The 44,741-nt window shown below is 62.8% G+C and carries 44 protein-coding genes, 1 tRNA gene and 1 riboswitch; of the genes, 29 read left to right on the plus strand and 16 right to left on the minus strand.

The window, feature by feature from the left end; genetic code table 11:
* Positions 1-491: 491 nt before the first annotated feature.
* Positions 492-1,037 carry a class I SAM-dependent methyltransferase gene (locus tag WA950_RS06900; protein ID WP_424550946.1) on the plus strand — a complete coding sequence of 182 codons (546 nt, stop codon included), beginning with the start codon at positions 492-494 and terminating at the stop codon, positions 1,035-1,037.
* 215 nt (positions 1,038-1,252) lie between these two features.
* Entirely contained in the window at positions 1,253-1,900 is a 648-nt protein-coding gene (locus WA950_RS06905) for a glycoside hydrolase family 108 protein (RefSeq protein WP_424550947.1), read from the plus strand.
* A 136-nt stretch (positions 1,901-2,036) separates the two neighbouring features.
* On the opposite strand, the gene WA950_RS06910 is transcribed toward WA950_RS06905, so the two are convergent.
* A complete protein-coding gene (locus WA950_RS06910; RefSeq protein WP_424550948.1) occupies positions 2,037-2,213 on the minus strand; it encodes a hypothetical protein in 177 nt (58 codons plus the stop codon).
* A gap of 115 nt (positions 2,214-2,328) precedes the next feature.
* On the opposite strand from WA950_RS06910, the gene WA950_RS06915 reads away from it, so the two are divergent.
* On the plus strand, positions 2,329-2,655 hold the full coding sequence (locus WA950_RS06915) for a hypothetical protein (protein ID WP_424550949.1): 327 nt from the start codon (positions 2,329-2,331) through the stop codon (positions 2,653-2,655).
* A gap of 211 nt (positions 2,656-2,866) precedes the next feature.
* Here WA950_RS06915 and WA950_RS06920 read toward each other — a convergent pair whose 3' ends face one another.
* Complete coding sequence (locus WA950_RS06920; protein WP_424551001.1) at positions 2,867-3,604, minus strand: class I SAM-dependent methyltransferase; 738 nt, start codon at positions 3,602-3,604, stop codon at positions 2,867-2,869.
* A gap of 138 nt (positions 3,605-3,742) precedes the next feature.
* Between WA950_RS06920 and WA950_RS06925 the strand changes: the two genes are divergently transcribed.
* From WA950_RS06925 to WA950_RS06940, 4 genes are all read left to right on the plus strand, one after another.
* Positions 3,743-4,390, plus strand: a complete 648-nt coding sequence (locus WA950_RS06925; protein ID WP_424550950.1) for a glycosyl hydrolase 108 family protein — start codon at positions 3,743-3,745, stop codon at positions 4,388-4,390.
* The gene (locus WA950_RS06930; RefSeq protein WP_424550951.1) at positions 4,374-4,913 is read left to right on the plus strand and encodes a hypothetical protein; all 540 of its coding nucleotides are present in this window, start codon (positions 4,374-4,376) and stop codon (positions 4,911-4,913) included. Before WA950_RS06925 ends, WA950_RS06930 begins: the two co-directional genes overlap by 17 nt.
* 27 nt (positions 4,914-4,940) lie before the next feature.
* Positions 4,941-5,345: a hypothetical protein gene (locus tag WA950_RS06935; protein WP_424550952.1), complete on the plus strand. Its 405-nt coding sequence runs from the start codon at positions 4,941-4,943 to the stop codon at positions 5,343-5,345.
* Between the two features lie 341 nt (positions 5,346-5,686).
* Positions 5,687-6,943: an alpha/beta hydrolase gene (locus WA950_RS06940; RefSeq protein ID WP_424550953.1), complete on the plus strand. Its 1,257-nt coding sequence runs from the start codon at positions 5,687-5,689 to the stop codon at positions 6,941-6,943.
* Positions 6,944-6,990: 47 nt separating this feature from the next.
* Here WA950_RS06940 and WA950_RS06945 read toward each other — a convergent pair whose 3' ends face one another.
* Both WA950_RS06945 and WA950_RS06950 read right to left on the minus strand, forming a co-directional pair.
* Complete coding sequence (locus WA950_RS06945) at positions 6,991-7,626, minus strand: DUF1236 domain-containing protein (RefSeq protein WP_424550954.1); 636 nt, start codon at positions 7,624-7,626, stop codon at positions 6,991-6,993.
* A gap of 121 nt (positions 7,627-7,747) precedes the next feature.
* Entirely contained in the window at positions 7,748-8,554 is an 807-nt protein-coding gene (locus WA950_RS06950) for a phosphodiesterase (protein ID WP_424550955.1), read from the minus strand.
* A gap of 168 nt (positions 8,555-8,722) precedes the next feature.
* Between WA950_RS06950 and WA950_RS06955 the strand changes: the two genes are divergently transcribed.
* Entirely contained in the window at positions 8,723-9,757 is a 1,035-nt protein-coding gene (locus WA950_RS06955) for a proline racemase family protein (protein ID WP_424550956.1), read from the plus strand.
* A gap of 10 nt (positions 9,758-9,767) precedes the next feature.
* Here the strand turns inward: WA950_RS06955 and WA950_RS06960 are convergent, their stop codons facing one another.
* A complete protein-coding gene (locus WA950_RS06960; RefSeq protein ID WP_424550957.1) occupies positions 9,768-10,793 on the minus strand; it encodes a tetratricopeptide repeat protein in 1,026 nt (341 codons plus the stop codon).
* A 191-nt stretch (positions 10,794-10,984) separates the two neighbouring features.
* Here WA950_RS06960 and WA950_RS06965 point away from each other — a divergent pair, with 191 nt between their 5' ends.
* Complete coding sequence (locus WA950_RS06965) at positions 10,985-11,617, plus strand: FecR family protein (RefSeq protein WP_424550958.1); 633 nt, start codon at positions 10,985-10,987, stop codon at positions 11,615-11,617.
* Here WA950_RS06965 and WA950_RS06970 read toward each other — a convergent pair.
* The 3 genes from WA950_RS06970 to WA950_RS06980 form a co-directional block, all read right to left on the minus strand.
* Positions 11,614-13,455, minus strand: a complete 1,842-nt coding sequence (locus WA950_RS06970; protein WP_424551002.1) for a CHASE2 domain-containing protein — start codon at positions 13,453-13,455, stop codon at positions 11,614-11,616. The genes WA950_RS06965 and WA950_RS06970 overlap by 4 nt on opposite strands.
* 39 nt (positions 13,456-13,494) lie before the next feature.
* Positions 13,495-14,199 carry a Crp/Fnr family transcriptional regulator gene (locus WA950_RS06975; protein ID WP_424550959.1) on the minus strand — a complete coding sequence of 235 codons (705 nt, stop codon included), beginning with the start codon at positions 14,197-14,199 and terminating at the stop codon, positions 13,495-13,497.
* Between the two features lie 99 nt (positions 14,200-14,298).
* Positions 14,299-14,487, minus strand: coding sequence for a hypothetical protein (locus WA950_RS06980; protein ID WP_424550960.1), 189 nt, complete (start codon positions 14,485-14,487; stop codon positions 14,299-14,301).
* 189 nt (positions 14,488-14,676) lie between these two features.
* Here WA950_RS06980 and WA950_RS06985 point away from each other — a divergent pair, with 189 nt between their 5' ends.
* The 4 genes from WA950_RS06985 to WA950_RS07000 all read left to right on the plus strand — a co-directional run bounded on the left by WA950_RS06985 (position 14,677) and on the right by WA950_RS07000 (position 18,080).
* Entirely contained in the window at positions 14,677-15,105 is a 429-nt protein-coding gene (locus WA950_RS06985) for a DoxX family protein (protein ID WP_424550961.1), read from the plus strand.
* 149 nt (positions 15,106-15,254) lie between these two features.
* Complete coding sequence (locus tag WA950_RS06990) at positions 15,255-15,953, plus strand: orotate phosphoribosyltransferase (RefSeq protein WP_424550962.1); 699 nt, start codon at positions 15,255-15,257, stop codon at positions 15,951-15,953.
* Positions 15,954-16,016: 63 nt separating this feature from the next.
* Positions 16,017-16,946: a carbohydrate kinase family protein gene (locus tag WA950_RS06995; RefSeq protein ID WP_424550963.1), complete on the plus strand. Its 930-nt coding sequence runs from the start codon at positions 16,017-16,019 to the stop codon at positions 16,944-16,946.
* Positions 16,947-16,994: 48 nt separating this feature from the next.
* Positions 16,995-18,080, plus strand: a complete 1,086-nt coding sequence (locus tag WA950_RS07000; RefSeq protein WP_424550964.1) for a glycosyltransferase family 4 protein — start codon at positions 16,995-16,997, stop codon at positions 18,078-18,080.
* A 105-nt stretch (positions 18,081-18,185) separates the two neighbouring features.
* On the opposite strand, the gene pgi is transcribed toward WA950_RS07000, so the two are convergent.
* Together pgi and WA950_RS07010 are read right to left on the minus strand one after the other, a co-directional pair.
* Positions 18,186-19,811: a glucose-6-phosphate isomerase gene (pgi, locus tag WA950_RS07005; protein ID WP_424550965.1), complete on the minus strand. Its 1,626-nt coding sequence runs from the start codon at positions 19,809-19,811 to the stop codon at positions 18,186-18,188.
* Positions 19,812-19,927: 116 nt separating this feature from the next.
* Positions 19,928-21,628 (minus strand): long-chain fatty acid--CoA ligase, encoded by a 1,701-nt coding sequence (locus tag WA950_RS07010; RefSeq protein WP_424550966.1) that lies wholly within the window; start codon positions 21,626-21,628, stop codon positions 19,928-19,930.
* A gap of 305 nt (positions 21,629-21,933) precedes the next feature.
* Here WA950_RS07010 and WA950_RS07015 point away from each other — a divergent pair, with 305 nt between their 5' ends.
* Both WA950_RS07015 and WA950_RS07020 read left to right on the plus strand, forming a co-directional pair.
* Entirely contained in the window at positions 21,934-23,124 is a 1,191-nt protein-coding gene (locus WA950_RS07015; RefSeq protein WP_424550967.1) for an AI-2E family transporter, read from the plus strand.
* 58 nt (positions 23,125-23,182) lie between these two features.
* Positions 23,183-23,701, plus strand: coding sequence for a hypothetical protein (locus tag WA950_RS07020; protein ID WP_424550968.1), 519 nt, complete (start codon positions 23,183-23,185; stop codon positions 23,699-23,701).
* Between the two features lie 51 nt (positions 23,702-23,752).
* Here the strand turns inward: WA950_RS07020 and WA950_RS07025 are convergent.
* Positions 23,753-23,828 (minus strand) — tRNA-Thr (locus tag WA950_RS07025).
* A gap of 124 nt (positions 23,829-23,952) precedes the next feature.
* On the minus strand, positions 23,953-24,915 hold the full coding sequence (locus WA950_RS07030; RefSeq protein WP_424550969.1) for an NAD(P)H-dependent flavin oxidoreductase: 963 nt from the start codon (positions 24,913-24,915) through the stop codon (positions 23,953-23,955).
* Positions 24,916-25,349: 434 nt separating this feature from the next.
* On the opposite strand from WA950_RS07030, the gene WA950_RS07035 reads away from it, so the two are divergent.
* On the plus strand, positions 25,350-26,477 hold the full coding sequence (locus tag WA950_RS07035) for a biotin transporter BioY (RefSeq protein ID WP_424550970.1): 1,128 nt from the start codon (positions 25,350-25,352) through the stop codon (positions 26,475-26,477).
* A gap of 9 nt (positions 26,478-26,486) precedes the next feature.
* Here WA950_RS07035 and ppk2 read toward each other — a convergent pair whose 3' ends face one another.
* Positions 26,487-27,368 carry a polyphosphate kinase 2 gene (gene ppk2 / locus WA950_RS07040; protein ID WP_424550971.1) on the minus strand — a complete coding sequence of 294 codons (882 nt, stop codon included), beginning with the start codon at positions 27,366-27,368 and terminating at the stop codon, positions 26,487-26,489.
* A gap of 148 nt (positions 27,369-27,516) precedes the next feature.
* Between ppk2 and phoR the strand changes: the two genes are divergently transcribed.
* From phoR to phoB, 7 genes are all read left to right on the plus strand, one after another.
* Positions 27,517-28,803, plus strand: coding sequence for a phosphate regulon sensor histidine kinase PhoR (gene phoR, locus WA950_RS07045; protein WP_424551003.1), 1,287 nt, complete (start codon positions 27,517-27,519; stop codon positions 28,801-28,803).
* Positions 28,804-28,990: 187 nt separating this feature from the next.
* Positions 28,991-30,025: a PstS family phosphate ABC transporter substrate-binding protein gene (locus WA950_RS07050; RefSeq protein ID WP_424550972.1), complete on the plus strand. Its 1,035-nt coding sequence runs from the start codon at positions 28,991-28,993 to the stop codon at positions 30,023-30,025.
* A 216-nt stretch (positions 30,026-30,241) separates the two neighbouring features.
* Entirely contained in the window at positions 30,242-31,726 is a 1,485-nt protein-coding gene (pstC, locus tag WA950_RS07055; protein ID WP_424550973.1) for a phosphate ABC transporter permease subunit PstC, read from the plus strand.
* Entirely contained in the window at positions 31,723-33,051 is a 1,329-nt protein-coding gene (gene pstA / locus WA950_RS07060) for a phosphate ABC transporter permease PstA (protein WP_424550974.1), read from the plus strand. The genes pstC and pstA overlap by 4 nt, the downstream gene beginning before the upstream one ends.
* A gap of 12 nt (positions 33,052-33,063) precedes the next feature.
* Positions 33,064-33,879, plus strand: a complete 816-nt coding sequence (gene pstB / locus WA950_RS07065; protein WP_424550975.1) for a phosphate ABC transporter ATP-binding protein PstB — start codon at positions 33,064-33,066, stop codon at positions 33,877-33,879.
* Positions 33,880-33,929: 50 nt separating this feature from the next.
* Entirely contained in the window at positions 33,930-34,649 is a 720-nt protein-coding gene (phoU, locus tag WA950_RS07070; protein WP_424550976.1) for a phosphate signaling complex protein PhoU, read from the plus strand.
* A 21-nt stretch (positions 34,650-34,670) separates the two neighbouring features.
* Positions 34,671-35,354, plus strand: a complete 684-nt coding sequence (phoB, locus tag WA950_RS07075; protein WP_424550977.1) for a phosphate regulon transcriptional regulator PhoB — start codon at positions 34,671-34,673, stop codon at positions 35,352-35,354.
* 142 nt (positions 35,355-35,496) lie between these two features.
* Here phoB and WA950_RS07080 read toward each other — a convergent pair whose 3' ends face one another.
* On the minus strand, positions 35,497-36,033 hold the full coding sequence (locus WA950_RS07080) for a GcrA family cell cycle regulator (RefSeq protein ID WP_424550978.1): 537 nt from the start codon (positions 36,031-36,033) through the stop codon (positions 35,497-35,499).
* Positions 36,034-36,457: 424 nt separating this feature from the next.
* Here WA950_RS07080 and WA950_RS07085 point away from each other — a divergent pair, with 424 nt between their 5' ends.
* From WA950_RS07085 to WA950_RS07095, 3 genes are all read left to right on the plus strand, one after another.
* Positions 36,458-37,651 carry an aspartate aminotransferase family protein gene (locus WA950_RS07085; RefSeq protein ID WP_424550979.1) on the plus strand — a complete coding sequence of 398 codons (1,194 nt, stop codon included), beginning with the start codon at positions 36,458-36,460 and terminating at the stop codon, positions 37,649-37,651.
* Positions 37,652-37,690: 39 nt separating this feature from the next.
* Complete coding sequence (gene argF, locus WA950_RS07090; protein WP_424550980.1) at positions 37,691-38,602, plus strand: ornithine carbamoyltransferase; 912 nt, start codon at positions 37,691-37,693, stop codon at positions 38,600-38,602.
* A gap of 192 nt (positions 38,603-38,794) precedes the next feature.
* Positions 38,795-39,793 (plus strand): Hsp33 family molecular chaperone, encoded by a 999-nt coding sequence (locus tag WA950_RS07095; RefSeq protein WP_424550981.1) that lies wholly within the window; start codon positions 38,795-38,797, stop codon positions 39,791-39,793.
* A 12-nt stretch (positions 39,794-39,805) separates the two neighbouring features.
* On the opposite strand, the gene apaG is transcribed toward WA950_RS07095, so the two are convergent.
* A complete protein-coding gene (gene apaG / locus WA950_RS07100; RefSeq protein ID WP_424550982.1) occupies positions 39,806-40,198 on the minus strand; it encodes a Co2+/Mg2+ efflux protein ApaG in 393 nt (130 codons plus the stop codon).
* Positions 40,199-40,322: 124 nt separating this feature from the next.
* Positions 40,323-41,507: an O-succinylhomoserine sulfhydrylase gene (locus tag WA950_RS07105; RefSeq protein ID WP_424550983.1), complete on the minus strand. Its 1,185-nt coding sequence runs from the start codon at positions 41,505-41,507 to the stop codon at positions 40,323-40,325.
* 43 nt (positions 41,508-41,550) lie between these two features.
* A riboswitch (SAM riboswitch) is annotated at positions 41,551-41,629 on the minus strand.
* A 131-nt stretch (positions 41,630-41,760) separates the two neighbouring features.
* Between WA950_RS07105 and WA950_RS07110 the strand changes: the two genes are divergently transcribed.
* The 3 genes from WA950_RS07110 to WA950_RS07120 all read left to right on the plus strand — a co-directional run.
* Complete coding sequence (locus WA950_RS07110; RefSeq protein ID WP_424550984.1) at positions 41,761-42,867, plus strand: 2'-deoxycytidine 5'-triphosphate deaminase; 1,107 nt, start codon at positions 41,761-41,763, stop codon at positions 42,865-42,867.
* A 225-nt stretch (positions 42,868-43,092) separates the two neighbouring features.
* A complete protein-coding gene (locus WA950_RS07115) occupies positions 43,093-44,124 on the plus strand; it encodes a LacI family DNA-binding transcriptional regulator (protein ID WP_424550985.1) in 1,032 nt (343 codons plus the stop codon).
* Positions 44,125-44,287: 163 nt separating this feature from the next.
* Positions 44,288-44,741: GDP-mannose 4,6-dehydratase (locus WA950_RS07120; protein WP_424550986.1), on the plus strand; the 454-nt coding region annotated here is incomplete at its 3' end.

Raw genomic sequence — 44,741 nt, forward strand, 5'->3', positions numbered from 1 at the left:
TCCAATCGGATGACAATGTGGGCGGGTTCTTTAATGGCATGGTCAAGCTTCCCAATAAAACATTGGCGGAACTAGGTTCGCCAACGCCACACTCTAGAATGCTGGCCTACACGAGTGACGGGTATGGAGGCGGACCGGGAATTGTCTACTCAGCAGGCACAAACTGGATACGGCTTGACGCCAACGCTCCGGCTTCGTCGTCATGATCGCGGCGGATAGGGGCCAGCAAGGCATGAGAAGGTGTGATTGCGTTAGGCTTGGCTATCACATCTGTATTGACCATGATGGATGCTGCCTACACAATCCAACTCTATATTGCGAAAAGGACGGTGGGAATGAGTTGCAAATGTAATATTTGTGGGGGAACCGAGTTTGCGGACGTCAAAAATCGGGTAAACGCGAGATGTATGTCCTGCTATTCGGTTGAACGCGCCCGAGTTTTGAAAGTAATCTTTGATAAGATATTCTCAGTTAAGCCAGGAATGAGAGTGATGCATTTTGCTCCTGAGCTTGGGATCGGTCGTTATCTGAAAAGTATTGTTGGGGATAACTACGAAGCGTACGACATTAATCCAAGTTTGTACTCAAAGGAATTTAACGTTAAGCGGTTCGATCTGGTCAACGATACTGAAAAACTCAAGTCAAATAGTTACGATTTGATCCTCCATGTACATGTAATGGAGCACATACCTTGCAACGTGACGGCGGTTCTTTATCATCTGCACCGCGCTCTTAAAGACTCAGGAAGGCACATTTTCAGTGTCCCATTTATGTCCGGATGCTATGAGGAGGATCTTGGGCCTCTCACGCCGAAGGAGAAGGAACGTCGGTTCGGGCAAGACGATCACGTTCGAAAATTTGGACGCGACGATATAGATATGAGCCTTGGTAAGGTGTTTAACTTGCCTCCTCATGACCTCCTGAAGGTCGAGACGCCTAAGAATCTGGAGCGATTTTCTATCCCGAAGGTGGCGTGGCAGGGATATACGAGTCATTCATATTTCGTCCTGCAGAAGGATGACTTGAAATTGTGTTAGGCTGGAGCTAGCCTCCTACCAATGTAGTGCCGATCAAAGCTCCGCCCAGCGCGGGGCTTTCTTTGCCTGTAGATTTCAGCCGCACGCCGCTGCGGCTCACCTGATGCGCGTCTAACAACTACCGACTCCCCCGATACCCCGCGACTGACCATCAGGGCTGTGCTTTGCGCCCATTCTCCTGACGCCGATTATCGCCTCAACCAAAGAGGCGCATCATGGCACGCGAAACACTCCCTACCGCTCTCGAACTGATCTTCGGTGACGAGGGCGCCTATTCGAGCGCACCGACTGATCGCGGCAACTACCTGACCGGCGTGCTGGTCGGCACCAAGCACGGTATCACCGGGGCGACGCTGGCGGCTCACCGCGGCGTCAAGACGGTTTCAGGCGCTGCGGTGCGTGGAATGAGCCTGCGAGAAGCCGAAGATATCTATCGCCGCTCCTACTGGTCACAGGCCGGTGGCGATGTGCTGCCGCCCGGCCTCGATTACTTCGTGTTCAACAACGGGGTGATGTCCGGACCGATGCGTGCGGTGAAGATTTTGCAGGCTGTCGTTGGCGTCCGCGAGGATGGTCACATCGGCGAGCAGACGCTTGCCGCCGTTCGACGGTATCCGGGCGGCGTGGCCACGCTGGTCCGCGCTTATAGCGACGCCTATATGCGTTTCCTTCGCTCGCTGACCGGGCCAAAAGGTTTCCCGGCGAACGGACGAGGCTGGACGATCCGCATCACCGGCAAGGATCCGCTGAAGAAGTGGAAGGATCAGTTCGGTGTTGTCGGCAATGCGCTTCACGAATGTCCAGACCGGTCAGCTTGTCGAGCCGACATGCCGCAATCCTTTTCCAGGAGGTTCAGGCTGTAGTCGTACATTGCGTGGGTGTTGGTCTTCACTTCGTGATACCCGGAGCCCTTCGTCGTTTGATACATCCTGATCAACGACTTGAGTTTCCCGTCGAATGCCTCCGGCTTACCCAGTATGCGGTGAGCAAGCTATTGCTTCAATTCAGATGTGAGGCTTCTCGCCTGCGTCGTTGTCTCGTCATTGTGCCGGTGAGGCGCACAGTTTTCTCGCGGACAGTCACCGACATTCCGGGAGACGGCGGACGCCACCCAGAAATAAGCAACGCTTCCGTCACCTCTCGGCCGTTTTTCAGGCCGATCTTTTGCGTTTCCATGGTTTCTCCTCATCAACGCCGGGATTGGCCGACGGTGATAGTGAGGTGAGTCCGTATCTGCGATCAAGGAACGCCTGACATGCCGGCCAGTACCGGCGGTTCTTGAACAACGGATATGCACGTTTGCGTCGACTACAAAGACCAAGCCGGAGACTATGTTCTTGGTAGCTGGTGCGATGGGCTGGACAGCCTTGTAGAAAAGAAGGCCCTTGAGCATTGGCTGTCATCCGGAGAACCGAACAAAAAGGGCATCTCTGGCGTCAAGGAAATTATGTCCCCTCTCAATTTGATGAACCTGTTCTCTGGTGATTTCATTGCTGATTGGGAGGGAGACACGAGCGTATGGGTTAAATTGGACGCCAACGCTGAAGCGCTCCTTGGCGCTCCAGAAGTAACCATGGCATCGGCACGAGAGGCGCCACTATCGTTCGGGCTGGTATAAATGACCGCTCAGCCCATGATTGCCGGTGTGAAGGCTCTTGCCTGTCAGGGCGGAGACTTCGCCGCGGTGCAGCCAGCGAATGTTGGCGTTGGGACGGGCAAGAGTGATGAAAAGAAGGCGGTCTGGATTGCCCCAGTGTCTATCAGAACCTTGCCCTGATGCGCTCCGCAATGTCCGCAGTGGTATTTTCGAAAGGGTCTAGCGTGAGCAGTTAGCCACGCGCGGCGAACACGTCCTGATGTGCTGCCCAACCTCGATCCTTGTAGAGGATCGGTGTCATCTCCGCAGCCTCGATCAGAGCCATCACGCACGACGTTTTCGAAACTGAAATTCCGTATCCGGGGAGTTTAGGATAGCTGGCAAAGCCGTACCCATCGGTTTGGTAGTCCTGCAAAACAGGGTCGATCGTTTCCTCGACTAGGCCATAGTCTCGGCTTCTGGACGCGAGCCTGTTGGCAACGAGATCGCCATGAGTGGTGAAGACGAGAAGGCCGCCCTTGGTGAGGTGAGCACCCAAATAGGTCAAGACCCGCTTCATCTCGGCTTTCGGCAGATGAGTGAAAAGGCTCCCGACCCAGATCAGGTCAAACGGATCATCCAGTCTGTCCGTTAACTGGATGTCGAGCGGGCGCGTTGGAACTCCTAGGACCTCCGACGCTGCCTTGGCTGCTTTGGGATCGGCATCAACCCCTAGAAGGTAGGCGTTCGGGAAATCGGCTTTCAGCCAGCGCAGCACCCGGCCATAGCCGCAAGCGTAGTCGAGAACGCGGCGAATGTTCTTTGGCTCCATTCGCGCTGTGCGCGCCGCGTCATGAATCGCTGCGGACGCGCTGGCGCCGACAGTAAAGTAGTGCTCCGGGTCGTTCTTGAGCATGCCATCGCCGGGGGCAATTTCCTTGGAGACACGAGAGTAGCTTTCCTGGCGCCCAAATAAATTCGCTGGCTGCATATCCAATGCTCGCTCCACTCCTATTGCTCCCAGCCTGCTAAGCATATTGACCCGACCATTGCAAGTTCACGCCATGGCGCTGTGCTTTGCAGCAACCGCCTCTCACGCCGATTATCGCCTCAACCAAAGAGGCGCATCATGGTACGCAAAACACTCCCTACCGCGCTTGAGCTGATCTTCGGTGACGAGGGCGCTTATTCCAGCGCGCCGACAGATCGCGGCAACTACCTGAACGGCGTGCTGGTCGGCACCAAATACGGGATCACCGGGGCGACGCCGGCGGCTCACCGCGGCGTGCGGACCGTCACCGCAGCACAGGTGATAGGTATGAGCCTGCGAGAGGCGGAGGACATCTATCGCCGCTCCTACTGGCCGCAGAGTGGCGGCGACGTGCTGCCGCCCGGCCTCGACTACTTCGTGTTCAACAACGGGGTGATGCCCGGCCCGATGCGTGCGGTGAAGATTCTGCAGTCTGTTGTCGGCGTTCGTGAGGACAGCCACATCGGCGAGCAGACGCTTGCCGCTGTTCGCCGGTATCCGGGAATCCGTGCCTACAGCGACGCCTATACCCTTTGCCGACTTTATGTATGTTTACGACTGCGGTTCCGATCCAATCGCGGGTGTGGTCCAGTCCGTGCGCTCTATCGTGGCCCGACGACCCTCCCGCCAACTCGATATGCTTTTCGTGTCGCACTTCGACCGAGACCATATCTGTGGCATTCCTCATCTACTGCACGAGAAAAAGGGGCTGAGGGTCGATACGATCGTGATGCCGTATCTGGATGATCTTGATCGCATGATCGCGTTCGGAAGAAGCGCGGCGACAAGCGGCGAACGCGTTGCAGAACGCTTCCACGAAGATGTTGTCGTTGATCCCCTCGGTACCATGGCAAGTTTCGGTCCGCGGCAGATCATCATGGTAAAGGCGGATGACGAGGACGAAGGTGGTTTGGGTTTTTTCGAACTGCCACCAGCGGAGCCTCCTCGTTCCGGCCCTGATGGCATGCCGTGGAAGGGCAAGGATCCTATGGGCTGGGAAAGTGCCTGGCCCACGTCGCGTCGATTGCCTGAGGGGGCAACCGTCGTGCAGCGCATTGAATTCGACGTTGGGCCAGGGACGGAAGGCGGATGGGTCTTGAAGCCCTATGTCAAGCGAACTTCGCAGCGGGACCGCGATGCATTCTGCACAGCGGTGGAAGTGGCACTGGGTTGGTCCAGAGGTACTCTCGGAGAAAAGGTAAAAGACAAAAAGGAACGTCGCCGCCTGGTGACCAAGCACCGTACCGCCGTTGCCCGTGCTTATGCCTAGGCGTTCGGCGATAAGAACGAAACCTCCTTGACGTTGTATTCGGGGCCGGCCGAGCCGCAGAAAGCCGGCGCCGTGCTGTGCAATTCACAGGTGTTCGCGAAAGCGCGCGTCGGCTGGATGGGAACCGGGGATGTAGGCTTCAAGGATCCCCTAACGGTGCGGAGGTTCCAGAATTACTATCGTGATGAGGTGGATTGGGTGACCACATTTATGCTGCCTCACCATGGCTCGGCGCATAATTTCGATACATCGCTTTTCGTGATCGACGCGGAGCTCTGGGTAGCAGCCGCCCAACCGATCCACAAAAAATGGAAGCATCCGGCGCCAGAGATCGTCAGAGCAGTCAGAGCTAGCGGCGCCAGATTTCGCAAAGTGTGCTCGTCGCCGAAATCTCTCCTAGAAGAAAGAATGGTCGTTTTTTGGCCCGGCTGAAGTGCACAAGGTCCGCTTACCGTCAGATGATCTGCAAAAGCGGGCGGTCTGCTTACAACCCCATAGTAGCCATTCCCTCGTTCCAAAATCTAGAGGGCTATGGCGTAGACGTAGTTATCATCTTCACCCGGCACAGCGCGCCATTTCCTCCTTCCAGTCGATTTCATAACATTCAGACCGGTTTGCGGTGCGTGGCCAATATGACACGCGGCAGCGTCGCGATGTCTCATGTTTCTCCCTCCGGCACGGCGTCTCTTCAAAACTGCCTGCCGCTCGGCTAAGCAGGAGGGAACGGTGCGTGCACAGTGCCGGCGAAACAGGGAAGCGGAAGGACGCGGACCATGATGAACCGCACGATGCCGCGCGTATTGCGTAGCGTGATATTCGCCGGAATGGTGGTGCTGGCGGGATGCGCCGGACGGCCGGAGGGCGTGATGGTGCCAAGTGGCGAGCCGCCTGCCGGCACTTCGAGTGTCGACCTGCTTGTCGCCACGACGCGCGCGCCTTCGGGCCAGCCCGGTGTTCTTTTCTCCGGCGAGCGTGGCTCCCAGCTCGAAATGCGCGATATCGTCGTGTCGATCCCGCCGGAAGGCAACAGAAAGGTCGGCCAGGTGCAATGGCCGTCAAAGCTTCCAGCCGATCCCATGAAGGATTTCACCACGGTCAGCATCACGCCGGCTGATGGGGTCAAGGCCGGTCGCGCCTGGCTTGGTCGCAACCTGCCGAAAAGCCGGCGCGTGCTGGTCTTCGTGCATGGTTTCAACAATCGCTATGAGGATGCCGTCTACCGCTTCGCGCAGATCGTGCACGATTCGAAGACCGACGCTGCGCCGGTGATCTTCACCTGGCCGTCGCGCGCCAGCATCTTCGATTATTCCTACGACAAGGAAAGCACCAACTATTCGCGCGATGCGCTGGAAGAATTGCTGCGCTATGCCGTCGATACGCCCGAGGTCGGTGAAATCACCATCATGGCCCATTCCATGGGTACCTGGCTTGCGGTGGAAACGCTGCGCCAGATGGCGATCCGCGACGGACGCGTGCCGAAGAAGATCCAGCAGGTCATCCTTGCCTCGCCCGATCTCGACGTCGACGTGTTCGGCCAGCAGATGAGAGCAATCGGCAAGGAAGCCAAGGACCGGCCGCAATTCACCCTGTTCGTCTCGCGCGATGACCGGGCGCTGACGCTGTCGCGCCGGATTTCCGGCAATGTCGACCGGCTCGGCCAGATCAACCCGGCCGAAGAGCCCTACCGCAGCATGCTGGAGAACCAGGGTATCACCGTGCTCGACCTGACGGCGCTCAAATCCGGTGACCGGCTCAATCACGGCAAATTTGCCGAAAGCCCTGAAGTCGTGCGCCTGATCGGCAATCGCCTGATCGACGGGCAGGCGGTGACGGATTCGCAGGTCGGTCTCGGCGAGCGGCTCGGCGCCGTCGCACTCGGCACCGCCCAGACGGTCGGCAGCGCGGCCAGCATCGTCGTCTCGACGCCGATTGCCGTTTTCGATCCGGTGACGCGCAAGAACTATGACAACCAGTGGCGACGCCTCGGCAATACCGTCGAGGACACGACGACCACCGCCGTCGGGCAATGAAAAAGGCGGCCTCCAAGGCCGCCTTTCACGCAAGCGACACTGAAGCGTTAGCGGACCCAGATCACTTCGCGGCTGGAGCGGTCGACGAGAACCGGCCGCTGATCGACATAGATATAGCCGTAGGCCGGACTTTCCGGCACCTCGACGATCTGCACGCTCTGCGGAATGACCATGCCGGCCTCCACCGGCCCTTCCAGGATCACCGGATCCAGCGGATGGCGCTCGACATAGGTGATCGTCGTTTCCGGGATGTCGCCGGGAATGCTGGCCGTGGTCTCGATTTCCGGCGCATAGATCACCTGGCGGCTATCCGTGCGCACGATGACCGGACGGTTCTCGACATAGACATAGCCAAGATCCGGATGTTCGGGGATCGGCGTCAGCATCACGGTGTCGTCGAAACGCGTGTCGGCGGTCACCTGGCCTTCCAGGATGACCGGCGGCGTCGGGTTTTCCATCACATAGATGCGGGCGTCTTCCGGAACGGCCGCCTCCGCGCCGACGGCAAAGCCGGCTACGCCGCCGACGATGGCGCCGACCGGGCCGCCGACGACGGCACCGGCTGCAGCCCCTGCTGCGCCGCCTGCCGCACCGCCGAGCACTTCCTTGTCGCGGTCGTCCGCATGGGCGACGGTGACGCCTATGAGTGCGAGGGCCGCACCTGCCATGAGTATCTTATGCATGTTCTTCTCCTTCGAAAGTCGGTTTCCCAACCCTTCGAGGAGACAACGGGAGAGGCCCGGCCCGGTTCCCGCGGAACGCAAGCCCGGCATCACGATGTGTAACGCGCGTTAACCCGCCTGCTCAGGCGATTTCCGAATCGCGCCGGGCGATTTCGTAGTCCTCATTGTGCACCTGCAGGCCCTCTTCGGTGACCATGACGATGCCGTAGGCGGCGGGCTCGTCCACCGAAAGTGAGGCATTCGGTGTGTCGAAGGGCATGGGTTGCTGATGCACCGGGCTCTTGAGGATCGAGAAGGGAATGCCGCGATGCGAGCCGCCGATCGTGCGGTGCACGTGGCCGGCGAAGATGTGGCGGACATTGCCGTGTTTGAGCACGAGTTCGTAGAACGCATCCTCGTTGCCGAGCCGGATCGCGTCCATGCCGGTAAAGCCCGTCTTGTGCGGCGGGTGATGCATGAAGAGAAGGACCGGCAGGCCGTTCGCCGTCGCCAGTGCCCGGTCGAGCCAGGCGAGGCGCTTTTCGCAGAGGTAGCCGGCATGGCTCATCGGATAGTCATAGGGCGGGGCGAACAGCGTATCGAGCAGCACGGCGCGGCAATCGGCAAAGTCGATCACCTGCTGGATGAAGCCGTTCTCGTCCGGCGGCACATGGGAAAAGCTCTCCAGAAAGCGGTCGCGGTGGTCGTGGTTGCCGATGGTGATGGCGGCCGGCGGCACGAGGAGGGACAGAAGATGACGCAGGCGCTCATAGGACGGCGTGTCGGCGCGATGCGTCAGGTCGCCGGTGAAGATGACCCGGTCTGCATCCGCATGGTGGCGGTTGACGTGCTCGATACCGGCCAGCAGCCGCTGGTAGGGATCGAGGCCGATGATCGTCGTGCCCTCGGGCACCATGTGCAAATCGGTGAAGACAATGAATTTGGTCATGGAAATATCTCTTGGCATGAGGAAAACGCGGCGGGCGGGGGGACAGCTTTGCAACCATGTTCGTAGCGCGCAAACCTGTCGCATGAAAAGCTGTTGGAACTCATGACGATCTGATATATCAGGAAGCAAAGTGCGGCCGGAAGACCGGCCAGAGCGGAGCATATCGACATGAGATGGAAGCGCACGATCCAGTTGCTGGACGTTCATTGCGAAGGCGAAATCGGCAAGGTGGCGATCGGCGGCGTGCCGAAGATCCCAGGCAATACGATTGCCGAACAGCTCAACCACATCAATACTGTCGATGACAGCCTGCGTCGATTCCTGTGCCTGGAGCCGCGCGCGGCCGCGACCGGCTCGGTCAACCTTCTGCTGCCGGCCAAGCGCCCGGAAGCCGATGCCGGCTTCATCATCCTGCAGGCCGACCAGGCGCATGCCTCCTCCGGCTCCAACTCGATCTGCGTCACCACGGCGCTGCTCGAATCGGGAATCGTCGAGATGAAGGAGCCGGAAACCGTCGTCGTGCTCGATACGGCGGCCGGTCTCGTCCGGGCGACGGCGACCTGCCGCGACGGGCGCTGCGAGAAGGTGAAGCTCACCATGGTGCCCTCCTTCGTGCAGGAGCTGGACGTGGAAATCGACACGCCGCACTGGGGCCGCGTGCGCTTCGATATCTCCTATGGCGGTATTTTCTATGCGCTGGTCGATGTCGACCAGATCGGCACCAAGATCGAAAAGGGCAATGCCCGCGCACTCGTCGATGCCGGCATGGCGCTGAAGGATCTCATCAACAAGTCGATGACGGTCGTGCATCCGGAAATTCCGGAAATCAGCGGCGTCGCCTATGTGATGTTCCGCGACCGCGATCCCGATGGCCTCGTGCGCACCGCCACCACCATGTGGCCGGGCCGCGTCGACCGCTCGCCCTGCGGCACCGGCAATTCGGCCAACCTTGCGACATTGCATGCCCGCGGCCTTGCCAAGGTGGGCGATACGTTCCGCTCGCGCTCGATAATCGGGTCCGAGTTCGAGGTCGGGCTGGAGGCCGAGACCGTCGTTGCCGGCCGCCCGGCGATCATTCCCACCATTACCGGCCGCGGCTGGACCTTCGGCCTGCACCAGATCGCGCTCGACCCGACCGATCCGCTGGCGAACGGTTTCGCCATGACGGACACCTGGGGTCCGCAGGCCGGCGAGATCGTCTGATCCCGCCTGACTATTGCCGGGCGTAGTGCTTCTCGATGGCGCCGAGGGTGATCGGATCGATCTCCGCATTTTCAGCGTCGTCGATCAGGTCGCGCCTGGCCAGCACCTGCTTGATGGCAAGGCGGGCATCGGCGGAAAGCTGTTCCGGCTGGTCGCGCAGGATCACTTCGAGGTCCACGTCGCGCATCTCGAAGGCGGCGACGAGACTGTTCACCGCCTGCTCGATATTCTTGACGATGCCGGTGCCGCTCTGCTGCATCAGGCCGAGTTTCAGCTTGCCGTAGCTGTCGCCTCGCTCGGCCGCCTGGCCGAAATAGCGGGCGGCGGCGGGCAGGTCCTGCGAAATGCCTTCGCCCGCTTCCAGCATGAGGCCGAGATTGATCATGGCATCGACGTTGCCACCCTCGGCGGCAAGCCGGTAGAACGCCGCCGCCCGTGCATTGTCTTCCGCAACGAGGCTGCCGTCGTCGAACAGGACGCCGAGATTGAAAGCCGCCGTCTCGCCGCCGCCTGCGGCCGCCTTGTCGAACCAGCGGACGGCCTGCCCGCCATCAATCTTCGTGCCGATGCCGTCGCGATAGGCGACGGCGAGATTGTAGGCACCGAGCAGGTCGCCGCGTTCAGCCGCCTTGCTGTAGTGGTCGAATTCGCCGACCGGATCGCCGCGCTTGCCGAGCATGCCGCCATAATTGATCATCGCCACCGTGTGGCCGAGGCTGGCCGCCTGCGCATAGAGCTTCATGGCCTCGAGGTCCTGCCCCGCGCGTTCCAGCGCGCGGCCAAGCTGGAAGGCCATGCGCGCGCTGCCGCCGGCATTGTAGGCCTCGCGGCAGGCGGAGAGCGCCGGGCCGATCTTGATGTCCTCCAGCGCCACCGGCGCGAGGGCAGTGTTGCGCGTCCGGTCATGGCGGCTTCCGGCGCTCGCGTCGCACTGGTTTTCGATGGAGCGAGTGCCGGCGTGAGCTGCGCCGGAAAGAAGGGCCGCGAAGAAAAGGGCGCGGCCGAGCGTCTTCATGCATATGGATCGCGTGATCATTTCCGGTTCCCTTCGTTGCATGGCCACACCCTAGGCGATGGGAAAAAGCCAGCAGTTTCCACGGGAACAGAGCGCAATTAACCAGGGCGGCATAAGGGATGTATGCAAGATAGCGCCCCGATTGACGCGGCGGCCCCTATCGGTTCAATTCCTCCCGGCGGGCGATCCCGCGCGAAAGGTATGTGATGCAGATGTTCAACCCTCCTGGTCCGGTTTCCATCAGCCGCAGGTTCTTTCTTGCGGGCGGTGCGCTCGCGCTTACGGGGATCGGCATCCGCGCGACGCAGGCCAATTCGATCATCGGCAAGGCGGTGGAGATCACCGGCGACGTCACCCGCAAGCAGGCGGATCGTCTGGAGGGCCTGAAGGCAGGCGCCAGCCTGATGGACCATGACTTCGTTGCGACCGGCAAGGAGAGCTTTGCCGAGCTTGCGTTGGGCGAGGATACCAGCCTGCTTCTCGGCAGCGAGACGGAGCTCCTGATCGACACCTTCATTGCCGGGCAGGGCGGAACGATCGAGCTGGGCACCGGCCAGATGGTGTTCGACCGGCCGGAGGGCCTTGCCAAGATCGACCTTACCATGCGCACCGCCTTCGGCATGATCGGCGTGCGCGGCACGAAATTCTTCGCCGGCCCCAGCCGCGGCGTCTTCGGGGTCTTTGTCGAGCACGGGCTGGTCGAGGTTACCGGTGGCGGCGTGACGCGGCAGGTCGGCCGCGGGCAGGGCGTCGATATCGCAGCGCCCGGCGCGGCGCCCAGCGAGGTCGCCCGGTGGGGCGAGGCCCGCATCCGCGAGGCCTATGCCAGCGCCGGCATCCGCTAGTCCAGGGTGAAAAGCTCCATCGTGCCGAAGCCGCGGATGTCGTGGCTGCCGATGGGACGCAGCCGCCGGCTCGTCTCGCCGCCCGCCCGCGGGCCGATGCAGATCTGCGTGCCCAGGAACTTGTTGGCATCCTGAAGCCGCGCCGCAAGATTCACCGCATCGCCATGGGCCGTATAGTCGAGCTTGCCGCCGGCACCCACTTCCCCCAGCACCGCCATGCCCGTCTCGATGCCGATGCGGGTGCGCCCGAATTCCTTCTCGAAGAAGGCCGGTCGACGGCGCATTTCCTCGGTCAGCGTGCGGATTTCGTCCGCGCAGGCAAGGGCCTTGTCCACATGGCGGTCGAGGTCGTCCGGCGCATTGAAGAGCGCGTGCACGGCATCGCCCACCACCTTGTCCACCATGCCGCCATGGCGGGCGACGAGGGCGTTCACCTCGGAAAAGTAGATATCGAGCAGCTTGACGAGGTCATGTGGGCCGATCTTCTGGGCAAGGGAGGAAAAGCCCTCGATATCGGTGAAGAGGGCAGTCACCTGCCGCTCCTCGCCGGCGACGCGGCCGAGGTCCGGATTGTCGATGTAGCGCGAGACGACGGATTGCGGCAGGTATTGCGCAAAGCGCAGCCGCGCCGTCGCCTCCGAGCGGCGCACGTGGCCATATTGCAGCAGGCCGGTGACGAGCGCCGCCATTGCCACGACGAGGCAAATGCCGACCGCATCGGAGAGCAGCGCCGTGCGGGCATAGAGAAGCACGGATGCCCCGAAGACGAGCCCCATGAGGCCGATGCCGGCCATCGCGGCCCCGAGCGGGCGCAGGCGCGCTGCGGCAAAGGCCGCCGCCGCCCCGGCAATGAAGGCAAAGCCGGCCTCGTAGGGCAGAAGGCCGAGGTCGCGCGTCGGGATGTGATCGGTCAGGATCGCGTTCGCCATGTCCGCATGGATCTGCACGGAGGGTTCGAGCGGCATGGAGGCGCTGGTGCGCAAGCCGCCGAGATTGGGCAGGCTGCTGCCGATCAGCACGACCTTGCCGGCGATCCTGTCGGCCGGCACCTGTCCTGCCACGATATCCGCTGCGGAGAAGGTGCGCGCGCCAATCGTTTCGGCACTGCTCGCCACGAAGCGCAGGCTCCCGTCCTCGTCGAGCCGCAGGATGCGTGAATCGTGGCGCAGCCAGGTGGGGGTGCCGCCCAGCACCGGCGTGCGCGCACCGGCCGCCAGCCGCGCCGCCTCGACGCCGAGCGCCGGATAGGCGGAATTGCCGATGATCGCATAGGCCTGCACACGGCGCACGACGGCATCCTCGTCGCCGACGAGGAAGGCGGCAGCGGCGGCCGCGGACCTGTCCTGCAGGAAGGCGCAGGAGCTTTCCGTGCCCTCGATGAACCAGAGATCCGGCACGACGACCGGCCGTTGCAAGGCGAGCTTGGGCACGGGGCGCGGCGCATTGTCCAGCGTCTCGCCGATGAGGAAGCCGAGGACGGTCGGCACCTTTCCGATGGCGCTGGCGAGCGCCGCATTGGCGGGCTCCTCCGCCGCGCAGTCGGTGCTGAAGATGAAATCGAAGGCGACAGCGGCCGGCTTTGCCGCGGCAAGCCGCTCGATCAACTCTGCCGTCTGGGCGCGGGTCCATGCCTTGTTCGCGGCGTTCTGGAAGGCCTTGCGGTCGATATCGACGACGACGACCCGGTCGCTCTGGGCAACCGGAACCGCCTGCGTCAGGGCGTCGAAATAGTATTCGCGCTGCGGCTCCAGCGCCGTCTCGCCAAGGGCGAACAGCAGCAGTGCGCCCGCGAGGCTTGCGAGGAGGCCGGCGGCGAGGGGGCGAAATTTCTTGGCAATCATGAGCGGCCGTTCCCGTCGAGCGTCGGCCGGTTGGTCCTAGTCGTCATCTGGTTCGGCGATCTTATAGAGCCGGCCGATATGGCAATGGATGATGCCGTCCTTGCGGCGGATGGCGCCGGCCTCTTCCAGCGCCAGGATCGAGCGGTTGATCTTCGGCCGGCTCGCGCCGAGGATGCTGGCGATTTCGGTCTGGCTCAGCGCCAGCTGGAGATTGGCGCTGTCCGGCAATTCCTCGCCATGGATGGTGCGCAGCGTCGCCAGGAAGAAACGCGCGACGCGGGCGTCGAGATCGTAGAGCGCGATGGTTTCGAGCTGCTCCGTCGTCTCGCGCAGCTTGGTGCACAGATAGTGGATGATCGCCTGCGCGGCCGTCGGGTTGCGGGTGACCAGTTCGAGGAAGTCGCGCTTGGCGATGACGTAGCCCTCGGTCGCCACGGCGGCGGTGGCGTCCGCCGAGCGCGGCTGGCCGTCCAGGATCGCCATTTCACCGAGCACGGAACCCGGTTCCAGCTGGCGCAGCGACAATTCCTTGCCTTGAGGCGTGATCAGGGAAAGCTTGATGCGGCCGGAAACGAGCACGATGAGATAGGTGCCTTCGTCGCCGCGCTGAAAGATCACCGTGCCGGCCGGCCATTTGCGATGGGTCGCGATTGCCGTGATTTCGCCAATCGTTTCCTTGCTGAATCCCTCGAAAATCGGAAAGGAACGCCAGAACGCAGCGCTCTTGTTGATCTCGTTCATATCCGGTTTCCCCCGGCCGCCGCTACAGGGGGCCGCTCGGCGGAAATCTTCGCCCAGCCGCCGGGCGCTTGCAACAGAAAAGAACGGAGCGTTCCTTGCCTACCGGCAGATGCGCACGCGCTTGGTGACTGCGCGGCCGTCGGCGTCGGTGGTGCGGATGCGCTTGGTGATGCAGTTCTGCTGGTAGTGCCCGTAGTAGCCGTCGCCATAGGCGGTGCCGGCATGACCGATGGAGGTGGCAGTGAGGGAGGCGGCGGCAAAAGCGAGGGCGATGAGGGTGCGGCGCATGATGTCTCCGGCAGGAAGGCAGGTGGGATAGGCCCTTGTCGCATCGCTGTTGCCATTGCGCTGTATCGCCGGGAACAGGCGATCGTTCACAAAAAGAGAACGATCTGTCATCTGGTTGCCCGTCTAGTTTGACGCTGGGAAAGTGGTATTTCTTTACCAACGCAATCACCGAAGCCTCAGGAGCTTTCCATGCAGCAGAATGCCGTCGTCCTCGTCGGACGTATCCTCCTCGCCCTCATGTTCATCACGTCCGGTTATCCGAAGCTGATCGATCCCTCCGGCACCGCCGGCATGATCGCCGGTGCCGGCCTGCCGGCGGCAACCGCGCTCGCCTACCTTGCCGGTATCTTCGAAGTCGTCGCCGGCCTCTTCATCCTCGTCGGCTTCCAGACGCGCATCGCAGCCTACCTTCTGGCCGCCTTCAGCGTGTTCACGGCCCTCGTGTTCCACAGCGGCCCGATCAACGTTCCGGACTTTCCGGAAGGCGCCAACGGCCTGCTGACCATGTTCAACGGCCTGATGATGTGGAAGAACATCACGATTGCCGGTGGCTTCCTCGTCCTCGCCGCCTTCGGCCCGGGCTCCTTCTCGATCGACGCCCGCCGTTCGGCCGTCTGAGCGACACCACACTCTGATCCTCCCGAAACCCTTCCCGCCCCTGCGGGGAGGGTTTTTCGTTGTCCGGCCTCTGGAAAACCGCGCAGCCGCTGGAAAGCGGCTCCTCTTGCTGCTATGCGCACCGGCAGACAGTCACGCGGGAGATGCCGATGTTTTCCAATTCCTTTCCGGACAAAGATGTGATGGCGGAGCTGATGGCCCGCATGCTGTGGGAGATCAAGGCGGTGCATTTCCGCCCTGAAGAGCCCTACAAGCTCGCCTCCGGTATGGCCTCTCCGGTCTATATGGATTGCCGCAAGCTGCTCTCCTATCCGCGCATCCGCTCGGCGATCATGGATTTTGCCGCCGCGACCATCACCCGCAACGCCGGCTTCGAGCGCTTCGACGTGATCGCCGGCGGCGAGACGGCGGGCATTCCCTTCGCCGCGCTTCTGGCCGACCGCCTCGGCCTGCCGATGATCTATGTGCGCAAGAAGCCGAAGGGCCATGGCCGCAATGCGCAGATCGAAGGCGTCATGACGGAGGGCGCCCGCGTGCTCGTCATCGAGGATCTCGTGACCGTCGGCGGTTCCATGTTCACCTTCATCGACGCCATCCGCGCGGCCGGCGGCGTCGTCGATCATGGCATGTCGCTGTTCTACTACGGCATCTTCAAGGAAGCCGAAGCGCGCTATGCCAATGGCGGCGTGAAGCTGCACCACATCGCCACCTGGCGCGACGTGCTTGCCGTCGCGCGGGCGGAGAAGCTGTTCGACGACGCGACGCTCGCCTCTGTCGAATCCTTCTTCGATGCGCCGCTCGTCTGGTCGGCTGCCCATGGCGGCGTCTCCGAGCTGCCGACCGCGTAAAAGCCTCTGGCGCTTTTTGTTGTGATCGTTTAAATCGATTGAAAATCGATTGGAGGACTGGTGATGATCCTGTGTTGTGGTGAAGCGCTGATCGACATGCTGCCGCGGACGACGACGCTCGGCGAGGATGCCTATGCGCCCTATGCCGGCGGGGCGATCTTCAACACGGCGATCGCGCTCGGCCGCCTCGGCGTTCCGACGGGCTTCTTCACCGGTCTTTCCGACGACATGATGGGCGACATCCTGCGCAAGACGCTCGGTGAAAGCGGCGTCGACTACAGCTATTGCGCAACCCTCTCGCGCCCCACCACCGTCGCCTTCGTCAAGCTCGTCGATGGCCATGCGACCTATGCCTTCTATGACGAGGGCACCGCCGGCCGCATGATCACCGAAGCCGAGCTTCCGGTGCTGGGCGACGCATGCGAGGCGCTGCATTTCGGCGCGATCAGCCTCATACCGGAACCCTGCGGCTCCACCTACGAGGCGCTGCTTGCGCGCGAGCACGACAAGCGCGTCATCTCGCTCGACCCGAACATCCGCCCCGGTTTCATCAAGGACAAGGATGCGCATATGGCCCGCATCCGCCGCATGGCGGCCATGGCCGATATCGTAAAATTCTCCGACGAGGATCTAGCCTGGTTCGGCCTCGAGGGCGATGAAGATACGCTGGCCCGTTACTGGCTGCATCATGGCGCAAAGCTCGTCGTCGTGACGCGCGGCGCGGAAGGCGCGGTTGGCTATACGGCGAGCCACAAGGTCACGGTGCCGAGCGAACGCGTCAGCGTGGTCGATACGGTCGGTGCGGGCGATACGTTCGATGCGGGCGTGCTCGCCTCCCTGAAAATGCAGAACCTGCTCACCAAGCAGCAGGTGGGCAGGCTTTCCGAAGACCAGATCGCCAAGGTTCTGGCGCTCGGCGCCAAGGCCGCCGCCGTTACGGTCTCCCGTGCCGGTGCCAACCCGCCATGGGCGAAGGAAATCGGGCTCGCCTGATCCCGGGCGCCTTCATTCGCCTGTCATCGCCGCATGGTCAAAGAGGCCATGCTCGATCATCCTGTTCCAGATTCGCTGTCGCCCGCCCGACCCGAAGACCGGGCGCCCACCATTCTTGTCGTCACGGACGCCTGGCGCCCCCAGCTGAACGGCGTGGTGCACACGCTGGAGGAGCTGGCCCGCTCGATGGCCGAGGAGGGCGTCGATGTCGTCTTCCTGACGCCGGAAAAATTCACGACGATCCCGCTGCCGTCCTATCCGGAAATCCGCCTTGCCATTGCATCGAGCCGGCAGGTTCTGGCAGAAATCGAGGCCGTGGCGCCTGACTACATCCATATATCGACGGAAGGGCCGCTTGGCATGGCGGCGCGCCGGGCCTGCCTGAAACGCCGGCTGCCTTTCACCACGGCCTATCACACGCGCTTTCCCGAATTCATCAGCGCGCGTCTGCCCATTCCGGAGAGCTGGAGCTACTGGTGGCTGCGCCGTTTCCACAATGCCGGCGAGGGCATGATGGTGGCGACCAGATCGCTCGGCGCAGAAATGGCGGCGCGCGGCTTCGTGCGCATCAAGCGCTGGTCGCGGGGCGTCGATACGAAACTGTTCGATCCGGCAAGGCGCCGTGATCTCGGTCTTCCCCGGCCGGTCTTTCTCAATGTCGGACGGGTGGCGGTGGAAAAGAACCTTCCCGCCTTCCTGGGGCTGGACCTGCCCGGCAGCAAGGTCGTCGTCGGCGACGGGCCGGATCTTGCCGCGCTGCGCCAGCGCTATCCCGACGTGCACTTCCTCGGCCGCAAGACGGGCGAAGAGCTCGCGGCGATCTACGCCTCGGCCGACGTCTTCGTCTTCCCGAGCCGCACGGATACGTTCGGCAATGTCATGCTGGAGGCTTTGGCCAGTGGCGTTCCGGTGGCCGCCTTCCCGGTGACGGCCCCGCGCGATGTTCTGGGCGAGGGCGGGGCGCTGTCGGAAGACCTGAAGGCGGCCGCCCTTGCCGCACTCGATATCCAGAAGGACGTCGCCCGCGGCCGGGCCATGACCTATAGCTGGCGCGCCTGCGCCCGCGAGTTTCTCGGCAATCTTGCCCGCGTGCCGCGCGGTGCATTCGCGGCACGCCGTCTCAGCCTGCGCTGAGGCTAGAGCATTTCCAGCCGAAACGGCATCGCTTCGGCGTCGGACAATGCGGCAAAAACAAAACCCTGGAGCATTTGCGGTGATCCGGTTTTCACCGGAATTGCTCTAGTTTGCGGCCTTCAGCAACGCGGCGACAAGTCCGGCCGTCGACGAATCGTGGCCGTCGGCGCTTTCCCTGCCCTCGACGACCGGCAGCAGACCCGTCGCCAGTTCCTTGCCGAGTTCGACGCCCCACTGGTCGAAGGAGTTGATGTTGAACAGAACCCCTTCCACGAAGACGCGGTGTTCGTAGAGCGCGATAAGCCGGCCGAGCGCGAAGGGCGTCAGGCTGTCATAGACCATGGTGATCGACGGGCGATTGCCGGAAAAGACCCGGTGCGGCGCAATCTTGTCCGCCTTCACCCCGTCCATGCCCTTGGCGGTCAGCTGGGCTCTGGCTTCCGCCAGCGTGCGGCCCTTCATCAAGGCTTCCGACTGCGCCAGGCAATTGGCGATGAGCAACTGGTGCTGGTGGCGCAGGTTCTTTTCGTGGCCGTTCGCCGCGATCATGAATTCGGCCGGAATGACCGTCGTGCCCTGGTGGATGAGCTGGTAGAACGCGTGCTGGCCGTTGGTGCCGGGCTCGCCCCAGACGACCGGGCCGGTCTCGCCCTCGACCGGCGTCGAATCCATGGTCACGGACTTGCCGTTCGATTCCATATCGAGCTGCTGGAGATAGGCGGGAAAGCGCGACAGGCGCTGGTCATATGGCAGGATGGCGCGCGAGGGATAGCCCAGCACGTTGCGATGGTAATAGCCGATGAGGCCGAGCAGCATCGGGATGTTCTCCCGGACCGGCGCCTCGCGGAAGTGGGTGTCGATCGCGTGGCCGCCGGCGAGGAACTCGGCAAAATCCTGCTTGCCGATGGCGATCATCAGCGGCAGGCCGATGGCCGACCAGATCGAATAGCGCCCGCCGACCCAGTCCCAGAAACCGAAGACGCGGGTTGCGTCGATGCCGAAGGCCGCGACCTTGTCGAGTGCCGTGGAGACTGCGCAGAAATGGCTGCCGACGGCGGCTTCGCCCAGTGCGTCGGCGATGAACTTGCGCGCCGTCGCGGCGTTCGTCATCGTCTCGATGGTCGTGAAGGTCTTCGAGGCGACGATGAAGAGCGTCGTTTCTGCATCGAGCAGCTTCAGCGTATCGGCGATATGTGCGCCGTCGATGTTGGAAACGAAGTGGAGCCGGGGGCCGTCATGGAAGGGCGCGAGCGCCAGCGTCGCCATGACCGGGCCGAGGTCCGAGCCGCCGATGCCGATATTGACGACGTCGGTGATCTTCTTGCCCGTCGCGCCCTTCAGGGCGCCGGTGCGAATGCCATCGGCAAAGACGCCCATGGCGTCGAGCACCGAATTGACATCCGGCATGACATCGTTGCCATCGACGAGAACCGGGGTGTTGGCGCGGTTGCGTAGTGCCGTGTGCAGAACGGCGCGTTCTTCCGTGATGTTGATGATGTCGCCGGCGAACATGGCGTCGCGCTTCTTCTCGACACCCGCTTGCCTGGCGAGCGCTTCCAGCCCGTCGAGCACGGCATCGTTCACCGCGCATTTGGAATAGTCGAAGAGAAAGTCGCCGAGCGTGGCGTTGTAGCGCGAGAACCGCGTGGGGTCGGACGCGAACGCGCCCCTGATGTCTGTGGCGTTGGTATCGCGAACGATGGATTTCAGCTTTTCGACAAGCGCGTTCATCGGCGTCTTCCTTGGCTTTGGACGATGCCGGTTAGCTAGTCGCTTTGGTATGGGCAAATCAAGACCGCAAACACGCCTTGCCCGAAAAAATTAAATCGGTTTAACCGGGGCTGCCGTCAGCCCCGGAGATCCTTGCGCAGAATCTTGCCGACATTGGATTTCGGCAGTTCGTCACGGAATTCGACAAATTTCGGGCGCTTGTAATTGGTCAGGTTGGCCGCGCAGTGCGCCTTCACGTCTGCCGCCGTCAGCGCCGGGTCCTTCTTCACGACGAAGAGCTTGACCGCCTCGCCGGAATGCTCGTCCGGCACCCCGATCGCCGCGCATTCGAGAATGCCCGGATGCGACATCGCCACTTCCTCAACCTCGTTGGGGAAGACGTTGAAGCCGGAGACGAGGATCATGTCCTTCTTGCGGTCGACGATCTTGGTATAGCCCTCGGCCGTCATGAAACCGATGTCGCCGGAGCGGAAGAAGCCGTCCGGCGTCATGACCTTGGCCGTCTCGTCCGGCCGTTGCCAGTAACCGGCCATGACCTGCGGGCCGCGGATGCAGATTTCCCCGACTTCGCCGAGCGCCAGCGTCTTGCCGTCGTCGTCGCGGATCTCGATGTCGGTGGACGGCAGCGGGAGCCCGATGGTGCCGGTGAATTCCGGCCGGTCGAAACGGTTGGCGGTGGCGACGGGTGATGTCTCGGACAGGCCATAGCCTTCGGTGATCGAGCAACCCGTCATCTTCTGCCAGCGCTCGGCGACCGGGCGCTGCACCGCCATGCCGCCGCCAAGGGTCAGCACCAGCTCGGAAAAGTCTAGTTTGGCGAAATCCGGGTTGTTCATCAGCGCGTTGAACAGCGTGTTGAGGCCGGGGAAGATGTGGGTACGATACTTCCCCAGTTCCTTGACGAAGGCCGGGATGTCGCGCGGATTGGCGACCAGCACGTTGTGGCCGCCGAGCGCGATGCCCGCCAACCCGTTCACCGTCAGGGCGAAGATATGGTAGAGCGGCAGGGCGCAGATGAAGGTGAGCTGTTCCGGCCGCTTCTTGATGCGGAAGGTCGGCTCGATCCACAGCTTGATCTGCTCCATGTTGGAGAGCAGGTTCGCATGGGTCAGCGTGGCGCCCTTGGAGACGCCGGTCGTGCCGCCGGTATATTGCAGGAAGGCCGTATCGGCGGGAACGATCGCCACCGGCTTGACGGTGCCGCGCGCGCCCTCGGCCATCACCTGGGTGAAGGGGATGTGCGCCGGCAACGACCAGGCCGGCACGAGCTTCTTGACCTTGCGCACGACGAAATTGACGATCAGGCCCTTGAGGCCGAGCATGTCGCCCATCGTGGCGACGACCACATGCCTGACGGCGGTGCGCGAGATGACCTGCGCCACCGTGCTTGCAAAATTCTCCAGCACGAACAGCGCCTTGGCGCCGGCATCCTTGAGCTGGTGCTCCAGTTCGCGCGGCGTATAGAGCGGATTGACATTCACCACGACGAGGCCGGCGCGCAGGATGCCGAAGATGACCACCGGATTTTGCAGGATGTTCGGCATCATGACCGCGACGCGGTCGCCCTTTTCGAGGCCGCGTGCCTGGAGCCAGGCCGCGACACTGCGCGTGGCCGCGTCGAAATCCTTGAAGGTGAGCGTCTTGCCCATGCTGGTGAAGGCGGGGCGGTCGGCATATTGGACGCAGCTGCTTTCCACCAGCGCCCCGATGGAGGCGTAGCTGAGCGGCGCGATTTCTCCGGCCATGCCTTCCGGGTAGGAGGCGAGCCAGAAACGGCCGGACGGGTCGGTGGACGGGTGTTCTGCTGTGGCCGACATGCATTCCTCCTCGTTGTGCGCGGGCATCTTCCGTCCCGCCGGCACCGAATGGTCCTCCAACCGTCCGATGCGGACAAGATGATGCTTTTGACGTGCGCCATCAAGGGATATCGCTATATTACATTGACGTAAACGTCAATAATGCGAGGCGCCGCAGATCGTCGCTTTTTCGCGAGGCTGCTTTTTTTGGACGCCATCGGCGAGTAAGCGCGCCCTTGCCCAAAAAACCGCGTATATGTTTAACAATCCTCGGATACATCTTATCTGGGCGGTCCGGCCGGGGCGCCGGCCTTAGGAGTTGGACAGTGCTGCATTCGGAACACCGCAGAAGTGAACCACGCCTGCTCGGCGCCGCGCGCCCGAGCGGCGCCGCGCTCTTGTCACCGATCTCGGCGGCGCGCTGGCTTCTGGTGTTGATCGTTCTGGCCGGCATCTATTTCTTCCATGGCTTCCTCGTTCCGGTCCTGGCCGCGCTCGTCATCGCCTTTGCAAGCTGGCCGCTCTATACGCGCCTGCTGGCGCGGCTGAACGGCAATCGTACGCTGGCCGCCACCATTGCCCTCCTTCTGATCCTCGGCTTCATCATCGGGCCGATCATGTTCGCCTCGACCTATGCCTTCCACGAAATTCGGGACTGGATCGGCTGGGCTGTCGAAACCAACAGCACCGGCGCGGCGACGCCGGAATGGATCCGCGCGCTGCCGGTCGTCGGCGGCTGGCTCGACATGCAGTGGACGCGCTTCCTCGATCATCCGGGCGCCATCGGCGAACTGACGCAGATCGTCAGCGGCGCCAATATCGGCAATATCTACCGGGTGGCGCTGGCGGCGGGCGGCATGGCCTTCAATCTCCTGCTCGCCATGCTCTTCATGCTGATCGCGCTTTTCTTCATCTATCGCGACGGCCAGTCCTTCGCCGCCCAGGTGGACCGCCTTGGCGAGCGCATCCTGCCGATGCGCTGGGAGCGCATTTCCCGTATCGTGCCGGCCACGATCAGTTCCACCGTCACCGGCATGACGCTGATCGCCATCGGCGAGGGCATCGTGCTCGGCGTTGCCTACTGGATCGCCGGCGTTCCCTCCGCCGTCACGCTCGGCGTGCTCACCGGCGTCATGGCGCTCTTCCCCGGCGGTGCGCCGCTCTCTTTCACGCTGGTCTCGGTCTATCTCGTCTCCAGCGGCTCGCCCGTCGCCGGCCTCGCTTTGTTCGTCTGGGGCTCGGTGGAGCTCTTCATCGTCGACAAGACGCTGCGTCCCCGCCTTGTCGGCGGCCCGATCAAGCTGCCCTTCCTGCCCACCTTCTTCGGCCTGATCGGCGGCGTGAAGACCATGGGCTTCCTCGGCCTGTTCATCGGCCCCGTGCTGATGGCCCTGCTCGTCGCCATCTGGCGCGAATGGATCCGCGAGATCGACATGACGGAACCGGCTTCACCGGTCCTGCTCGATCCTCATGCGGAGCCATCGGCGCAGGAAGAGCCGGAGCGCAATGTCGGCTGAGGTCCGGCCCTCGACTCACGGCCGCAGATGAGCGAATGTTGCCACCGAGGTGGTGAACATGCGCATCGTCGGGTTGATCGCAGCAGCATCCGTTTTTCTTGCCGCCCTGCCGGTTGCCGCGCAGGATTTCGATGCCAGTGGCCCGAGCGGCCCGCGCACCGGCGGGAACGATACCCAGGTGGAAATCGACCGCCTGAAGGGCATCATCCGCGAACTTGAGCGCGAGATTTCCCGCTTGCGGCAGAGCACGGCTTCATCGGAGGCCACGGCCGGGAACGGCGATCTTGTCGGGGCCTGGCTCGGCAGCGTCGCCTGCGGCCGTCGCCAGTTCTCGATCACCTTCTCGGTCAGCGAGCAATTCGGCAGAGTGGGCAAGGGCAAGTGGGACTACAGCGGCGCCGCGACGGGGACCGATGAGGCGCAGATAAGTCCTGCGCCGACGGACGAATCACCCGCCACCTACATGATCGTCACCGCCAGACCCGACACCTTCGACTACGTCGTCAAACTGGACGCGAACACGATCTCTGGCAAATCGACGCGCCAGAACTGCAAGATACTGCTGGAGCGCGGTTAGGCTCATGCAGGATGAATGCATTGGCCGGACGAATTTGTCTTTGGAAGAAAGTGGTGCCGCTTAGGTGACTCGAACACCTGACCCCGTCATTACGAATGACGTGCTCTACCGACTGAGCTAAAGCGGCTTTCGCGAGTCCCGAAGCGTGTCGGGACCGGAATGGGTGCGCTGATAACCGCAATGGACGGAGATTTCAAGCGCGTTGTTTCAACTTCCGCATTTTTCCCGTGCGGAAGAGCCTCATGCCCTGTTCAGGTGGCGGTGATGCGGGCCTTGGCGGCAATATATTCCCGCTCCATCCGGCTGACGAGATCCTCGACGGGGCCGATGGCCTTGACCGCGCCGATACCCTGGCCGCAGCCCCAGATGTCCTTCCAGGCTTTTGCGCCGGTGGTGGCCGCCTCGAAATCCATCTTTGACGGATCGGCTTCGGGCAGCTGATCGGGATCCATGCCGGCGCTCGCGATAGAGGGCTTCAGGTAGTTGCCGTGGATGCCGGTGAAATAGTTGGAATAGACGATGTCGGCGGCGGCGCTGTCGACGATCATCTGCTTGTAGTCATCGCTCGCGCGCGCCTCGCTGGTCGCGATGAAGGGGGAGCCGATATAGGCCATGTCGGCCCCCATGGCTTCCGCTGCAAGGATCGCCCCGCCGGTGGCGATCGCGCCGGAAAGCAGAAGCGGCCCGTCGAACCACTCGCGGATTTCCTGCACCAGCGCGAAGGGCGAGAGCGTGCCGGCATGGCCGCCCGCGCCGGCGGCGACGGCGATCAGGCCGTCGGCGCCCTTGCGGATCGCTGAGCTGGCGTGGCGGTTGTTGATGACGTCGTGCAGCACGATGCCGCCATAGGAGTGGATTGCGGCATTGACCTCCGGCACGGCGCCGAGCGAGGAGATCACCACCGGCACCTTGTACTTCACGCACATCATCAGGTCGTGCTCGAGCCGCTTGTTGGAGCGGTGGACGATCTGGTTGACGGCAAAGGGCGCGGCAGGGCGGTCGGGGTTCTTCGCGTCGTGCGCGGCAAGGCCTTCCGTGATTTCCGCCAGCCATTCGTCGAGCTGGGATTCCGGGCGCGCATTCAGGGCCGGGAAGGCGCCTAGCACACCGGCCTTGCACTGTGCGAGGGTCAATGCGGGATGCGAGATGATGAAGAGCGGTGCGCCGACGACGGGCAGGCGCAACTTGTCCTTGAGAATCGCGGGCAGGGCCATGACGGAAGTCCAGTCTTAATTTTGACGTTTACGAAAACGTCAAAACCATAGCAGCGAGTGATCCCTCTGAAAAGGGGTGCCGGGATGCAGGAATTCGCAGGGTTGTGGCGGGTGTGTCGGGCAGACGCATCCGGATGCTGGGCGCGAGGGGCCGGCGCTGGCGCCTGGTCGCGCCGGGCCGAAAATCCGGCCGGGAAATCGGGCTTCGCTCCCTGCTGGTCAGGGAGCGCCACGCCCTCCGGGAGGACCGAAGTGCGTGGCCTGGAGCCCCGCCGCAGGGCTTATCCCCCGAGAAGCACGACACTTTCGGCCACAAGCCTTGCGCAAATTCCCGGCAAACGTTACGCAAAAACTAACAAAAGCCGGAAAGTAAGGCTCTTTCCACAGGTGTATCGTCGCTGCCGAATCTGGTGGCGCCCGCAGAAGGGTCTGATGTGAGCGGACTGGAAACGGCAATCAGGAACGCGCTGGCGCGCTCGGAACGCGCCAATGCCGAAGTTCGGGCGCGTATCTACCAGTCGGCGCGCAATGCGCTGGAAGCGGGCCTGCGCAAGCAGGAGATCAACGATCCCGAGGCAATCTCGGCGCAGCGCCACCGGCTGGAAGCCACCATTCACCAGATCGAGGGCGAGGAGCGGGCGCAGCTCGCCGCCGCCGCCCGCGAGGTCCGCGTCGAGCCGGTAGCCGAAGCGCGGCCCGAACCGGTGCTGCGCGCCGAGCCGAGGATCGATGCCGAACCGCGTCTGGAAGCCGAACGGGCGACCGCGACGGCCGGCGACATCGGCGCGATTCGGCCCGAGCGGCAGGATGGTTTTGCCAGAAGCGACGAAGCCGCCATGCCGAAAAGCAGCGCGCGCACGAGCGAAGCGTCGGATTTCCGCCCGGAGCGCGTTGCCAAGGCCCGTAAGCGCCGCGGCCGCCTGTTCTCCTTCCTGCTGGTCGTCGCGACCTTGATTGCCGCCCTCGGCGCGCTGGCCTGGTGGATGCAGACGAGCGGGCTGCTCGATGACCTGAAGAACCGCGGCGACAATTCCACGCCGCCGGCCCGCGTCTCGGGCGATGATTTTTCGGGCGAGGATCCGATCAAGAAGGCGCTCGATACCCAGAGCCGCTTCTCCTCCGATTGGCGCGCGGTCTACTCGCCGGGCGATACGGCAAGGATTTCGGCTGGCGCGGCGGGCCGTTTCGAATCCATCAGCACGAATGAAGGCCCCGCCGTGCGCGTCACCTCGACCGACCCGGAGCGCGACGGCGCGGTGCGCATCGAGGTCTCGCCGGAAATCCTCGGCGAAATGGGCGGCAAGAGCTCGACGGTGGCACTCTCCGTGCAGTCGGCCGGCGACAAGCCGGTGCATATTACCGTCGAATGCGATTTTTCCACCATGGGCGGCTGCGGACGCCACCGCTTCACCGTGTCGGAGCGCACCGACATCCTGTTCCGGGTGGAATTCGACCGCTCGCTCGCGCCGAATGCGGCGGGACACCTCCTCTTGAACAGCGACATCACCGGCGGGAAGGCGAGCGTCAACCTCTATGCCGTTCGCATCCTGCCGGGTGAATGAGCCGTCGATCTATTTGAGGAAGCCGGGACCCGAGCCGACGATCCTGTCGTCGATCTCGCCGATGGCCTTCTTGTCCTTGCCCTCATAGTCGAGCGTCTTGAGGATGTGGCGGATCAGCTTGATGCGCGCGCGGCGCTTGTCGTTGGCGCGGATCACGGTCCAGGGCGCGTGGTCCGTATGGGTTTCCTTCAGCATGCGGTCGCGCTTTTGCGAATAGTCGCCCCACTTGTTGAGGGCGGCGATATCCATTGGCGAGAGTTTCCAGACCTTGAGCGGATCGTGACGGCGGTCGTGGAAGCGCTTGAGCTGCATTTCGCGGCCGATATTGAGCCAGAACTTGAAGAGGTGGATGTCGTCGGAGACGACCATCTTCTCGAAGCGCGGCGTCTCCTTCAGGAATTTCTCGTACTGCTCCGGCGTGCAGAAGCCCATGACTGGCTCGACGCCGGCGCGGTTGTACCAGGAGCGGTCGAACAGCACGAATTCGCCCGCCGTCGGAAAGGTCGCGACATAGCGCTGGAAATACCACTGGCCCTGCTCGGTCCCGGTCGGCTTTGTCAGCGCGACGATGCGGGCGGAGCGCGGGTTCATGTAGGACATGGTGGCATGGATCGCGCCGCCCTTGCCGGCGGCATCGCGCCCCTCGAAGGCGGCCATGATGCGCTTGCCCGTCTTCTGCTGCCAGAACTGGACCTTGACGAGTTCGATCTGGAGGAGTTTCAGCGTCTTTTCATATTCATTGCTGTCCAGTTTCTTGTCGTAGGGATAGTCGTCGGAGCTGAACGCCTTCTCCTCGATCCAGTCCGGAAGTACCGGGTCATCGATATCGAACACCCGCTTCTTGCCGTGGACATCCAGTTCCACAGCCCGGCTTTCGACCTTTTCCGCCATCGTCCGCTCCTTGAAATATCGGGGTACGGCGTGCGCCGCATTCGCGAAGGTGGCCACAACCGGATTGCGAATTCAAGCGGGCCATGGAAAACATGTCATGAAGCCGCGCTATCCATGGAGAATCAATGGAGGTGCGGAGGATACCATGCTGGCAAGGGAATGGGTGGCTGTGACGGATCAGCGGACGGGCCTCGGCTGGCTGACGGCGCAACTGTGGAACGAACGCGTTCTTGTCGCCTCGGCCGTCTTCGTCGGTTTCATGATGTGGCTCGCCGGCCTTCATCTCGGCTGGGTGTCCTTTGCCGTCCTCCTGCTCGTCATCGCAGGCCTCATGCGCACGGAACGGCGCGTTGCGGGCACGGCGGACAGGGCCATGGCGGCGCCCGTCGCGCCGGTTGTCGAGACCGGGCCGCTATCGGACGACCTGACGGCGATCTCGGCCGTTCTGGGCGCACTCGATGCGCCGGCGCTCCTGCTGTCGGCCCGTGAGACGGTGAAGCTGCAGAACCGCGCGGCGGAATCGATTTTCGGCGCCATCGCGCAGGGCAGCGATCTTGCCGGCCGTATTCGCTCGCCCGGCATTCTCGATATGGTGCGCGACGCTATCGGCTCCGGGCAACCGCGCGAGATCGAACATGCCGAGCGGCTCCCCTCCGAGACGGTCTACGTCGTGCGTATCGCCCCGCTGGCCGGTCCCACGACCGAGCCGCTCTGGCTCCTGACCTTCCGGGACGTCTCTCAGGCCCGACGGATCGAGCGCATGCGTTCCGATTTCGTCGCCAATGCCAGCCATGAGCTGCGCACGCCGCTCGCCTCGCTGCGCGGTTTCATCGAGACGCTGCAAGGCCCGGCAAGGAACGACCTCAAGGCGCATGAGCGGTTTCTCGGCATCATGCACGAGCAGGCAACGCGCATGAGCCGCCTTGTCGACGACCTTCTCTCGCTCTCCCGCCTCGAGCTGCGCTCCAACCTGACGCCCGACCAGATGGTCGATCTCGTGCCGCTGCTGGGCCATGTGCGCGACAGCCTGCAACCGCTGGCGGGCGATCTTGGCGTCGAGATCGTAATGGATTTGCCGAAGCACCCCGTTGCCGTTCCCGGCGACCGGGACGAACTGGTCGAGGTCTTCGAGAATCTTATCGAGAACGCCTGCAAATACGGCCAGGAAGGCAAGCGGGTGGACGTGGTGCTGTCGGGTGGCGCTGACGGCGTGCCCGTCGAGTTCTCCGTCACCGACTACGGCCCGGGAATTCCGCCCGAGCACGTACCGCGCATCACCGAGCGCTTCTACCGGGTGAATGTGGAGGCGAGCCGCTCCAAGAAGGGTACAGGCCTCGGTCTTGCCATAGCCAAACACATCCTCACCCGCCATCGGGCGCGCCTCGTGGTGAAGTCCGAGGTGGGCAAAGGCACGGTCTTTACCGTCAAGTTCTGACACAAAGAGCGCCGGCATCGTCGCGTCGATTGAAATATGTGATATATTTCAACGGTATGGCCTGTCACAAATGTTTCGTCAAACTGACATAAAAGAGAGGGCGATCGGGGGGTAGAGAAAAGCCGCCGGTCAGCGGCAGAGAGCGCGAACAGCGCTTCCAACACAAGTCCTCTTCGGGAGAACCCAGATGAAATCTCTTAAGCTCACTGTTGCGGCGCTCGTTGCCTCCGCCGCATTCGCAGGCGTTGCCGTTGCGCGCGACCAGGTCCAGATCGCCGGCTCCTCCACCGTTCTTCCCTATGCCAAGATCGTTGCCGAGACGTTCAGCGAGACCTATCCCGACTTCAAGACCCCGATCGTCGAATCCGGCGGCTCTTCCGGCGGCCTGAAGGAATTCTGCAAGGGCGTCGGCCCGGAAACCATCGACATCGCCAACTCCTCGCGCGCGATCAAGGCCAGTGAAGTAGAGGCCTGCAAGGCTGCCGGCGTTACCGAGATCCAGGAAGTCCGCATCGGTTATGACGGCATCGTCTTCGCCACCGATGCCGGCAATGCCGACCTCAAGCTTGAGCCGAAGGACCTCTACCTCGGGCTCGCCGGTGAAGTCGTCGTAGACGGCAAGCTCGTCGCCAACCCCTACAAGAAGTGGTCGGAAGTCAACAAGGACCTGCCGGACGCCGAAATCGCCGCCTATATCCCGGGCGAAAAGCACGGCACCCGCGAAGTCTTCGAAGAGAAGATCCTTGCTGAAGGCTGCAAGGCTTCCGGCGCCCAGGACGTCATCAAGGCCGCCGTTGCCGACGAAAAGGAACAGCATTCCAAGTGCGTCGCCGTTCGCAAGGACGGCCTGGCTGTCGACATCGACGGCGACTACACGGAAACGCTTGCCCGTATCGCCGCCAACAAGTCCGGTATCGGCGTGTTCGGCCTCTCCTTCTACGAAAACAACGCGGACAAGCTGAAGGTCGCTACCGTCAATGGTATTGTTCCGTCGACCGAGACGATCGCTTCCGGCGAATACCCGGTTTCCCGCCCGCTGTTCTTCTACGTCAAGAAGGCGCATCTCGGCGTCATCCCGGGCCTGAAGGAATATGTCGAATTCTTCACGAGCGACGACATGGTCGGCCCGGACTCTCCGCTGGCTGAATACGGCCTCGTCGCGGCTCCGGACGCCGAGCGCGAAGACACCCGCAAGGCTTTCGCTGACGGCAAGGTCATGTAATTGACAAGGCCGGCGCGACGTCTCCTGGAGATGTCGCGCCGGCCGTCCCCTTCGGGGGATTTCGCCTACGTCATGTTCTTCGATCGGGAATGGGGCGCCTTGTCGAACGGTCGGAGCGGGCATTGGTACGCTCAAGGCAGGTTCGGAGCGGTTTTGCTTCCGGGTTTGCGTGAAACAAATGACAGTGCGGATGATCTCGCCGGGAGAATTTCCTAAATGAGCATTTCCCTTCTTCTGCTCACCGTCGCCGTCATCGGCGTGGCGGGCTATCTGATTGGCAGCTGGCGCGCCAACGCGCTTGCCGGCGGAAAACTTTCTAATTTGCATTCCCGGCCGGGTTATTACGGCTCCTTCGTGGCCATCTGGTCCATGCTGCCGGCTATCCTCGTGCTGCTCGTCTGGATCATCGCAAGCCCGATCTACATCAGCTCGACGGTGCGTGGCGAGTTTCCCGATGAGGTGAAGGCCCAGCCGCAGGCGACGCAGAACCTCAACTACAACATGATCGGCGCCATCGCTCGCGGCCTGCGCTTGCTGTCGGCGGAAGAGCGCGATGCGCTGTTTGCCGATAGCAGCACCGCCCGTGCGGTGCTCGGAGCCAAGGGCGTGCCGCTCGCGGCCGATCCCGCGCAATACATGCTGACGTCTGCCGATCATCTCAACCGCATGACGACGGCCAGCAGCACTTTCCTGACGATCCTCGTCATCGTTGCGGCAATCGCTGGCGCCTTGCTGGCCTATCGCTCGATCGCGCCGAAGTTCCGGGCCCGCAACCGCGTCGAGGGCGTGATGCTGGTCGGGCTTATCGGTGCGTCCTCGATCGCCATCCTGACGACGATCGGCATCGTCGCCTCGATGGCGACGGAAGCGATCCACTTCTTCAACATGGTGCCTGCCTGGGAGTTCTTCTTCGGCACGACCTGGGATCCGCGCTTTGCCGCGGCCGGCGCAACGGACTCTTCCGGCCAGTTCGGCCTGATCCCGCTGCTCGCCGGCACGCTCTACATCGGCTTTGTCGCCATGCTGGTCGCCGTGCCCGTGGGCCTGTTCGCGGCGATCTACATGTCGGAATATGCTTCGCGAACGGTCCGCTCGATCGCCAAGCCCCTGCTGGAAGTGCTCGCCGGCATCCCGACCATCGTCTACGGCTTTTTCGCTCTCATGACGGTGGGGCCGTTCCTGCGGGACATCTCGGCGCAGCTCAACGGTCTCGTCACCGGAAACTATGCGAATTTCATCCAGGCGCAGAGCGTTCTGACCGCCGGCATCGTCATGGGCATCATGCTGATCCCTTACGTTTCCTCGCTGTCGGACGATATCATCACCGCCGTGCCGCGGGCGCTGCGGGATGGTTCGTTTGGCCTCGGAGCCACCCGTTCGGAAACGATCAAGCGCGTCATCCTGCCGGCAGCCTTGCCGGGCATCGTCGGCGCACTCCTGATGACCGCCTCGCGCGCCATCGGTGAAACCATGATCGTGGTGCTTGCCGCAGGCGTCGCCGCCCGCATGCAGCTCAATCCCTTCGAGCCGATGACAACGGTTACGGTCAAGATCGTCAACCAGTTGACGGGCGACCTCGAATTCACCTCGCCCCAGACGCTTGTGGCCTTCGCGCTCGGCATCACGCTCTTTGCCATCACGCTTTGCCTCAACATCTACGCCCTCTATATCGTGCGCAAATACCGGGAGCAGTACGAATGAGCCAGGTCTCCACGAGCCCTTCGATGGCCGCCCTCGGCGCAGCCGCCAAACCCGAACGCCGCGATATCGGCATTCGCCGCCGCTACGCCGCCGAACGTCGCTTCCGCCTCTACGGCATGGCGGCGATCGGCTTCGGTCTCCTCTGCCTGTTTCTTCTGCTTTTTTCGGTGTTTTCCAAGGGCTACACCGCCTTCCAGCAGACGATGATCACCATTCCCGTCGAGTTTTCGGCCGAGATCATCGACAAGAACAACGAACGCGCCACCAATCCGCAAAAGCTGGTTTCGGCCAACTATCCGGTCGTCGCCCGCAACGCGCTTGCCAAGGTGCTGGGCGTGGACGAAAGCGACCGCCCGGCGATGAAGCAGGTCAATGGCCTGATCTCGGACAGCGTCCGCGTTCAGTTCCGCAACCTCGTCACCGCGGATCCTTCGATCATCGGCACGACGCAGCAGGTGACCTTCCTTGCCCATGGCGACCTCGATTCTGCCTTCAAGGGCCAGATCGATCTCGAGGTTGCCGAGAGCAACCGCAAGGTTTCCGATCGCCAGGTCGGCTGGATGAATCAGCTTGCCGAAAGCGGCGCGCTTGCCAAGCATTTCAATACGGGCCTCTTCGTCAACGGCGCATCGAGCCGCCCTGAAGCTGCCGGTGTCGGCGTCGCGATCATCGGCTCGCTCTACATGATGCTGATCGTGCTCGCGCTCTCGCTGCCGATCGGCGTCGCCGCCTCGATCTATCTAGAAGAGTTCGCCCCGAAGAACCGCTTCACCGACCTGGTCGAAGTCAACATCAACAACCTCGCGGCCGTGCCGTCGATCGTCTACGGTCTGCTTGGTCTTGCCGTCTTCGTGAACTTCGCCGGCTTCCCGCGCTCGGCGGCCCTCGTCGGCGGCCTGGTGCTGACGCTGATGACGCTGCCGACCATCATCATCGCGACCCGCGCGGCGCTGAAGGCGGTGCCGCCTTCGATCCGCTCGGCGGCTCTCGGCCTTGGTGCCTCCAAGATGCAGACCGTGTTCCACCACGTCCTGCCGCTCGCCATGCCGGGCATCCTGACGGGCACGATCATTGGCCTTGCCCATGCACTCGGCGAAACCGCGCCGCTGCTTCTTATCGGGATGGTCGCCTTCGTCGCCGACGTCCCGGCAAGCCCGATGGATCCGGCAACGGCTCTTCCGGTGCAGATCTACATGTGGGCGAACGAGGCCGAGCGTGCCTTCGTGGAGCGCACGTCGGGAGCCATCATCGTGCTCCTCATCTTCCTCATCCTCATGAATGTTGGTGCAATCCTGTTGCGCCGCCGCTTCGAACGGCGTTGGTAAAGGAACAGACAGATGAACTTCATGTCAGAAGCAGCAGTCGAGAAAGCGCTGGACAAGAAAATGAACGACATTTCCTACAAGATGATCGGCAAGGACGTTTCCGTCTATTACGGCGAGAAGCGCGCCCTCTATGACGTCAATCTCAACGTTCGCGAAAACACAGTGACGGCGCTCATCGGCCCTTCGGGCTGCGGCAAGTCGACGTTCCTGCGCACGCTGAACCGCATGAACGACACGATCGACGGCTGCCGCGTCACCGGTCGCATCACCCTTGATACGGACGACATCTACGATCCGAGCATCGACGTGGTGGAACTGCGTGCCCGCGTCGGCATGGTCTTCCAGAAGCCGAACCCGTTCCCGAAGACGATCTACGAGAACGTCGCCTACGGCCCGCGCATTCACGGCCTCGCCAAGACGAAGGCCGACATGGACGCCATCGTCGAATCCAGCCTGCAGAAGGCCGGACTGTGGAACGAGGCGAAGGATCGCCTGCACGAAAGCGGCACCGGCCTGTCCGGCGGCCAGCAGCAGCGCCTCTGCATTGCCCGTGCCGTTGCCGTCAGCCCGGAAGTCATCCTGATGGACGAGCCCTGTTCGGCGCTCGACCCGATCGCGACGGCCAAGGTCGAGGAACTGATCCACGAGCTGCGCGCCAACTTCACGATCGTCATCGTGACGCACTCGATGCAGCAGGCGGCCCGTGTTTCGCAGCGCACCGCCATGTTCCACCTCGGCAACCTCGTCGAGGAAAACGACACGGACAAGATGTTCACCAACCCGGACGACCAGCGCACGCAGGACTACATCATGGGCCGGTTCGGCTGACGCATCCGTCGCCAGGATTCCCGGGCCTAGAGCGCATCAAGGATAGAAACATGACATCGCACCATATCGTCTCGATCTATGACGAAGAACTGAAGTACCTCTCCCGCCGCATCTCCGAAATGGGCGGCACCGCCGAGCAGATGGTGTCCGAATCCGTCCGCGCGCTTGTCAGCACCGATGCGGCGCTCGCCCAGAAGGTGATCTCGGAAGACGTCATCCTCGACAATGCCGAGCGCGAGATCAACGAGAAGGCGATCGTCACCATCGCCAAGCGCCAGCCGATGGCGGCGGACCTGCGCGAGATCATGGGCGCCATCCGCATCGCCGCCGAACTGGAGCGCGTCGGCGACCTCGGCAAGAACACCGCCAAGCGCGTCATCGCCGTGCAAAGCTCGGGCATGCCCCGCAAGCTCGCCCGCGGCCTCGAGCATCTGGCGGAACTTGCGCTGATGCAGCTGAAGGAAGTGCTCGACGTCTATGCCACGCGCTCGATCGAAAAGGCCAAAGCGATCCGCGAGCGCGACGACGAGATCGACGCGATCTACACCTCGCTGTTCCGCGAACTCCTCACCTACATGATGGAAGACCCGCGCAACATCACGCCCTGCACGCACCTGCTGTTCTGCGCCAAGAACATCGAGCGCATCGGCGACCACGCGACGAATATCGCGGAAACCATCTACTACATGGCGACGGGCTCGCAGCCGGAAGGCGAACGCCCGAAGGACGACACCTCGACGTCCGTCGTCGCTTCCGACGTCTCCGAGTAAAAGAGAGTAGGAGTTCGCTCCATGGTCCCCAGAATTGCCGTCGTGGAAGACGAGGAGGCGCTGAGCGTCCTCCTGCGCTACAACCTCGAAGCCGAGGGCTTCGAGGTCGATACCATCCTGTCCGGTGACGAGGCGGAGATGCGCTTGCAGGAGCGCATGCCGGATCTTCTGATCCTCGACTGGATGCTGCCGGGTGTTTCGGGCATCGAGCTGTGCCGGCGCCTGCGCCAGCGGCCGGAAACCGAGCGCCTGCCGATCATCATGCTGACGGCGCGCGGCGAGGAGAGCGAGCGCGTGCGCGGGCTTGCCACCGGCGCGGACGACTATGTCGTAAAACCCTTCTCGACGCCGGAACTGGTCGCCCGCGTGCGCGCCATGCTGCGCCGGGCAAAGCCGGAGGTCGTCTCGACGCTGCTGCGCTGCGGCGACATCGAGCTCGACCGCGAGACGCACCGCGTTCACCGGCGCACCCGTGAGGTACGCCTCGGGCCGACGGAGTTCCGCCTCCTGGAATTCCTGATGACGTCTCCCGGCCGCGTCTTCTCGCGCTCGCAGCTTCTCGACGGTGTCTGGGGCCACGATATCTACGTGGACGAGCGCACTGTCGACGTGCATGTCGGACGCCTGCGCAAGGCGCTCAACTTCGCCAACATGCAGGACGTCATCCGCACGGTCCGCGGCGCCGGCTATTCGCTGGAAACCTGAGCCGCCGAATTTCCTCCCAAGGACGGAAATGGGCCCTTCGGGGCCTGTTTGCGTTTCTGGAGACGGGGGAGGGGGCTTTCAGATATGCCCAAACGAAAAACGGGCCCCAAGGGCCCGCATCTCATTCCATGTTCAGCGGTTCTTACCGCGCCCGACGACGGTCAGCCGTGGGCTGATAGGCGAGGCGCTGGTGATAGATGCAGTAGGGCGAGTTGTCCGGGGACTCGTTGCCGCAGAAGTGGAAGTCGTCGTTCAGCGGGTCGCCGATCGGCCACTTGCAGGTGCGCTCGGTCAGCTCGGTCAGTTCCAGACGGCGCGACATCGGCACGACAACCTTGTTGCCGTTGGCCGGAACCGGAAGCTGTTCGCTCTGTGTTTCGAAATCGACGTCGATCTCGTCCTTGGGCAGCGCGTTGCCGACGGGGCGGACAGCGGCGCGGGTCGTGGCCGGGCGGGCTGCGAAGTTCGACGGACGCGGTGTCGCCGCGACCGGGCGCTTCGGGCGCGACGCCGTCTGCGTGCCGCCAGCCTTGGCGCGGCCAGGCAGGTTGAGCCGGTGTACCTTGCCGATCACCGCATTGCGGCTGACGCCGCCAAGCTGTGCAGCGATCTGGCTCGCGCTCAGACCCTCAGCCCAAAGCTTCGTGAGTTTCTCGACCCGCTCGTCTGTCCAGTTCATGTTTCCGTCTCCGCTCGACGCTCGCTATGCGGGAATCCCTCATCGCATTCCGGACGGGTCCGGAATCTGAACGCCTCAACTCTCTTGCTGACTAGTTCCGCCGCATGCAGTCTAGTAATTAGTCTTTAACCTAGAGACCGGGGGACTCGGTGACAAGAGTCGGGGGAATCGGTGCGAATCGATTTCGGAGTTTTCCCCAACTTGCTGGCCCGGTGTCTCTCGATAGAGACATCTTCACTGTGTGCCGTGAATCCTTCCCTTGCGGGAGGTTCAGCGGTATTTCGGGGTGCGATTTGTTGACATCCCTAAGTGAAATGCAGATAGTGCCGCATGCCGCCGCGAGGCGGCTTTTGATTTTTCTGGCGTCCGGAAAAGTCAAGTCGCTGTCACATTTTTTCCGCATCTCTTTTCGGAGGGTCCGCCCATGGCCGATGCCGCGCCGCTCTATGAAACCTATATGCGTGCACCGATCCGGTTCACGCGAGGGGAGGGCGTCTGGCTGATCGCCGAAGATGGCGAGCGATATCTGGACTTCGCAGCCGGCGTCGCCGTTAATTCGCTGGGCCACGCCCATCCGCATCTCGTCGCTGCGCTGAAGGATCAGGCCGACAAGGTCTGGCACCTGTCGAACCTCTATGAGGTTCCGGGTCAGGAGAGCCTCGGCCGCCGGCTGACGGAAGCGACCTTCGCCGACAAGGTGTTCTTCACCAATTCGGGCGCCGAGGCGCTGGAATGCGCGATCAAGACGGCGCGCCGCTATCATTTCGCCAGGGGCCATGCCGGCAAGTTCCACATCATCACCTTCGAGGGCGCTTTCCACGGCCGTACGATCGCGACCATCGCGGCCGGCGGGCAGGAGAAATACATCGAGGGCTTCGGCCCCAAGGCGCCCGGCTTCCTCAAGCTGCCCTTCGGCGACATTGCCGCCGTCAAGGATGCGATCACCGAGGAGACGGCGGCGATCCTGATCGAGCCGGTACAGGGCGAGGGCGGTATCCGCCCCGTGCCGAAGGAGTTCATGCAGGAGCTGCGCCAGCTCTGCGACGAATATGGCCTGTTGCTCATTCTGGACGAGGTGCAGACCGGCGTCGGCCGCACGGGCCGCCTCTTTGCCTATGAAGCAGCTGGCATCACGCCCGATATCATGGCGGTCGCCAAGGGCATCGGCGGTGGTTTTCCGCTCGGCGCGTGTCTTGCGACGAGCGAGGCTGCCGCCGGCATGATCGCCGGCACGCACGGTTCCACCTATGGCGGCAACCCGCTCGCCATGGCTGTCGGCAACGCCGTGCTCGACGTCGTTCTCGAGGACGGGTTCCTCGATCATGTGCGTGATGTCGCGCTCGTCTTCCGCCAGGGACTGGCCGCGCTGAAGGACCGCTTCCCGGAGATCATCGAGGACATCCGTGGTGAAGGCCTGCTGCTCGGCGTCAAGGCGAAGATTCCGGTCGCGGACCTGCTGAAGGCGGTTCGCGCGGAAAAGCTGCTTGGCGTGCCGGCAGGCGACAACGTGCTGCGTATCATGCCGCCGCTCACCGTCACCGCGGAAGAAGCGCGCGAAGGGCTGGCCCGCCTCGAGCGGGCAGCGGAAAAACTGGTAGAGGCCGCGAGGGCCGCGTAAACGCTGCAGCATCAAGGGACTGGGACAACAGGACATACCATGGCCAAGCACTTTCTCGACCTTTCCGCCGTTTCGGAAAGCGATCTCCGCGTCATCATGGACGATGCACATACCCGCAAGGCCGCCAGCAAGGCCGGCACGGAAGCCAAGCCGCTTGCCGGCAAGATGCTTGCGATGATCTTCGAGAAGCCCTCTACCCGAACGCGCGTCTCCTTCGATGTCGGCATGCGCCAGCTCGGCGGCGAGACGCTGTTCCTGTCCGGTACCGAAATGCAGCTTGGCCGCGCCGAGACGATCGGCGACACGGCCAAGGTCCTGTCGCGCTATGTCGATGCCATCATGATCCGCACGACGGACCATGCTCGCCTCCTCGAGCTTGCCGAACACGCCACCGTGCCTGTCATCAACGCCCTGACGGATCTTACCCATCCCTGCCAGATCATGGCCGACATCATGACCTTCGAGGAGCACCGTGGCTCCACCAAGGGCAAGACCATTGCCTGGACCGGCGACGGCAACAATGTGCTGCACTCCTTCGTGGAGGGCTCCGCCCGCTTCGGCTACACGATGAAGATGGCCGTTCCGATGGGATCCGAACCGGACGACAAGATTCTCAACTGGGCGCGCGACAACGGCGGAAACATCCTGCTCAGCCATGATGCCGACGCGATTGTCGAGGGCGCCGATCTTGTCGTCACGGACACCTGGGTGTCGATGAACCAGGAACACCGCGCTCGCGGCCACAACATCTTCCAGCCCTATCAGGTCAACGAGCAGCTGATGGCGCGGGCGAACAAAGACGCTCTCTTCATGCACTGCCTGCCGGCCCATCGCGGCGAGGAAGTCACCGACGAGGTGATCGACGGCCCGCAGTCCGTGGTGTTCGACGAGGCGGAAAACCGCCTGCATGCGCAGAAGTCGATCCTTGCCTGGTGTTTCGGCGCCGTCTGACGCCGTCTTGAAAAAACCGGCAAGCGGCACGATCTAGGGACCATCACAGGCGCCGTAGGGCGCTGACGCTGGCGCATGCCCGTCCGATATGGAATGATCGGGGGCAGGAGCGCTCAATCACGGTAGAACGCCGGTCGGAAGCAGCCAGGCCCATGGCCCGGCGGCCTATGGCGTGCAAGGAGCAGAATGATGATGGCTGAGAATGATCTGAAACTCGGCGAGCCTGGTTTTGCCGGAGACGATCAAGTATTGCCGTTCCAGGTGGAGGGCCTCGACGTGCGCGGCCGTGCCGTGCAGCTCGGTCCCATGCTCGACGGCATTCTAGGTCGCCACGATTACCCGGCGCCGGTCGCGCGGCTGCTTGCTGAGGCGATCACGCTGACCGTGCTGCTCGGCACCTCGCTGAAGTTCCAGGGCAAGCTGATCGTCCAGACCAAGGGCGACGGCCCCGTCGATCTGCTCGTCGCTGATTTCTCCGCGCCGCAGGATGTCCGCGCCTATGCCCGCTTCGATCAGGCAGCGCTCGACGTCGCCATCTCCGCCGGCAAGACGGAGCCGCACGAGCTGCTCGGCCACGGTATCCTCGCCTTTACCATCGACCAGGGCCAGCACACCCAGCGCTATCAGGGCATCGTGCCGCTCGACGGCCATACGCTGGAAGAGATTGCCGGCGTCTATTTTCGCCAGTCGGAGCAGATCCCGACCAAGGTGCGCCTCGGCGTTGCCGAGCTTTACGACCGCGATCCGGCAGGCAATGCCCGCCATCGCTGGCGCGCCGGCGGCATGGTCGCACAGTTCATGCCGCACGCGCCAGAACGCATGCGCCACGCGGACCTTCCGGGCGGTGACGGCGACGAGGCCGGTCACAAGATCGATGACGACGACAACTGGGCGGAAGCCAGGGCGATGGTCGAGACGATCGACGCGGACGAACTGACGGATCCGACTGTCGGCACCGAGCGGCTGCTGTTCCGGCTCTTCCATGAGCGCGGCGTGCGTGTCTACCCGCCGCAGCGGGTTTTCGACCGCTGCTCCTGCTCGCGAGGGAAGCTGCACGACGTGCTGGCGGGGCTCAGCGCAGACGATATCGCGCACACGGCGGACGAAAAGGGCGAGATCGCGGTGACCTGCGAGTTCTGCTCGACGACCTATCGTTTCGAGGCGGCGGAAGTTCTGCCGCAGGCGCAGTAAGGGCGGGCGTCCTCAGTTGAGGATGCGGGGCTGTCCGGGCGTGTCCAGCGAGAAGGCGGGAATGGCGACGTCGAAGGCTTCGCCGTTCTCCGCTTCCATCCTATAGCGGCCGAACATGATGCCCGACGGCGTTTCGAGCGGGCAGCCCGAGGAATATTCGTAGGTATCGCCGGGGCGCAGCACCGGCTGCTCGCCGATGACGCCCGGCCCGTTGACCTCGTCCACCTGGCCGTTCTGGTCGGTGATGTTCCAGTATCGCGTCACCAGCCGCACGGCGATATCGGACAGGTTCGATATGACCACCCGGTATCCCCAGACATAGCGGCTGTCGTCGGGATCGGACTGATCGGCCAGATAATATGGCTCTACGGTCACTTCGATGTCGCGGGTCAGCGCACGATACATGGGTAAGCCTTGAACTCGTTATATTCAGCTATTCTACAGGAATATGGCTTCGTCAAGAATACGCAAAGAAGGCGCCAGCGTGCTCGGCTGGCGCCTTCCCGTCGTTAGCCTTGATGGCGCCGGTTCACGCCCCGATCTTGGAAAGCGCGCGGGCAAAATCCTCGAGCAGGTCTTCGTTGTCCTCGATACCGGCAGACAAGCGCACGGTGCCGCCTGAAATGCCGAGTTCGGCGCGGGCCTCGTCCGTCAGGTTCTTGTGCGTGGTCGTCGCCGGATGGGTGATCAGGCTCTTGGCGTCGCCGAGATTGTTGGAGATCTTCACGATCTCCAGCGCATCCTGCAGCGCGAAGGCCGCATCCTTGCCGCCCTTCAGCTCGAAGCAGACCAGCGTCGAGCCGCCCGTCATCTGCTTGGCGATGATGTCGGCCTGCGGATGATCCTTGCGGCCCGGATAGATCACGCGGGCGACCTGCTGGTGGTCGGCAAGGAGATCGGCGATGCGGCTTGCATTCTCGGTCTGCTGCTTGACGCGCAGCGGCAACGTCTCGATGCCCTTCAGGAGCGTCCAGGCGTTGAACGGCGACATGGCCGGACCCGTATGGCGGAAATAATCCTGCAGGTGTTCGTCGACCCACTGCTTGTCGGAAAGCACGACGCCGCCGAGGCAGCGGCCCTGGCCGTCGATATGCTTGGTGGCGGAATAGACGACGATATGGGCGCCGAGTTCCAGCGGCTTCTGGAAGAGCGGCGTCGCAAACACGTTGTCGACGACGACCTTGGCGCCGATCTGGTTGGCAAGCCTCGCAACGCCGGCGATGTCGATGACTTCCAGCGTCGGGTTTGTCGGGCTCTCGAGGAAGAAGACCCTGGTGTTCTTCCGGATCGCTTTTTCCCAGTTGGCGAGGTCGCGGCCGTCGACCAGCGTACATTCAATGCCGTATCTCGGTGCGAGCGTCTCGACCACCCAGCGGCAGGAGCCGAAGAGCGCGCGTGCGGCGACGATATGGTCGCCGGCCTTCAGCTGGCAGAGGATCGCTGCGGCAACGGCGGCCATGCCGGAGGCGGTGGCGCGGGCCTCCTCGGCGCCTTCCAGCATGCACATGCGTTTTTCGAACATGTCATTGGTCGGGCTGCCGTAGCGTGCGTAGATGAAGCCGTCCGTCTCGCCCTTGAAACGGGCTTCGGCCGCCGCCGACGTGTCATAGACGAAACCCTGCGTGAGGAAGATTGCTTCTGCGGTTTCGCCGTGATGCGAGCGGGTGGTTCCGCCGTGAACGAGTTGGGTAGCCGGGCGCCAGGACTTGCTCATTTGATCGTCGCCTTCAAACAAAAAAACCGGCCGCAAAAGCAGGCCGGTCCGAAGCCCGGCCTTTTTAGCTACTTGTTTTACGTGGCTGCAAGCCGGCCGGCCAAATCACCACGGGATAACTTTGCTATTACTGCCTGGCCGCGCTTGCGTCAATTGCCGGCATTTGGTTTTGTTCTGGCCCTCTAAGACATCGTTTCGACGTGTAGGTCCCGGTCTTCGGGAAGGACGATGCTGCATAAGGACGGTATGTATCATGGCTTCTGCGACGCGCAGCACGGGCATTCTGGCGGACAACGCCATTCGCGGCTTGCTGGAAAGCGGCCGCCTGAAGAGCGAGGCCGCGCTCGACGACGACCAGATCCAGCCGGCAAGCCTGGACCTGCGCCTCGGCAGCAAGGCCTTTCGCGTGCGCGCCAGCTTCCTTCCGGGGCCGTCGAACCTCGTTTCGGACAAGCTCGACCGGCTGAAGCTGCACGTCGTCGACCTTTCCGAGGGGGCGGTGCTGGAAACGGGCTGCGTCTATATCGTGCCGCTGATGGAAAGCCTCGACCTGCCGGCAGAGCTTGCCGCTTCGGCGAACCCCAAGAGCTCGACCGGCCGCCTCGATATCTTCACCCGCGTCATTACCGACCGCGCGCAGGAGTTCGACAAGATCCCGGCAGGCTATTCCGGCCCGCTCTATCTCGAAATCTCGCCGCGCACCTTCCCCATCGTCGTGCGCCGCGGCTCGCGCCTGTCGCAGATCCGGTTCCGTAAGGGCAATGCCTTGCTCGGCGACAGCGAGCTGCTCGCCCTTCACGGCACCGACACGCTGGTCGCCAGCGAAACGCCCAACGTGTCCGGCGGCGGCATTGCGCTCTCCATCGATCTCAAGGGCACAGGGCCGGATGGCCTGATCGGCTATCGCGGCAAGCACCACACCGCCGTTGTGGATGTCGATCGCAAGAACCAGCACGATATCTTCGATTTCTGGGAGCCGCTGTTCAGTCGCGGCCGCAACGAACTGATCCTCGATCCGGATGAGTTCTACATCCTCGTCTCGCGCGAGGCCGTGCACGTACCGCCGCTCTATGCCGCCGAAATGACGCCCTTCGATCCGCTCGTCGGCGAGTTCCGCGTGCACTATGCCGGCTTCTTCGATCCCGGTTTCGGCCATGCGCCGGCCGGTGGCTCCGGCAGCCGCGCGGTGCTGGAAGTGCGCAGCCACGAAGTGCCCTTCATTCTCGATCATGGCCAGATCGTCGGCCGCCTGGTCTACGAGCACATGCTGGGTGCGCCCGAGGGCCTCTACGGGGCCGGCGTCGGTTCCAACTATCAGGCTCAGGGCCTGAAGCTCTCCAAGCATTTTCGCGCGGGATGAGGTTGCCGGTGCCGGCGGGTTCCCGTCGGCATCGCTCTCTCCTGTCTTTCCTGCTTTACAAGCAGGTTAAACGTTTTTATCATATGGTTGACGGTCCGCCTCCTGCCGTTGCAGCCGGATAGCAGGGTAGAAACTGTCGATGCCCCCGCGGAGCAGTGGGGCTCCAGCCTGAATTCTGCCGACCGCCTTTCTCGGTCAGGACCAGCCGTAGCGAGCCGAGACGCGATGCAAAGACCAACGATCAAGACCATCGCACAGGAAACGGGCCTTTCGATCGCCACCGTATCGAAAGCGCTGAACGATAGCCCGCAGGTGCGGCCGGAAACGCGCGCCATCGTCGTCGCCGCAGCCGAGCGTGTCGGCTACCAGCTCAACATGCATGGCGTTCAGTTGCGCACCGGCAAGACCTATCAGGTCGCCGCCATCATGACCGCGCCCGGCCCGAAGCAGAACGAGTGGGAAGGTGTCGAATATGCCCAGCTGCTCAGCGGTATTTCCTGGGCGCTGGACGAAAGCCCCTACCGCGTCTCGCTCTATGCCGTGCGCAATTTCGAGGAAAGCCTTGCCACCATCCGGCAGATCGTCTCGCTGAAGAAGGCCGACGGTATCATCGTCACTGGCACGAGGGATGACGACCCGCGGGTGCGCATCATGCAGGAGGCGGATTTTCCCTTCGTTACCTACGGCACGACCAGCCATGAGGCCCCACACGCCTTTGTCGATGCGGACAACGAGCAGATGATCCGGCTCTCGGTCGCGCGCCTTGCCGAACGCGGCCATCGCCGCATCGCGCTCGTCAATCCGGTGGCGGAACTCAGCTATGCGATCACCCGCTTTGAGGCCTACCGCCGCGCCCTCGAAACAGCCGGCCTTTCCTTCGACCCGGCGCTCGTCGTTCACGGTCACCTGACCCCCGCCTTCGGTCGCCAGAACGTCCTGACGATGTCCGGGCTGCCGGAACCGCCGACCGCTTATATCTGCGCCAACGAAGCCTCGGCGCTGGGCGCCTTTTCAGGTTTCCACGCCCGCGGCCTCGTGCACGGTCGCGATGCGGTGATCAATGCGACGGACGATCTCAATGTCAGCCAGTATTTCGCTCCGCCCATCACCACCTATTTCCTGCCGATCCACGAGCCGAGCGAGCTTCTCGGCAGCTATATCCTGCGCCGCATGGAAGGCGAGCCCCCCGAGACGCTGCAAGCCCTCATCATGCCCAAGCTGATCGAGCGCTCCGACGACCGCCTATTGCGGCCCTAGATCTTCCATTTCTCCAGAATTCGCATGATTGCCATCAAGTTCGGGAAAAGTAACTGCCAATTGCAATTTGACCGGAATTTGAAACCACTGTAGCCGCTAGATGCTGCAAGTCGGGTCTGCACCTGTCGCGGCGGGAGACTGGTCGAATTCGAGAGCCAAAGACATGACGATTTTCGTAACGGGCGGTGCGGGTTTCATTGGAAGCAATTTTGTACTGGACTGGCTGGGCGCGTCTGACGAGATCGTCGTCAATATCGACAAGCTGACCTATGCGGGCAATCCGGAAAATCTGAAGACGCTTGCGGGCACGGCGCAGCACATCTTCGTACAGGCCGATATCGGCGATAGCGCCGTCATCTCTGCGTTGCTGGAAGAGCACGCGCCGCGGGCAATCGTCCATCTTGCCGCCGAATCCCATGTCGATCGCTCGATCCATGGCCCGGCGGCCTTCATCGACACGAATATCGTCGGCACGTTCCGCCTGCTCGAAGCGGTGCGGACCTATTGGAACGAGCTTGCCGAAGACCGCAAACAGGACTTCCGCTTCCTGCATGTGTCGACCGACGAGGTGTACGGCTCGCTGGAGAAAGCGGATCGTCCTTTCGCGGAAACCAACC

This window comes from Shinella sp., assembly GCF_049651085.1.
Lineage (GTDB): Bacteria > Pseudomonadota > Alphaproteobacteria > Rhizobiales > Rhizobiaceae > Shinella.

Excerpts from the sequence above, each read along its gene's own strand:
- WA950_RS06900 (WP_424550946.1), top strand. The coding sequence starts at position 492 with ATGCATTTTGCTCCTGAGCTTGGGATCGGTCGTTATCTGAAAAGTATT.
- WA950_RS06905 (WP_424550947.1), top strand. The coding sequence starts at position 1,253 with ATGGCACGCGAAACACTCCCTACCGCTCTCGAACTGATCTTCGGTGAC.
- WA950_RS06910 (WP_424550948.1), bottom strand. The coding sequence starts at position 2,213 with ATGGAAACGCAAAAGATCGGCCTGAAAAACGGCCGAGAGGTGACGGAA.
- WA950_RS06915 (WP_424550949.1), top strand. The coding sequence starts at position 2,329 with ATGCACGTTTGCGTCGACTACAAAGACCAAGCCGGAGACTATGTTCTT.
- WA950_RS06920 (WP_424551001.1), bottom strand. The coding sequence starts at position 3,604 with ATGCAGCCAGCGAATTTATTTGGGCGCCAGGAAAGCTACTCTCGTGTC.
- WA950_RS06925 (WP_424550950.1), top strand. The coding sequence starts at position 3,743 with ATGGTACGCAAAACACTCCCTACCGCGCTTGAGCTGATCTTCGGTGAC.
- WA950_RS06930 (WP_424550951.1), top strand. The coding sequence starts at position 4,374 with ATGCCGTATCTGGATGATCTTGATCGCATGATCGCGTTCGGAAGAAGC.
- WA950_RS06940 (WP_424550953.1), top strand. The coding sequence starts at position 5,687 with ATGATGAACCGCACGATGCCGCGCGTATTGCGTAGCGTGATATTCGCC.
- WA950_RS06945 (WP_424550954.1), bottom strand. The coding sequence starts at position 7,626 with ATGCATAAGATACTCATGGCAGGTGCGGCCCTCGCACTCATAGGCGTC.
- WA950_RS06950 (WP_424550955.1), bottom strand. The coding sequence starts at position 8,554 with ATGACCAAATTCATTGTCTTCACCGATTTGCACATGGTGCCCGAGGGC.
- WA950_RS06955 (WP_424550956.1), top strand. The coding sequence starts at position 8,723 with ATGAGATGGAAGCGCACGATCCAGTTGCTGGACGTTCATTGCGAAGGC.
- WA950_RS06960 (WP_424550957.1), bottom strand. The coding sequence starts at position 10,793 with ATGATCACGCGATCCATATGCATGAAGACGCTCGGCCGCGCCCTTTTC.
- WA950_RS06965 (WP_424550958.1), top strand. The coding sequence starts at position 10,985 with ATGTTCAACCCTCCTGGTCCGGTTTCCATCAGCCGCAGGTTCTTTCTT.
- WA950_RS06975 (WP_424550959.1), bottom strand. The coding sequence starts at position 14,199 with ATGAACGAGATCAACAAGAGCGCTGCGTTCTGGCGTTCCTTTCCGATT.
- WA950_RS06980 (WP_424550960.1), bottom strand. The coding sequence starts at position 14,487 with ATGCGCCGCACCCTCATCGCCCTCGCTTTTGCCGCCGCCTCCCTCACT.
- WA950_RS06985 (WP_424550961.1), top strand. The coding sequence starts at position 14,677 with ATGCAGCAGAATGCCGTCGTCCTCGTCGGACGTATCCTCCTCGCCCTC.
- WA950_RS06990 (WP_424550962.1), top strand. The coding sequence starts at position 15,255 with ATGTTTTCCAATTCCTTTCCGGACAAAGATGTGATGGCGGAGCTGATG.
- WA950_RS06995 (WP_424550963.1), top strand. The coding sequence starts at position 16,017 with ATGATCCTGTGTTGTGGTGAAGCGCTGATCGACATGCTGCCGCGGACG.
- WA950_RS07000 (WP_424550964.1), top strand. The coding sequence starts at position 16,995 with ATGCTCGATCATCCTGTTCCAGATTCGCTGTCGCCCGCCCGACCCGAA.
- pgi (WP_424550965.1), bottom strand. The coding sequence starts at position 19,811 with ATGAACGCGCTTGTCGAAAAGCTGAAATCCATCGTTCGCGATACCAAC.
- WA950_RS07010 (WP_424550966.1), bottom strand. The coding sequence starts at position 21,628 with ATGTCGGCCACAGCAGAACACCCGTCCACCGACCCGTCCGGCCGTTTC.
- WA950_RS07020 (WP_424550968.1), top strand. The coding sequence starts at position 23,183 with ATGCGCATCGTCGGGTTGATCGCAGCAGCATCCGTTTTTCTTGCCGCC.
- WA950_RS07030 (WP_424550969.1), bottom strand. The coding sequence starts at position 24,915 with ATGGCCCTGCCCGCGATTCTCAAGGACAAGTTGCGCCTGCCCGTCGTC.
- ppk2 (WP_424550971.1), bottom strand. The coding sequence starts at position 27,368 with ATGGCGGAAAAGGTCGAAAGCCGGGCTGTGGAACTGGATGTCCACGGC.
- WA950_RS07050 (WP_424550972.1), top strand. The coding sequence starts at position 28,991 with ATGAAATCTCTTAAGCTCACTGTTGCGGCGCTCGTTGCCTCCGCCGCA.
- pstC (WP_424550973.1), top strand. The coding sequence starts at position 30,242 with ATGAGCATTTCCCTTCTTCTGCTCACCGTCGCCGTCATCGGCGTGGCG.
- pstA (WP_424550974.1), top strand. The coding sequence starts at position 31,723 with ATGAGCCAGGTCTCCACGAGCCCTTCGATGGCCGCCCTCGGCGCAGCC.
- pstB (WP_424550975.1), top strand. The coding sequence starts at position 33,064 with ATGAACTTCATGTCAGAAGCAGCAGTCGAGAAAGCGCTGGACAAGAAA.
- phoU (WP_424550976.1), top strand. The coding sequence starts at position 33,930 with ATGACATCGCACCATATCGTCTCGATCTATGACGAAGAACTGAAGTAC.
- phoB (WP_424550977.1), top strand. The coding sequence starts at position 34,671 with ATGGTCCCCAGAATTGCCGTCGTGGAAGACGAGGAGGCGCTGAGCGTC.
- WA950_RS07080 (WP_424550978.1), bottom strand. The coding sequence starts at position 36,033 with ATGAACTGGACAGACGAGCGGGTCGAGAAACTCACGAAGCTTTGGGCT.
- WA950_RS07085 (WP_424550979.1), top strand. The coding sequence starts at position 36,458 with ATGGCCGATGCCGCGCCGCTCTATGAAACCTATATGCGTGCACCGATC.
- argF (WP_424550980.1), top strand. The coding sequence starts at position 37,691 with ATGGCCAAGCACTTTCTCGACCTTTCCGCCGTTTCGGAAAGCGATCTC.
- WA950_RS07095 (WP_424550981.1), top strand. The coding sequence starts at position 38,795 with ATGGCTGAGAATGATCTGAAACTCGGCGAGCCTGGTTTTGCCGGAGAC.
- apaG (WP_424550982.1), bottom strand. The coding sequence starts at position 40,198 with ATGTATCGTGCGCTGACCCGCGACATCGAAGTGACCGTAGAGCCATAT.
- WA950_RS07105 (WP_424550983.1), bottom strand. The coding sequence starts at position 41,507 with ATGAGCAAGTCCTGGCGCCCGGCTACCCAACTCGTTCACGGCGGAACC.
- WA950_RS07110 (WP_424550984.1), top strand. The coding sequence starts at position 41,761 with ATGGCTTCTGCGACGCGCAGCACGGGCATTCTGGCGGACAACGCCATT.
- WA950_RS07115 (WP_424550985.1), top strand. The coding sequence starts at position 43,093 with ATGCAAAGACCAACGATCAAGACCATCGCACAGGAAACGGGCCTTTCG.